This window comes from Amycolatopsis keratiniphila (assembly GCF_000400635.2).
Taxonomy (GTDB): Bacteria; Actinomycetota; Actinomycetes; order Mycobacteriales; family Pseudonocardiaceae; genus Amycolatopsis; species Amycolatopsis keratiniphila.
In genome coordinates this window covers 4,509,542-4,566,608 of sequence record NC_021252.1, presented here as the reverse complement: position 1 = coordinate 4,566,608, position 57,067 = coordinate 4,509,542, and the positions used below count along the sequence as shown (strand labels likewise).

Genomic DNA, 57,067 nt, shown 5'->3' with positions numbered 1-57,067 from the left:
GAGTGGTGAGGGCGGTTCTAACGGACTCGGATTTACCTACCCACTGGCGTGATTGGCGGTCGACGGGGGAAGATTCCGGCCGTTGAACGTCCGGAATCTTCCCCCCGTCACCTCGTCGGCCACCGGTCGCGCTCGCGCCCGGCAGCCGCTGACGCTGTAACGCTCTCCGCGCTTCCGCCGAATACAGGCGGGTTCGGTGGCGGAGGCGGAGGGAACGTGGCGCGTGTGCTGGTCCTCATGGCGGTCGCGGCGGTCGTCTTCGCGACGCCTGCCTGCGCGCGGTCGGAACCGGCGTCGCGTCCCGCAACCGTCACCGCCGCACCGACCACGAGCAAGGTGCCCGTCAAAACGAAGACGGACCAGCGCAGAGCGGCCTGCCGCAAGAACAGGATCACTGCTACGAGCCAGGGACGAACACCAAATGCCGGACCGGCGGCTGCGTCAAAGCGGGACGTGGGATGACGCAACGCGACGTCGAGAAGCAGCGCGACAAGTGGCTCCGCGAGCATCCGGGTTGGTGCCCCGCGGGCGAGACCGGAGCGGTGGCACCCTGTTGACCGGCACACGCCATTCGGGTGATAACGGTTCGGCATTCGATGTATCTGGCCTGCACCCCATTGACACCTTCCTGCGATCGCGGCGACTGGGTGGAGGAATGCGGTGACGGTGGAGGACGCGGGTCAGGACTACCTGACGCGGCAGATCGGGGCGCTGCTCGAAGCGATTCGCGAGGAGGGGCCGGTCGGCGAGGGCAGACGCAGTTTCCGGATCGCCGGGCATCTCGCCGCGGAGGGCGGGTTCCACCTCGGCGACATCCTCGCCGCGACCGCGCAACTGCTGGCGGTCCACGCCTGGAACAACGGCTACCTCGCCGCGGCGGAACTGCTGACGCGCCGCATGCGGGAGTTCGGCGCCGAGTCGGCGGAGCTGGTGCGCTACCTCGTGCGGCTGGAGACCGGCTGCGAACAGGGCTGGCTCCCGCACGCGGACCGCGACGAACTCATCGCCTACGCCCGGCGCGTTCAGCGCGCGGACATCGAGGAGCGCGCGCTGTCCATCGAGGCCTCGTTGCCCGGGGTCACCGATCCCGAGCGTCCTGATCGGATGGCGAGTGAGTCGTGAGATGGTGCTCGGGGTCGGCGAGGATGCCGCGGATCACCGAGCCGGCGGCGCCGCGGACGGCGGCTCCCGTGCCGAGCGCCGAGCGGACGACGCGCACCGGCGACCACGCCGTGCTGGGCACTCGCCGCTCCAGTTCGGCGAGGAGTGGCTCACACAGCCACGGCTCCAGCCGCGCGTAGGTTCCGCCTAGCACCACCGCCGGGACGTCCATCAGATTGACCACAGTGGACAGTCCGACGCCGAGGTGCCCCGCGGCGGTGGTCACCGCGGAAAGCGCGCCGTCGTCGCCCGACTCCAGTGCGGAAACCAGCTCGTCCACGGTGTCCGCCTCCGCGAGCCGCAGGATCTCCTCCTGGCCCGCCATGCGTTCCAGACAGCCGTTCGCGCCGCAGGAACACGGCGGACCGTCGGGCGCCACCGGCAGGTGGCCGATCTCGCCGCCCGCGCCTCGGACGCCTTCGAAGAGGGCCCGGTCCAGCACGATCCCCGCACCGATCCCGATCTCACCCGACACGTGGACGAAATCCGGCAACGCCGTGCCGTGCCAGAGTTCGGCGAGTGCCGCGAAGTTCGCTTCGTTGGCGACGGTGAACGTCCCGCCGAGCCGGTCCGCGAGGTCGACGTCGCGCCAGCCCAGGTTGGGGGCTAGCCGCACGAGACCGGATTCGACCAGACCCGGCACCGCGATACCGACACCGCCGACCGGAACGCCCAGGGCGTCCGCCTGCTTCCGGGCTTTGCGCAGAAACGCCGACACGCGCTGGAAAACCCGTGGCGTGCGATTGTCCGCGTATCGGACCTCCTGCGCCCGGACGGCGCCGGTCAGATCGACGAGACAGGACGCCAGGTAGTCGACGCCGATCTCGATGCCGAGTCCGTGCGGGCCGGTGGGGGAGAGCGACACGACGGTGCCGCGCCGTCCGGGGCCGACGCGTTGCTCCGGTTCGCCTTCGGCCACGAGGTCCGCCGCGATCAACCGGTCGACCACGCTCGACACGGTCGCCTTCGTGAGGCCGGTGGCGGCCGCGAGGCCCGCCCGCGACGTGCCGGGACCGTCCGCGATCGCCCCGAGGACGAGCGCGGCGTTGTGCTGCCGCACGGTGTGCTGTCCCGCCGGGCGCGTGCCGATCATCGCGCGATTGTATTCGTTCGATGTCTGAACGAAAGCCTTGACCCGCCGGGCCGGGCGTCGATAAGTTCAGGCATCAAACTAATTGGAGGCGAGATGGCTCAGGCACCGACGCGTGAGGACAAGTTCAGCTTCGGGCTGTGGACCGTGGGCTGGCAGGCGAACGACATGTTCGGCCCGGCGAGCCGCCCTCAGCTCGACCCGGTCGAGGCCGTGCACCGCCTCTCGGACCTCGGCGCCTGGGGGATCACCTTCCACGACGACGACCTCGTTCCGTTCGGTTCGGCGGACGCGGACCGCGCGCGGCAGCTGAAGCGCTTCCAGGGCGCGCTCGCCGAGACCGGCCTCGTGGTCCCGATGGTGACCACGAACCTGTTCAGCCACCCCGTTTTCAAGGACGGCGGACTGACCAGCAACGACCGCGACGTCCGCCGGTACGCGCTGCGGAAGGTGCTGCGGAACCTCGACCTCGCGGCCGAGCTCGGCGCGTCGACGTTCGTGCTCTGGGGCGGCCGCGAAGGCAGCGAGACGGACGCCGCGAAGGACGTCCGCGCGGCGATGGACCGCTACCGCGAGGGCATCGACTTCCTCGCCCAGTACGTCCTCGACCAGGGCTACGGCCTCCGGCTCGCGCTCGAACCGAAGCCGAACGAACCTCGCGGCGACATCCTGTTGCCGACCATCGGCCACGCGCTCGCCTTCATCTCCACGCTCGACAACCACGAGATCGTCGGCGTGAACCCCGAGGTCGGGCACGAGCAGATGGCCGGGCTCAACATCGTCCACGGCATCGGGCAGGCCCTGTGGCAGGGCAAGCTGTTCCACATCGACCTCAACGGCCAGCGCGGCCCTCGGTTCGATCAGGACCTCGTGTTCGGTCACGGCGACGTGCTGTCGTCGTTCTTCCTGGTCGACCTGCTGGAGCACGGCGGCTACGACGGGCCCCGCCACTTCGACTACAAACCGCTGCGCACGGAGAACATGGACGGCGTGTGGGCCAGCGCCGAGGCGAACATGGCCGGCTATCTGCTGTTCGCCGAGCGTTCCCGCGCGTTCCGGGCCGATCCCGAGGTGCGGGCCGCGCTGGACGCCGCCCTCGTCCCCGAGCTCGCGACGCCGACCCTGAACGAGGGCGAGACGGCGGCGGATCTGCTGGCGGACCGGTCGGCGTTCGAGGACTTCGACCCGGACAAGGCGGCGGAACGCGGTTACGGCTTCATCCGCCTGTCCCAGCTGGCCCTCGAACACCTCACCGGAGCCCGCTAGAACCGGTCGACGTCGATGACGGCCTTGGCGAACTCCTCCGGCGCCTCCTGCGGCACGTTGTGGCCGATCCCGTTGAGGACGCGGTGCTCGTACTTGCCGGAGAACTTCGACCGGTATGCCTTGCCGTCGGTGTTCGGGCCGTCGAAGTCGCTGCCGATGGTGATGGTGGGCACCGAAACCGCCGGTCCCTGCGCGAGCTTCTGTTCGAGCGCGTCGAGTTTCGGGTCGCCCTCGGCGAGGCTCAGCCGCCACCGGTAGTTGTGGATCACGATGGCCACGTGGTCCGGGTTGTCGAAGCAGGCCGCCGAACGGTCGTAGGTCGCGTCGTCGAAGGGCCACTTCGGCGACGCGATCTTCCAGATCAGCTTGTTGAAGTCGTGCCGGTTCTTCGTGTACCCGAGGATGCCGCGCTCGGTGGCGAAGTAGTACTGGTACCACCAGCCGAGCTCGGCGGTCGGGGAGAGCGGCTGCTTGTTCGTCTCCCGGTTGGTCACCAGGTAGCCGCTCACCGACACGAGCGCCTTGCACCGCTCCGGCCACAGCGCGGCGATGATCACGGCGGTGCGGGCGCCCCAGTCGAAGCCGCCGAAGACGGCCTTCTCGATCTTGAGCGCGTCCAGCAGCGCGACGATGTCGGCGGCGATCGCGGACTGCTGGCCGTTGCGGAACGTGTCCTTCGACAGGAACCGCGTCGGCCCGTAGCCGCGCAGGAACGGCACGATCACCCGGTAGCCCGCCGCGACCAGGCGCGGGGTCACGTCGACGTAGCTGTGGATGTCGTAGGGCCAGCCGTGCAGGAGGACCACCACCGGTCCGGCGGCGGGGCCGGCTTCGGCATAACCGATGCTCAATTCCCCGGCGTCGATCTGCTTGAGCGGGCCGAACGAGGTGTTCCCGCCGGTCGCGGCGGGTGCCGCCGCCGGGGTCGCCGCGGGTGGGGCCGAGCAGCCCACGACGGTGGCACCCGCTGTCGCGGCGACGACGGCCTGCGCGAACCTTCTCCTGCTGAGCATCCTGATTCCTCCCGCGAAACGCCTGGTACGGGATGAAATTAGGCGGACGGCTCCGGATGCGGCGACCGTCGGACGACGTCACCGGTGTAAGTCGACCTAGGCGACTTCCGGCTCGGCGGAGACGAAGGCGGCTTCCAGCCGGTGGATCCGCGCCCAGAACTCGGCCTCCCGGCCGGATTCGAGAACGCCCAGGTAGCCGCCGGGGACGACGCGGCCCACGAACGGGCCGGACGTCCACACCCGCCAGCCGCCCGTGGCGTCGTCGCCGGAAGCGGACGCGGGGTCGTCGGCGCCGCGGATCGCCGCGATCGGGCACGAGAGCTGGGTCCGCGCAGGCCCCCGGTACGCGTTCAGGAGCTGGAGATCGCCGAGCAGCAGGTCCAGGGCGTACTCCCAGCTTTCGGGCGAGTCGCGGTAGCCCGCGACAGGGGTGAGCCCGGTACGGCCGAACACCCGCCCCATCGCCGAGGCGCCCGCTTTGGCGTTCTTGTCCGGTGAACGCCGTTGCGGGGCGCACGCGTCCACGACGATCAGCGCGCGAGGCGACACGCCCAGCCGTTGAGCCGTTTCCACAGCGACGAAGGCGCCCATGCCGAAGGCGATCGTCACGGAACGGGAGAACCATGCCGTCGGCACTGCGGCCGCCGACTGCGCGGCGAGTTCTTCGACAGTGGAAGCCGGTGGCTCCGCGAGCCTTCCGCCGTGCCCGGCGTATTCGATGCCTCGAACGTCCGCGTCCGTCGCGCCGGCGAGTTGCTCGAATGCCTGGAGCGTGCCGCCGGCGGGCGGAAACAGCAGGTAGCCGCGGCCGCGACTGTCTGATGTGGACAGTGAGAGCAGTGCGGCCGTCATGATCCGAAAGATACGCGCCATTAACCCGAATGGGGTAACGGTTCGGATTCGGCCAAGATCAATTCACCCGCGAGGGGGAGCTCTTCGGGAAAAGATGCCCGGCCGTGTCGTATCTGGCACTGCCCGTTCGACGTCTTGATAAGAGCCGGAAGGAGAAAGCGATGAACACCACGACACTGGCCTCGACCACGCGGCTGAACCCGGTGAGCCGCACCTTGCCGGTTCTGCTGGCGATGGAGGACGACGCGGAAGACATCGGCCGCCTGTCCCCGGACGACCGCCTGACCTGCCACGTGCACGGCCGCTGGATCCACCAGTGCGTGGCCTCGCCGTTGCACGTCAACCCCGTCACGCGGCATCGCTGGTGCCGTTCGTGCGCGACCGCGTTGACCGTCTCCATCGACGAACTGTCCGGTGACGTCACGATGTTCTGCCCTCGGTGCGGCCACGGCGAAAGCGCCGCCTCCGCCCGGCTGATCGCCGCGTGCCGGGCCAGCCTGGCCGCCGCGCGCCGCCGTTCCCGTGCGCTGGCCGCCTAGCCTGCCCACGCGAGGACACGCTCGATGATCCGGTCGCGATCCTGCGGGCGTAGATAGAGGTAGTGCCCGGCGTCCGGGAGGATCTCGACGTCGGCATGGGGGAGCAGGCTTTCGAGTCGTGCGGCGGCGGCGACCGGATCGTGCACGACACTGCGCCCGCCGAACAGGGCGAGCGTGGGCACTTCGATGGACCGTAGCGCCGCCTCGCTCGGGCAGACCTGGAACGGAACCCGGGCGCGATAGCACCGGATCCCGGCGAGAACGAGCCGGGCGGCGGGCTGGTCGAGAACGTCCTCCCCGGCGGACCACGCCGTGAACCGCCGCCACAGGCGATCGCTGTCGAGCACGGCCGCGGGCAGGCCGTACCAGAACACGCGCCGGGAGAACGGCGCCGAAACGGTGGTGGCGTCGAGCAAGCCGATGGACGCGAGTCTGCCGGGAGCGTGGATGGCCTGGTTGACCGCGTGCCAACCGCCGGTCGAACCGCCCACGAGATGGACATCCGTCAATCCGAGGCTCTCGAAGACGGCGTCGAGAGCGCTCGCGCGGTCACGAAGGTCTTCGAAAGGGACTTTGTGCACGCTTCGGCCCGCTTCGCCGAGAGTGTCGATCGCGTATACCGCGTGCCGCTCGGCCAAGGCGGGAATCAGCGCCGCGAAACAGGCTGAGGTGGCCATGAGCCCCGGCAGGAGGGCGATCGGCGTGCCGCCGTCGCCGTAGCGATAGACCCGTGTGGTGCCGTGACGCGTGTCGACGTCGAAGACCGCACCCGGCTCCGGGCACTCGGCCATGGCTCGGTCATAGGCGGCGAAATAGCGCTTCTCGGCCGCCGGATTTCTGAATCCCCCGATATTCCGCATGCGCCGAACGCTAGGCGGAGCCACGGTCCCGGTCTTGAACGAAAGTAAAGTGAAGGCATGGGCGGGTGGGGTCTCGTGGTGCCGCGGCTGGACATCACCCGTGCGCCCGGCGAGCGGATGCTCAGGTGGCCGCATCCCGCGCTGGCCGCCCATGTGGCGAGCTACGTGGCGCACGATCTTCCCGACGCGGGCGCGAACTCCTGGCAGATCACTCCGTTGTCCGTGCTCACCTGGGTGATCGACCTCGACGCTCCGGTCCGCGGTGCCGGGATCCCCGATTCGCCGGTGCTGGGGCTGCGGGACCGGCCGTTGCGCGTCGAACAGGCCGGGGCTTCGCGCGGCATCATCGTCACCCTGACCCCGCTCGGTTCGTACGCGTTGTTCGGGATTCCGCTGCGGGAGCTGACGAATTCGGTGGTCGCGGCGTCCGAGCTGCTGACGGCCGGACCGTTGACCGAACGGCTGGCCGAGGCCGCGGACTGGCCGGAGCGATTCCGGCTGCTGGACGACTATCTCGCGGCGAAGCTGGCTCGCGGCCCCGTGCTGGCGGCCCCGGTCCGGCACGCGTGGGACCGGCTTGCGGCGGGCCCGGTCCGTGTCGACGCCCTCGCCGGCGAGATCGGCTGGAGCAGGCAGCATCTCAACGCCCGGTTTCGCGAGCAGATCGGGCTGAATCCCCGCACGGCCGGGCGGATCGCGCGGCTCAATCGTGTATTGAGACTGCTGGACAGGGCGTCGTCCCTGTCGTGGGCCGAGGTCGCGCACCTGGGCGGATACAGCGATCAGGCGCATCTCGCCCGTGAGTTCCGGGCGTTGACCGGATGCAGCCCGACCGAGGTCGGGAAACCGGCGGGGCTGTTCGTTCACCCGATCGGAGGTAGGTTGCGGACATGACCCAGGTTTCGCCGCCTGCCGAGGCTGCCACGAGGATCACCGGACGCTCGGTTTCCGAGCAGAGAAGCCTCTCGAGCGGGGTGACCGAAGTGGTGCTGGACAGCGGCGACACGGTGGTCGTCAAACGGGGCCATGCCCGGAACGCGACACCCGCGGAGGCAGCGGGTCTGCGGTGGCTGGGGGAGCCCGGTGCCGTGCGGGTGCCCGAGGTCCGCGGTCACGACGACGAGTGGCTGGTCACGGACCTGGTCGGCGGAGGACGGCCGACGCATCACGCGGCGGAGCGGTTGGGGCGAGGGCTCGCGGCACTGCACGCGGCGGGCGCGCCCGCGTTCGGCGCGGCACCGCCGGACGGGCCCGTCGACGCGTGGATCGGCCTGGCACCGATGAGAAACACGCCGGGGGAGGACTGGCCGCGGTGGTACGCCGAGTACCGGGTCCTGCCCTATGTCCGCCGTGCCGTCGACGAGGGCACTTTGACCGCTGACGAGGCAGCCGTCATCGAGCGGGCCTGCGCGCGGCTCCCGGAGGTGACCGAACCTCCGGCGCGTCTGCACGGCGATCTGTGGAACGGCAATGTGCTGTGGGGACCCGTCGAAGCCTCGCTCATCGATCCGGCGGCGCACGGCGGCCATCGCGAAACCGATCTCGCCATGCTGCAGTTGTTCGGCTGCCCGTTGCTGGACCGGGTGCTCGCCGCCTACCAGGAGGTCGCTCCGCTCGCCGACGGCTGGACCGACCGGATCGGCGCGCACCAGCTGTTCCCGCTCCTGGTCCACACCGTCCTTTTCGGACGGTCCTACGCCGGGCAGGCGGTCGCGGCGGCGAAGGCCGTCGGCCGGTAGGTCACCGGGCGAGGCGGTCGAGCCATTCGGCGAGCATCGCGTGCTCGGCCGGCGTCAGCGCGTCGCCAGGTTCCTTTTCCAGCGCGGCTTTGAGCGCGATCGCACGGCTGGGGATGTCCGACGCCTCGTCCGTGCTGTCGGTGGTGATGGCCGCGATGACGTGTTCGCGCGCGGCGACGATGAGGTCCGGGTCGCGTTGCTCGGGCGGGCTGGCGAGGAACGAGAGGATCACGCCCATCCCGGTCGCGTGCACCAGTTGCGCGGCCTGTTCGACCGGGACGCGCAGCCGGCCGGCCTCGGCGATGCGTCCGACGATCCGGCGGAGGATCGCGTCCGCCTCGCGGCGGGCTTCGCGGACGCGAGGCTCGCCGTACATGAGCATGTAGAAGGCCGGCTGCTGAAGCCCGAACTCGACGTGCAGGTCCCAGCCTCGCCGCAGGTCGCCCACCGGGTCGTCGGTCTCGCCGAGGGCGTGTTTCCCCTCCAGGTAGCTCTTGAAGCCATACGTGGCGACGGCGTCGAGCAGGCCGTCCTTGTCGCCGAAGGTCCGGTAGAGCGTCGGTGCCTGGACTCCGGCGGCGGCGCTGACCGCACGCGTCGACAAAGCCTCGCGCCCGCCTTCCCGCAGAAGCTCGGCCGCCGCGCGGACCAACCGGTCTTTCGTCGTCATGTATCGACGATAACACTCGGTCGGTAGCACTGGTTCGATATCGGTGATACGGTGATACTGTTATCAACGGAAACGCCTGATGGGAGCATGGCATGGCACGTGTAGCGATCGTCACCGGTGGGTCGCGGGGCATCGGCAGGGAGTCCGCCGAGCGGCTCGCGTCGGACGGGTTCGCGGTCGTCGTCGGGTACGGCGGCAACAAGGACGAGGCGCAGGCCGCTGTCGACGCGATCACCGCCGCCGGCGGTCAGGCGATCGCGGCCCAAGCCGACGTCGCCGACGAGCGGGCCGTCGAGGCCGTGTTCGACACCGCGGAGAATACCTTCGGCGGGGTCGACGTCGTGGTCCACGCGGCGGGCATCATGTACCTCGCGCCGGTGGCCGAACTGGATCTCGACCGGCTGGACCGGTTGCACCGCACCAACATTCGCGGCACCTTCGTGGTCGACCAGCAGGCCGCCCGCCGCGTGCGCAACGGCGGCGCGATCATCAACTTCTCCACGTCGGTGCTCGGCCTCGCCCTGCCGGGATACGCGGCCTATGCCGCCACGAAGGGTGCGGTCGAGGCCGTCACCCTGGTCCTCGCCCGCGAACTGCGCGGCCGCGACATCACCGTGAACGCGGTCGCCCCCGGCCCGACCGCGACGGCGCTGTTCCTCGACGGCAAGGACGAGGCGACCATCGCGAGCATGGCGGCGCAGCCCCCGCTCGAACGCCTCGGCACGCCGTCCGACATCGCCGAGGTCGTCTCGTTCCTCGCCGGTCCGGCGCGATGGGTCAACGGGCAGGTGCTTCGCGCGAACGGCGGCATCGTTTGAGACTGCCCGCTTGGTAAGGCCGGTTCAAACGACGTCCAGCCGAGGCGCCGCGGCGGCGGACTGGGCGGCGTGGGCGATGGCATTGGCGTCGTTGAGGTTATTGACCCGAACGGTGAACGCGGGAACAGCCCGCTTGCTGAACTTCGTCGTGTAGACCGAGAAGGTCTTGGTGGACTGGGAGTAGAAGATGTGCTTTGTCCGGTTCCAGTCGACTTCGAGGAACTGACGGCGTACGACCCCCACGAAAAGGAACAGCAGCCGACGGTTCGTGCAGGCGAGTACGCCCTGGCCTTCGCCTTGTGCGGCGGTGAGCGCGAGCACCTGCTCTTCCGGCCGGAGGTAACCGGGAAGGAGGTTCACCTCCTTCATCGAGCCCACCAGGACTCCACGGACATTCTGCAACGCGGCCACGATGTCGGGGCGCATCGCCGGAACGGGAGCGGGTTGCGGCGCCTGTCGCGGCCGTTCGACCGCTGACGGCGCGGGAGCTGGGCGAACGGCGGTGTGGAAGGTCCAGCGATGCCCGTCCCAGTACCGCAGCAGGGCGTCGTCCAAAGGATCCGGAAACCACGAAGGAGGACGGTGAGGCACTGGCGAGGGGGCGGGCGGCTGAGGTGCGTAGGTCATGTCAGGTCGCCGTCCGAAGACAGGTCACCATCATCACCCGCGTCGGTGTTCGAGGCACCGGACAGCGCGTGCGCCGAATCGGTGTCGCGACGGGATGCTCGCCATTCGACGGCATCCGCGGTGTCCTTGTATTCGAGGATGTGGTCGTCACCGAGTTCGGTGAGGAGCTCCTTGACGCGCGCCGGCGTGGCGTAGAAGAACTCCCGGCGTGGATTCACCATGTTGACACGGTCGGCTGCCAGTCGCTGATGCAGGGCGGTCTCAAGCGCGACGGCGTCTTCGGAGAAGAAGAGCCCGTGGACGTCGAACCGGAACGGAACGGAGGCATCGCCGAGTTCCCGGACGCGGTCCATCGGTTCGAGGCGTCGGGTCATCCCGATCTTCACCACGTCGGGCCCGAACGCGCCCAGATTCGAGATGACGTAGACGTAGCCGGCACGGATGTTGGCCGCCCGCTGTTCGACCCCGGCTATGGCGTCGTCGACGGCCGCCAACTGCTCCTTCGCGCGGACCAGGCCTTCGACGTCCCCCTTGGCCTCAAGTCTTGCGAGGACCGTGGCGTAGTGGGCACGCTCCTTCGCCAGACGCGCACGTTCTCGCTCGACCTCCTTCATGACCTTCGCCTCTTCGCGGAGCCTGGCACGTTCTTCTCGCGCGGCTTCGCGTTCGACCTCGACCTTCATCAGGTAGTCGGCGGTCAGCTCGATCTCCTTGAGCCTGAGCCGGTGGTAGTCGCTGGAGACGACGATGCGCATCAGCGCGCCGAGCTTGCCGATCGTGTCCCGCGTGGTCGTCAGCCGGGTCTTGACGGATTCCACAGTGTGCGGTTTGACCACGCGGACCGCGTTGTCGGCTTCGGCGTTGTATGCCCGGAGCATCAACTTGGCCATGTCACGGCCCAGTTTCTGGCCTTCTTTGACGGAGCCGTTGACCGCCCAATCGACCTGGCAGGTCACGGCGTCGGTCTTCGCGGCGGTCTTGATCCGTGCCCGCAGCTCGGTGAGCGCGTCCTTGTACGCCAGCGCGTCCTCGAGTGGATGGGCGTATTCGTAGATGCCCACCTGCTGCAACAACGCGAGTTCACGGGTCTCCACGAGCTGGGAACGCCAAGATTCCAGCTCGGCCGCCAACTGCTCACGAGCGGCCGTTTGCGCCGAGTGCTCGGCCTTGGCCTGCTCGACCGTCGCCTTCAACCGGCGAAGGTCGGCTTCCAACACGGCGGTCTCGGTGCCCCGAAGGTGTCCGACCCAGTTCCTCAGCTCGGCGATCGTCGCGTGGGCGGCGGCGAGTTGCTGGTGGAGCGCGGCGACCTCCGCGCTCTGATTGTTGCCGAACAACGCCACGGTGCTTCCTCCCGGATCGGCGCCGGCCAAGATCGCCGGTTCCAGTGCTACTTCCGAATCTTGGAGAGACCACGCGGTGTTACGCGGATCGGCGCGGGAGCCGCCGGTTCACTGAACCGGAGTAACGGCTCTGGATGTGGCTCTGGGCCCCCTCATCGCTCCCGGGGCTCGGTGTCGTCCACACCGACCGCGCGAAGGTCGGCCGAAGTGAACACGTCGTCCGCCCGCTCACCGAGCAGGATGCCGAGTACCAGTTCCATCGTGTCGACGTAGGACGCCCACAGTCTGTCTCGCAGGTCGATACTCCGGCTCATCGACGCGAGCACGGGACCGTCCTGTCCGGCCCGTTCCAGCGCCTTGACGAGCAGTCCGCCTTCGAGGAAGCCCGATGCCTCGACTCCCAGATGGTTCCGGGCGGCGCTGCTGAACAGCACGAAGAGCACGGAGCCGTCGGTCCTGTCGGAGACGCCGTCCCACGTCAGTTCGAGTCCGAAGAGCGACTCCAACCCTTTGAACAGCCGTTCCCGGTAGGCCCTGAGGGCGTCGTTGTATTCGGAATCGTCATCGCTGAACCCATGCGAGTACTCGGGCTGGGCCGCGAGGTAGGAGAGGGCGAAGGCCCGGCGGTCATAGCTCTTGGTCACAGGCGAACGGTAGTGAAGAAGAGGGCGGGCCCGCCAAGGGTATACGGGCCCGCCCTGTCCTTTGTGGACAGAAAGATCAGACGACGGTGCCTTCGGCGTCGTCGTCCGAATCGGTCTCTTCGATCTTCCACTTCAGCTGGAACTCGACCTCTTCCTCACCGTCGCCGCGCTCGTGCTCGATCGAGAACTGTGCGCGGGCGGGGACGCGGAACCGTTCCCCGGCGATCTGGATGCGGAACGAGGTCTCGGACTCGAGCGCGTCGGCGAGCCGGCGCAGTTTCGCGACGACGTCGGCGGTGGAGTAGACGCGTTCGACGTCTCGGGGAGCGGTTCCGGTCACGGTTTCCTCCAGAGGTCCGACACCCTGGCCGGGTGTCCTGGCGTCATTCAATCGGGTGATCGACACGCACGAGAGGCCGGGGTCACAGTGACCTGGCGACGCGGAAGCCGACGTCGTCGACCCGGAAGGTCGGGTGACTGCGCCGCCGCACCGAGGCCCGGCAGCTCCAGTGCTCGTCGAACCAGCCACCGCCCTTCAGGACGCGGTATTCGCCGTACACCTCGGCGTCGTACACGTCCCAGCACCACTCCCAGACGTTGCCGAGCATGTCGTGCAGGCCCCACGCGTTGGGCGCCTTCCCGCCGACGTCGTGCAGGGACCCCGCCGAGTTCTCGCGGTACCAAGCGATCTCGTCGAGCGGCCCGTAGCGGGGACCGGTCGTGCCGGCGCGGCAGGCGTGTTCCCATTCCGCTTCGGTGGGCAGGCGGTAGCCGTCCGCGGACCGGTCCCACGTCGAGGATTCCAGCTCATAGACGGGAGTCAGCCCCTCACGCTCGGACAGCGTGTTACAGAACCGGAGGGCGTCCTGCCAGGAGACGTCGACGAGAGGAAGCCTTCCGATCTTCTGGGTGACCGGAACGGGGGCGAGCAGGAAGGACGCGACGTCGACGGTCCAGCTCCGCTGCGTCCGCCGGTCCGTCAGCCTCGCCGGGCCCGCCGGGACGGTGATCATTTCCATGGTCCGGCCGATGTTACCCAGCCCCGCCACAGCACGAGCGGAAGCGCGACAACGGCGATCGCCGCACTGATCCAGACGGCGTCCCGGTAGTCACCGGTCGACTCCGTGACGAAACCGGCGAGCACCGGTCCCACGAACGCGCCGACGTTGAACGCGACCGTCGCGAACGAACCACCCAGGGCCGGGGCTCCGGGAGCCACGTGCATGACCCGCGCGATGAGCGCGGAACCGCAGCCGAACGACAGTCCACCTTGGACGGTCGCCAGGACGAACAACGCGACCGGCTGCGCCCCGGTCATCGCCAGCGCCGCCCAGCCGGCCGGCAGGGCGCACAACCCGAGGACCAGACCGCGCCGGAGTTCGCCGTTCCCCTTGCGGCCCGCCACCGTGACACCGAGGAACGCGCCGACGCCGAACGCCGCCAGCAGGCCGGAAACCGCTCCGGCGGGAAGGTGGGCGACGTCCGTCGCGATGACGGCGAGGAAGGCGAACGTCGTGAAGGTCGCACCGTTGACCAACGCGCCGAGGAGCATCGCCTGCCGCACGGGTGGTGATTTCAGCTCGCGCATTTCGCGCCTGATCGAGACTTCGGACGGGCTCGCCGCGTCGGCCGGTGCCGAACGGAACACCAGCACCAGCGCGGGAAGGCAGAGCGCGGCGACCGCCCAGAACGCGGAACGCCAGCCCGCGAGATCACCGAGTACGGCACCCGCAGGCACTCCGGCGACACACGACAGCGTGATACCCGACAACAGGATCGCGGTCGCTCGCGCTTGTTTCCCTTGTGGCGCCAGCGCGACCGCGACCGGCATCGCCACGGCGAGGAAGCCGGCGTTGACCACCGCCGCGACGATCCGGGTGCCGAACAGCACCGGGAAGCTCGTCGTGACGGCGCCGATGACGTGCACTACGACGAAGGCGGTCAGGAACCCGGCCAACGCTCGCCGTCGGGGCCAGCGCGCGCTGAGCACGGCCATCGCGGGGGCGCCGAAGATCATTCCGACGGCATAGGCCGACGTCAGCGCGGCGGCCGCGCCCACCGGGACGGACAACTCGTCGGCGATCCCCGGTACGAGACCGGAGGCCATGAATTCGGAGGTGCCTTGCGCGAACACGGCAAGGCCGAGGACATAGACGAACAGGGGCAACGGACGACTCCCAAGAAAAAGTGAACAGGAGGAGCCGTGCGCTGGACAGGAGGAAAACCCGGCCGGACGCACGGAACAGCGCTCCGGTCACCGGGAAGCGAGCAGGCCGATGCCTAACGGCCGGACACGACGACTCGCCGCCGGATGACCGGCGGCGGGGTTCTGTCCGACTCGGGGCTCGTCACGAGAGCGCACACTACACAGACACCGCGCGAACGGTCCAACGGGTATTGCCGGGAGCCGGGAAAACGACGCTCGTTCCGCGTACCGGAACGCTTTCGTTGCCCACTCGAATGAACCCGAGTAATGCACTCTGACCTGCGGTTTTCGTGATTGTTTCGGTACTGGGAACCGAACTCGGATTCGGTTAACCTCGACTTCATGATTCCCACGGTTGTCTGGGGTACGGGCAACATCGGCCGTGCCTCCATCCGGGCCGTCGACGCGCATCCGGCGCTGGAACTCACCGGGGTACTCGTGCACGATCCCGCGAAGGTCGGCCGTGACGCGGCCGCGCTCGCGGAGATCGACGGCGAACTGGGTGTGGCGGCGACCGATGACGTCGAAGCGGTCCTGGCGGCGGGTCCACGGGCGGTGGTGTACGCGGCGTCCGGCGACATCCGGCCCGCCGAAGCGCTGGCCGACATCGTCCGCGCGGTCCGGGCCGGGACGGTGGTGGTGACGCCCGCGCTCTACGCGCTGTACGACCAGTGCAACGCGCCGGACGAACTGCGTGAGCCGGTGCTCGCGGCGATCGCGGACGGCGGCGGCTCACTGTTCGTCTCCGGCGTGGATCCCGGCTGGGGCAACGACATCCTGCCGTTGCTGATCAGCGGGCTCGGCACCACCGTGGACGCGGTCCGCTGCCAGGAGATCTTCGACTACTCCACCTACGACCAGCCGGATTCCGTCCGATATCTGGTCGGGATGGGGCAGCCGATGGACTACCAGCCGCCGATGCTGGCCCCGTCGGTACCCACGATGGTGTGGGGCGGGCAGGTGCGGCTCATCGCCCGCGGTCTCGGCGTCGAACTGGACGAGATCCGCGAAACGCTCGACCGCCGCCCGCTCGAGGAAACCGTGACCACGCGGGCGATGGGCGAGTTCGAAGCGGGCACGCAGGGCGCTGTCCGGTTCGAAGTGCAGGGGATCGTGGACGGCGAACCCCGCATCGTGGTCGAGCACGTCACCCGGATCCACGCCTCGTGCGCGCCGGACTGGCCGATGCCGCCCAGCGGCGACGGGGCGCACAAGGTGATCATCGAAGGCCGTCCCAGGATCGAGGTTTCGGTCGAGGCCACCGACGAGGGCGAGAACCGGTCCGCCGGCGGCAACGCGACCGCGGTCGGCAGGCTGGTCGGCGCCATCGACTGGCTCGTGGATGCCAAACCGGGCCTTTACGACGCACTCGACGTCCCATTGCGACCGGCCACCGGCAAGCTCGGAAGGAGCGCGCGATGAACATCGACATTCCCGAGGGCAAGGACCCGATCGGCTACGTCTGGGGCGAGATGGTGCCCGGGATCGGTGTCGCGGCATCGAACCTGTCGCTCGCGGTGTACTCGCACACCACGCTGGGGCTCCGCGAGTTCGAGGCGGCCCGGCTGCGGATCGCGCAGATCAACGGCTGCGTCTTCTGCCTGGACTGGCGGACCGAACGCGACGGGGTGAAGGTCGAGGAGGAGTTCGCCGACGCGGTGACCGAGTGGCGCACCACCGACGCCTTCGACGACCGGACCCGCCTGGCCGCCGAGTACGCCGAACGCTACGCGCTCGACCACCACGGCATCGACGACGAATTCTGGAAGCGGATGGCCGAGCACTACAGCCAGAAGGAGATCGTCGAACTGAGCATGAGCATCGGTTCGTGGCTCGCCTTCGGACGGCTGAACCACGTTTTGGGCATCGACACCGTCTGCGTTCTTCCGAAGTTCTGAGAATAGGCCGGGGTGGCGGCCCCGGCCTATTTCGATTCGTCGTCACAGATCGGTGGCGACGATCTTTTCGATGTTCCTTTCCGCGAGCGCGGTAATGGTGACGAACGGGTTCACCGAGGTATTACCCGGAATCAACGCGCCGTCGATCACGTAAAGGCCCGGATATCCGTGGAGCCTGCCGTAATTGTCGGTCGCCTTGCCGAGCACCGCGCCGCCGAGCGGGTGGTAGGTGAGATGGTCACCCCAGATCTTGTACGCGCCGAAGAGGTCGGTCCGGTAGATCGTGCCCTCCTTCGCGTTGATCTTGTCGAAGATCGTCTTCGCCATCTCGATCGACGGCTGTTTCCAGGCGGTCTGCCAGTTCAGGTCGACCTTGTTCGCGCTCGGGTTCCAGGAGAACGTCGCGCGGTTGGGGTTCTTGGTGATCGACAGATAGAACGAGGCGTAGGTCTCGATGCCGGTCGGCAGCGGCGCGACCTCGGCGAACGCGCCACCCGCCGCCCAGTTGTCGATACCCGCGGTGGGGATGGACGATTGCAGCGCGCCGGTGGCGTCCCACATGTGGTTCGCCCGGCCGCACATGACGTTTCCGTTGTCGCCCCAGCTTTTTCCGACCTCGTTGCTGAGGTTGGGCAGGGCGCCGGTCGCCTTGAGCTTGACCAGCAGCTTGCTCGTGCCGACGCTGCCGGCCGCGAAGAACACCTTGTCCGCGGTGACCGCCTTCGTCGCCGTCACGGTGCCGCTTGTATCGAGTTGCTCCATAGCCACGGTGTAACCGCCACCGGACGCGGGCGTGACCGACGTGACGCGATGCAGCGCCGAGATCGTTACTCGCCCTGTCGCCTTGATCCGCGGGAGATAGGTCTGCTGCAACGACTTCTTGCCCGCGTTGTTGCCGTAGAGGATCTCCCCGGCCAGCGCGGACCTCGGCACGGTGCCCGCCTGTTCCTTCTTCATGTAGTCCCAGTCGTACACGTCCGGGACGAACAGGAACGGGAAACCGGACCGCTGCGCGTGCTTCCGGCCGACTCGCGCGTACTGGTAGCACTCGGCGGTCTCGAACCAGTCCGGGTCGATGGTGGCGACGCCGAGACCGGCGTTGGCGCGCGGGTAGTAGACGCCGTACATCTCGTCCGCGTCGACCGTGGGCAGGACGGACCCGAAGTTCTCGCGCTTCGGTGTGACGGCCATCCCGCCGTTGACCAGTGAGCCGCCGCCGACGCCGCGGCCCTGATAGACGGTGATGCCACCGAACTCTTCGGCGTCGAGGATCCCGGTATGGCGCGGGACGTCCTTGTCGAGCGGGAAGCCGAGGAAGTTGCTCAGCGGCTGCTTGGTCCTCGTCCGCAGCCAGAAGGAGCGATAGTCGGGCTTGGTGGTGTTGGCGAAGATCTTGCCGTCCGTGCCAGGGGTGTCCCATGCCATGCCGAGTTCGACGAGGTGGACGTCGACACCGGCTTCGGCGAGCCGGAGCGCGGCGACACAGCCGCCGTATCCGGAACCGACGACGAGCGCGGGGATACGGGCGGCGTCGGCGATCGAACTTTTCGCGGAAGCGGTCCCGCCGAGGGCGGCGGCCCCCAAGATAGAACCAGTTCCAGCAATAAAGAGGCGGCGGGATAACTGTCCGGAAGCGCTTCTCTGCATGGTTTCGTCGCTCACGTGATCTTCCTCACCGTTGAGGGATTTAGAACAAGTTATACCTGCGTCTATACCGAGTGGCAATAAAGACGACCGATAGGCCACTATGTACTGCTGTGGAGTCCACTCGAGTTGATCGCTGGCTGTGGGCCGTCCGGCTGACCAAGACGCGTCCTGACGCCGCAGCGGCGTGCCGTGGCGGCCATGTCCGCGTGAACGGCAAACCCGCCAAACCCGCGACCACCGTCGTGGCGGGTGACGAGGTCCGTGCCCGGGTGCACGACACGACGCGGATCCTGGAAGTGACGCGGGTGATCCAGAAGCGGGTCGGTGCCGCCGACGCGGCCACCTGTTTCATCGACCGGACGCCGGCGCCGCCGCCCGAGGCCGCCGTGCCGGTCGCGCGGCGGGAACGGGGCGCGGGGCGTCCGACCAAACGGGAACGCCGCGTGCTCGATCGTTTCCGCTCCGGCGAGCGCTGATCGGTCTACCCGTTGGCGCACAAGGTGTCGCCGAGCGCCGAGCGCGCGTAGAAGACCTCTCGTCCGCTGCGATGCCGGGTGATCAGCCCGTTGTCGTGCAGGACCTTCAGATGCTGGCTGACCGCACCGGGCGCCATCGAGAGCCGTCGACCCAGCGCGGTCGTCGTCACGCTCTCGGACAGGGCCACTAGAACGCGGGCCCGGGTCCGTCCGATCAGGGCGTCGAGGGCGCCGGTGGTCGGGATGATGTCTTGTGCCCACACGGTGGCGACCCCGGGAGCGGGGTAGAGGACGATCGGCTGGTACGGCTCGGCCATCACCGCGGTGTCGGGCCAGTGGAAGACGCTGGGGATCAGGATGAGGCCGTCTCCGCCGAGCGTCCCGCGGCGTTTCCACGCGCGGGTGCGCACCTTCAGCCGCCCGTCGTCCCAGGAGATGTTCGGGTGCAGATCGTTGAACAGTGCCCCAGCCCCGTCGCGGGCCAGTTGGCGCGAGCGGCGGAAGATCTCCGCTTCGAACAGGCCCCGGATCTGCGGCCAGAAGCTCGCCAGTGCCGTGTCCCAGTAGAGCCGGAGCTCGTCGGCCGCCCGAGCGACCCCGGCGGCGGGGTCTGCGAGGAACCGCTGCACGACGTCGCTCGCGGCGGCGGGCACCCGGGAGGCTTCCGCGACGGCTTCGCCGAGGTCGGCGCGGGCGATCCGGTCGAGCTCGGCGTCGATGTCGGGGACCGGGCTGGCCGGTGGCGGGGTCAGGAAGTCCGCGAAGTAGGCGCCGAGTGGGACCAGTGCGAAGAGCAGGCGCAGGTCGAGTTCGCGCAGCAGCGGCCGGACGGCGCGGATCCAGGGCAGGTGTACCGCGTGCCGCCCGGGATCCTGCAGTAGCCGCAGGCTCGCGATCGCCTCGGAAGCGGGGGAGAACGCGAACCGCAGCCGGGCGAGGTCGCTGGAGGTGAAGTCGAACTCCGCCCACGAGGATTCAGCCACAACTGAAACTTTTATCGGCTCCGGTACTTCCGGTCAACGATGGTCCGCATGATCACCCTCACCCCTCCGGCCGCCGGGCCGCTCTCGCTTCCGCGTGCGTTCTGGATGCTGTGGCTGGGCGTTCTCGTCAACCGCGCCGGTGCGATGGTGCAGCCGTTCCTGTCCGTCTACCTGACCCGCGTGCAGGGCTTCGGCGTCGGCGAGACCGGCGCGGTGATGGCCGTGTTCGGGGTCGGCTCGGTGCTCTCGCACCTGCTGGCGGGCCGGCTCGCCGATCGCTTCGGCCGGCGGGTGACCTTGACCGGCGGCATGCTCGCGACCTCGGCGTCGATGGTCCTGATGGGCGCGGCGACCGGGTTTCCGCTCGTGGCGCTGACGGCGTTCTTGCTCGGGCTCACCATCGAGTCCTACCGTCCCGCGTCGCAGGCCATGGTGGCCGACCTGGTCCCGCCGTCGGTCCGGCCGCGGGCGTACGGCCTGCTCTTCTGGGGCGTGAACCTCGGTTACGCCGTCGCGATGGTGGCGGGCGGCTGGTTCGCCGACCGCGGTGCGACGGCGATGTTCGGCGTCAACGCCGCCGTCGCCATCGCGTTCGCGGTGCTCGTGTGGCGGGCGGTGCCGGAATCCAGGCCGGCCGAGGCGGCGGAAAGCGGCGCGTGGCGCCTCGTGCTCCGGGACCCGTTGATGCTCGCCTTCAGCGTCGTGACGACGGCCTACGGGGCCATGTACGCCCAGGCGTTCACGACCCTGCCGCTCGCCATGGCCGGGCAGGGGATCGCCGGTGTCCACTTCGGACTGGTCATGGCACTCAACGGCGTCCTGATCGTCGCCGTGCAGCCCCTGGCCGGGAACCGGCTCTCGCGGCTCGATCCCAACCGGGTGCTGGCGGCCGGGGCGGCGGTCGTGGCCGCGGGGTTCGCGCTGACCGCCTTCGTGCACGACGCGAAAGGGCTCGCGCTCACGGTGGTGATCTGGACGGCGGGCGAGATCGCGGTCGCGGGGTCGATCCCGACCATCGTGTCCCTCCTGTCGCCACCCGCGTTGCAAGGCACGTACGCGGGGCTTTCCGGGATGAGCTGGTCGGTGGGCGCTGTTCTGGCGCCGGTACTCGGCTCCTTCCTGCTGCCGTTCGGGCCTGGCGCGCTTTGGGGCGGCGTCGCTCTGGTGGGTCTGGCCGCGGCCTTCGGTGCCGCGGCCCTGGGCGGCCCGGTGCGGCGCCGGGCCCGCTTCCTCTGATTCGGTTCGACAACGAGAAAGGCAATGAGCATGACCTACGAAGTCGGTTATGTGGTCGGAAGCTTGTCGCGCGGTTCGATCAACCGGCGGCTGGCCGGAGCGCTCGCCGGGCTGGCGCCACAGGACTTGCGGTTCACCGAGATCCCGATCCGCGACCTGCCGCTGTACGACCACGACCTCGACCAGGACTTCCCGTCGGCGGCCCGGGAGCTGAAGCGGGCGATCGAGGGATCGGACGCGCTCCTGTTCGTCACGCCGGAGTACAACCGCTCGATCCCGGGGGCGCTCAAGAACGCGATCGACTGGGCGACCCGGCCGTGGGGGTCGAACTCCCTCGACGGGAAGCCCGCCGCGGTGATCGGCGCGTCGCCGGGACTGATCTCCACGGCGGTCGCCCAGCACCACCTGAAGAGCATCCTGTCCTTCACCAACTCCCCGGTGCTGGGCCAGCCCGAGGCCTACATCAGGTACACCGACGGGCTGATCACGGACAACGGCAAGGTGACGGACGAGGGAACCGAAGCGTTCCTCCGCCGCTATCTCGAGGCCTTCCACACCCACATCTCGACGTTCGCCCGTTCACATACATGGACATGATTCACATCCGTTGACGGACGCCAGGGACGTGAACTATAAAGGCGGGGTCCGGGTGTACACGCCGCAACACCTTCCGTCAGTCCGTCACGGAGGTTTCGGGTGTCCCGAAAAAGTCCTCTTCGTCGTGCCGTCCTACCGGCGGTCGCCGCCGTGGTCGCCACCGCCGCACTCCTGCAGGTACCGCCCACAGCGGCGGACGCGGCGCCGGGACCAGGCGCGCTGACCGGCCTCGACCTCGGCGCGGCCAATCGCCGCGCGCCGGTCGCCGGCCTCTACGACTGGTCCAAAGCCGGGTATCGCGGTGGTGCCGCGCTACCCGGCTCGGGTGAAGTGAATCCGAACGCCACCTGCCAGGTCACCGCGGCCGAACTGGCGAGCCAGTACAACGTCAAGCCCGACGACGGCGCCGACGACACGAACGGGATCCAGGCGGCCATCGACGGGATCAAGAGCGCGTGCTCGCCGTCGGGGAGCTACACGAAGCTGAGCACGATCACCTTCCCGGCCGGCCGGTTCGACGTCACGCACGAGATCCACGTCGACGCCGACTACCTGATCCTCCGCGGCGCGGGCAAGGACGCCACGAAGTTCGTCTACAAACCGGACGCGAACACCCTTTACGACACCCTCACCCCGGACGGTTCCGACTGGGACGAGGACGGCATGACCTCGGGCGCGGGCAAGGGCGGCTGGTTGTGGCCGGGTCGCGGGCTGTTCCGCGTCCAGTCCAGGGGCGTGCACACGTCCTACGCGAGCGACTACGCCGCCGCGCCCGCGAACCGCAAGGACATCTTCGAGGGCACGATCAACGTCCACTGGAAGGCCGGGGTGAAGCTGCGGGGCAAGCCGGGCGACACCGCGTTCGCCGCGCGGACGGGGGACAAGGTCGTCCACCTGGCGAGCAGCGGCGCCCTGACCGCCCTCGCCGCCGGGAACCTGGTCAACATCCGGGCGGCCAACTCGCAGAAGTTCTACGAGCAGCAGCAAGCGACGCCGACGACGTTCCCGTTGCTGAACATGCACATGCGCCAGCAGATCTTCACGATCGCGGCGCTCGACACCACGGCACGCAAGATCACCCTCGACAAACCGCTCGAGTACGACGTCCCGGTGAACTCCACTTCGGACGGTTCGGCCCCGATCGACGGCGCCACCTACGACTCGAAGGCGGCGCCGCTGGTCGACCCGGTGCTCGGCGTCGGATTCGAGAACCTCGGCTTCACCCAGGACATGCCGGGCCTGAACCCCGCGGAGGCGAACAACAACTACGGGAACATGGCGCCCGCCGCGGAGATGCACGGGATCGTGTTCAAGTGGGCGGCGAACTCCTGGGTCCGCGGTATCCGCGCGGACATGACCGGTTCGCACCCGATCGTCACCGAGGAGGCGAAGAACCTCCAGATCGTGGACAACGAGCTCAACGGTTCGTGGAACAAGGGCAAGGGCGGCAACGGTTACTTCCGCGGCTCCCGGGTCTGGGATTCGCTCTACGCGGGCAACACCTCGACCCTGCTGCGGCACTTCACCTTCCAGTGGTCCGCCGCGGGCAACGTGGTGATCGGCAACTCGTTCGACTCGGACCTGAACCTCCACGGCGGCTGGGAACGCAACAACCTCTTCGAACTCAACACGGTCAAGGTCCCGTACGCGCACCGTTCCGGGAACTGCCGCGCCAACTGCGGCGAGGAGGGCGGCGGCGGTCCCGACGACTCGAACTGGTTCCCGATCTGGTGGGGCGCGGGCAAGAAGGCCGTCAAGTGGTCGGGTGCCTCCGGCTACCGCAACGTGTTCTTCAACAACGCCATGACCAAACAGCTCGCGGACAACGGACCGTATAACGACTTCTACGCCGACCGGCACCGCGTCTACTCCTTCGGGTGGGACGGCACCGCCTACAAGCACCTTGACATCGGTGGCACGCCGATCGCCGACTGGGCGAAGAACGAGCAGCGTGACTACACCGGCGGGCACGGGGTGGACGCCTCCAAGACCGATGCCTCGTCGTCGCTGTTCCTGAAGTCCGTCGACGGGACTCCGCCGTCGTCCCCGACCAGCCAAAGCCCGACCACGACCACACCGACGTCCACCACGACGACGCAGAACCCCAGTGCCTGCCTGAACGCGTCCTTCACCCGCAAGTCGGTGTGGGACAGCGGCTACGGCGCCGGCTTCACGATCAGCAACACGTGTTCGGCCTCCGTGGGCTCGTGGGCCGTCGAGTTCGACCTGCCCGCCGGGACGACGATCACCGGTTCCTGGAGTTCGGTGCTGACCAGGACCGGACAGCACTACCGATTCGGGAACGCCACCCACAACGGGAACGTCAAACCCGGCGGCACGGCGACGTTCGGCTTCAACGCCGCCGGCCAGGGACTGCCGTTCGCCTGCTCGATCGCCGGAACGAAATGCGGAGGCACGGAATGACCAGGAAACGGCTGCTCGCCGCGATCGCGGCCACGGCGTCGGCGGCGGGACTGTTCGGAGCCGTCGTCACGGCCGAGGCCGCCGCGCCGAGCCTGACCGCGACGTTCGCGCAAGGTTCGGTCTGGGACAGCGGATACGGCGGGAAGTACACGCTGACGAACGCGGGAGACGCGAACAGTACACAGTGGACGATCGAGTTCGATCTCCCCGAGGGCACCGCGATCACCACGTCGTGGAGTTCGGTGCTCACCAGGACCGGGCAGCATTACAAGGTCACCAACGCCGCCTTCAACGGCACGATCAAACCCGGCGGCACGGCGTCCTTCGGCTTCAACACCGCGGGTCTCGGCCTGCCGACCGGCTGCACGATCAACGGCAGCCCGTGCGGGGGAGGGACGCCGACCACGACCACCACTCCGCCGTCGCCGACCAGCACGACCACTTCACCGACGACCACCACCAGCGTGCCGTCCGGGGACGTCGTCGACGTGGGCACAGCGGCGGAACTGCAGGCCGCGCTGGCCGCGGCGAGCCCGGGCCGGACCATCCGGCTGGCCGCGGGAACGTACCGGGGCTCGTTCGTCGCGACGAAACCGGGCACGGCGGCGGCGCCGATCACGGTGACCGGACCGTCGACGGCGGTCCTGATCAACGACGGCCCGTCCGGTGAGGCGCCTTCCTGTCCTGCTCCGACGGCGGGCTGGGATTCCGGGTACGGGTTCTGGCTCTATGGCGCGCCGTACTGGCATCTCAAGGGTTTCACCGTGCAGGAAGCCAAGAAGGGGATCGTCGCCGACAACTCGCATCACACGGTGATCGAAGGCGTGCGGGTGCACCGGATCGACGAGGAGGCCGTGCACTTCCGCCGTTCCTCGGCCGACAGCGTCATCCGTGATTCGACGATCAGCCACACCGGGCTCGTGCAGGCCGGTTACGGCGAGGGCGTCTACCTCGGCTCGGCGAACTCGAACTGGGCCTGCCACGGGAACTCCGGCGGGGTCGACCGAAGCGACCGGATCCAGGTGCTCGACAACCACATCGGACCGTACGTGGCCGCGGAGGGCATCGACGTCAAGGAGGGCACCGAGGGCGGCGTGATCCGCGGCAACACCTTCGACGGTCAAGGGGTTTCCGGGCAGAACTCGGCCGATTCCTGGGTCGACGTCAAGGGATTCGGATACGTCATCGAGGGGAACACCGGCACCTTCGCCTCGCCGGGAACCTTCGCGAACGGTTACGAGACGCACAATCCCGCTACCACCCCGTCGTTCCCGAACGGCTGCGGGAACGTGTGGCGGGACAACAAGTCCGATCTCGGCGGCGTCGGCCAGTACGCCATCAAGATCACGTCGACGTCGAAATGCTCGGAACGCCCGAACGTCGTCTACGCGTCCAACACCGTGTCCAGGGCGGTGAACGGGCTGACCAACATTCCCGTCACGCCTTGACGGACGCGCCGGTGACGGGAGCGGCGCGGCTCCCGTCACCGGCGGGTCAGTCGCGGACCGCGGTGATCGCGACGGTGGCGTAACGCGTGGTGAACCGGCCGCCCATCCTGTCGATCGCCGCCCCGACTTCAGCGAGGATCTCTTGTCGCACTGTGGATTCGACCCAGGTCAGCGAACCGAACGTCGGGAGCTGGTCCAGCCATTCGTCACGGGTGTAGACCCGGTCCCAGTCGTAACGGCTTCGTTCCGGCTCGCCGAACCCGCCCGCTTCACGCAGACCGTCGGCGACCTTCACGACGAGTGGCCCGTACGGGTCAGAGGGCTGTTTCGGCACGCTCTTGAGGTCGATCGGAGCGTCCGGCACGAGCCGCCGGTAAGCCTCCGCCAAGGCGTCCGCGACCTCTTCCGGCGGTTCGGGTACGTGCCAGAACGCGGCGAAGAGCCCGCCGGGCCGTAGGACTTCGGCTGCCTTGGCGGCGCCCGCCACCGGGTCGACCCAATGCCAGGCCTGCCCGGAGACGAGCAGGTCGAACCGGCGTCCGGCGGGTTCCCAATCTTCGAACTTCGCGACTTCGACGTCGATCCCGCTCCGCCGGGAGAACTCGGCCATCCTCGCGTCCGGCTCGACGCCCAGCACGCGACAGCCCGCGGCTTGGAATTGGCGTGCTTCGATGCCGGTGCCGACGCCGACGTCGAGGGTCTCGCGGCCGGGAGCGGCGGCGATGAGGTGGCCGACGAGTTCCGGGGGATAGGCGGGGCGGGTCCGGTCGTAGCGTTCGACGTCCACGCCGAAGGATTCCGCGGCCTGTCGATAGCGATGAGGTTCCTGCCGCGACGGTAGAGTGGGCATGCGCCCACCTTAAGTGGGCATTTGCCCACTCGTCAACGCAAGGGAGCCGGATGCCGACAGGAGTGGCTTTGCGGGCCGTCCGCGCGCAGTTGTTCGACGCCGCCGAGCGGGTGCTGCTGCGGGACGGCCCGAGCGGACTCACCAGCCGGGCGGTGACCACGGAGGCGGACTGCGCGAAAGGCGTGCTGCACCGGCATTTCGACGACTTCGACGGTTTCCTCGCCGAGTTCGTGCTGGACCGGATCGAGAAGCTCGACGAGAAGGGCCTGCGGGACGCCGTCGGCACCGGGACGGTCGTGGACAACGTCACCGCGGCGCTCGCGGCGGTCTTCGAGTCGGTCGCGGTCGCGATCGTCCCGCTCGTGATCTTCCGCGACGAGCTTCGTGCGCGGCTACGTCGCGAATGGCCCGCCGGGGTTCCCGTGCTGACCCAGGCCGCCGTCATGATCGGCGGCTATCTCGAGGCGGAACGGGACCAGGGCCGGATCGCCGAAAACGCCGACGTCGAGACTTTGGCCGCCACGCTCATCGGCGCCGCGCATCTGCTGTACGCGGACCGCACCGCTCCCGCGCCGGAGGCGGCACAGGTGCGGAAGGTGGTGGAGACGGTGATCGGGACGTGACTCGCGTGATCAGAGACGTATCTCGCGTGATTGAAGCCGGAACTCACGAGTTCCGCCTCTGATCACGCGAGTTCCGCCTTCAATCACGCGAGTGCGGCGTCTGATCACGCGCCGCGACACTTTCTCCATACCAAGAGAAAGCGGCGAGTCCTCAGTGGACTCGCCGCCTCCGTCAGTGGTTCAGGACTGCGCGGCGGTGACGGTGTGCCGCAGCAGCAGCGACGTCGTCACCGGGCCGACGCCACCGGGGACCGGCGTGATCGAACCCGCGATCTCCTCGACCGCGGCCTGGTCGACGTCGCCGACGAGCCCGCCTTCGGGAGTCGGGTTCGTGCCGACGTCGATCACCACGGCACCGGGCTTGACGTGGTCCGCGCCGATGAAGTGCGCGCGGCCGACGGCCACGACCAGGACGTCCGCGGCCTTGGTGACCGCCGCGAGATCCTTGGTGCGCGAGTGGCAGACGGTCACCGTCGCGTGCTCGCCGAGCAGCAGCAGCGCGGCGGGCTTGCCGACGATCGTCGAGCGGCCCACGACGGCGACCTGGGCGCCGGACAGGGCGACCTGCTCGCGCTTCAGGATCTCCAGCACCGCGGCGGCGGTGGCGGGCGCGTAGGTCGGGAGGCCGGCGGTGAGGCGGCCGAGGCTGACCGGGTTCGCGCCGTCGACGTCCTTGCGCGGGTCGATGTGCGCGCCGACGTCGTCGAGCGTCACGCCTTCGGGCAGCGGGGTCTGGCAGATGATGCCGTGCACCGACGGGTCCGCGGACAGCTTGTCGAGCTCGCGGGTGACGTCCGCGCCGGTCGGCTTCTCGAGCTGGACCACGCGGCAGTCGACGCCGACCTTCTTCGCAGCGCGCTCGATGGAGCGTACGTACCAGGCGGTGGCGTCGTCGTCGGTCGGCACGAGCACGGCCAGCGTCGGGGCGGTGCCCGATTCGCGGAGCTTGGCGGCGGTCTCGGTGACCTCGGCGGTGATGGCGGCGGCGATCGCGCGCCCGTCGATCAGGGTCATCGGGCGAGCCTTTCGCGAACCTGGGCGATCAGGGCGTCGGCGCGCCCGGCCGCGGGGGTGAACTCGGTGAGACGGGTCTCGGTCTCCTTGCGGAGCTGCTCGTCCGCCATGGACGCGAGGTTGACCTCGACGTTGACCACGCCCGATTCGAGCGCGGACTTCGCGGACGAGGCCGCGACCGCGATGTCGGAGATGACGTTGGTGTTGGCACCGTCGAGGATCGAAGCGGCGACGTCGATCACCTCGGCGGCGAGGGCGGCCGTGCGCAGCGGCACCTCGGCGGCGCCGACCAGCGCGGCCTGGATCGCGGCCGTGCGGGCCTGCTTCTCCTCGTCGGTGGCCTTGGGGAGCTTGTACGCGGCGACCACGGCGTCGAACGCGGCGGCGTCGTCGGCGGCGAGGCCGAGAGCGCGCGCACGGAGGTCTTCGGCCTTCGCCAGCGCCTCGGTCATGGTCGCCTCGTGCTCGGCGTACTTCGGCTTGCCGATGGTCAGGTTGCACACCATGGAGACCAGGGCGGCACCGACCGCGGCGTTCATCGCGGCACCCGCGCCACCACCGGGCGTCGAGGCCTTCGATGCCAGCTCGTCGAGCCACTGACCGACCGGTTGAGCCTCCACGCGATGTTCCCTTCCCGCTGATTTCACCGTCGCGCCGAAGCCTACCCGGGGGTTCCCGGACAGCCCGAAGGCCACCTTCGCGACGATCGACGCCGGTGAAGGTGGCCCTCGGAAAGCGTGTTCAGGAGCGCAGGTATTCCTCCCAAGTGAGCTTCGGCGTGACGACGGGGCCGTCGTCGGCACCGCGCCCGGCGAGACCGTTGTAGCCGAGGTAGTAGTCGCCCGCCTGGTGCTGCGCGCCGGACGACAGGTCCGGATCGGACAGTGCGATGGCGTGGATGTGGTAAGCGAAACCTTGGGCCGGAGTCCGGACCCAAGCCGCGAAGCCCACCTGGCGCAGCTTCCGCGCGACGTCGGTCCGCGTGGTCGAGGACATGCCCTCGACACCGATGTCGAGCGCGCCGCCACCGTCGTGCGTCCCGGCCGAAGCACCGACGCCGCCGGGGTTGTACGAGCCCTGCGTGATGGTCAGCTGCCTGCCGAGCAGACCCTCGGCCTTCACCAGCATCGCCTTGGTCCGGGTGTTCATCGTCTTGCCGTGGTAGGTCAGGCGGCTACCCGCCGAGACCACTTCGGTGACGGTGTAGCGGTTCTCGCCCAGCTTCTCGAGCGACGTCTTCCCCGGCAGACCCGAGGCGTCGATCCCGGTGTAGCCCAGCGACTTCTGGTAGCTGGAGTACGCCGTGATCGTCGAGGTGCCGAAGTGGCCGTCGACGTATTGCTGGTCGAGCAGCCCCTTGGCGGCCAGTGCCTGCTCCACCAGCAGCACACTGTCCTTGGCCCCGGGGGTCAACGCGCTGTCGGCGCGGCGCGGGTCGATCTGCGCGGCCTTGAGCACCGCTTCCATGCTGGCCGCGGGCAACGCGGTCACTTCGGCGCCGGCCGGTGCGGCCACGCCGAAGGAGAGCGCGGTCGCTGTCGCGAGCACGGCTACCTTGGTCAACAATTCCTGCCTCCTGAACGGATCCGGGTTGTCCGGGCAGCATGGGCAGCGGGAATACAAGGGCCGTACAAACGAACCTTTCTCAGGTCCTTGTCGCCCGGTCGGGTGTCACTCCGGCGAAACCGGTCGTGAGCTGATAGGACTTCCGGTGGACGCCGAAAGGTCGAGACCCACATGGTGCTACGTACTCCGCCACCCTCAAGGGCTCATCTCAGACTGCTCGCGGCGACGGACACGTCCCCTCCCGCCCGGCGCCGGGACCGGTACGGCGAGATCGCCGACCGGCGGCTGGCCGCGATCCTCGCCGCCGAGGACGTGGCGGAGGAACACGGGCTGAGCGCGCACGTCCGGACGACCTGTTACGTCCACCGCCGCTGGGTGCATCAATGCATCTCGGACCCGATGCACGTCCTGATCGTCACCGGGCATCGGTGGTGCCGCCGCTGCGATCGCACGGTCGAAGTCCAGGTCGACGAGACCTTCCCGGGAACGGTCGAGCTCTTCTGCGACGGCTGTGGCGTCCCGCCGGACTCGGTCGCGAACCGCGAGGTCCTCCGCGCGTGCCGGACCAGCCTGAGCGCGATGCACGGTGGGGAAGCGTCGACGCTCTACGTCGTCCCAGACCGCTGACCAGCCCCCAAACGCTCCTGTCGATGGCGCCGAACGGTCCTGTCGCCGTGGACCGCCTGGCGTAGTCAGTGGTTTGGACCACCAGTGTTACCGAAGCGTGATCTGGACATATCGCACGGACGGCTACTTTGTTGTGGCGCGCAACGAATTGCTTCGCCCGTGGATTTCCAACGCCGGAGGTGTCACGACGTGAATCGGATCTTTGTGCAGCCCAAACGGCGGAAAGGGGTTCGGGGCGCGCTCGCCCTCGGCCTTTCCGCACTCCTGATCGCGGCGGGGATCGGCGGTGCCACCGCCGCGGCCGCCGACTACAGCCAGAGCGCCGCGTCCTTGAACGCGACCCAGGCGCAGTTCTCGTTCACGCCGGCGACCCCGGCGCGTTACGTCGACATCCACTACACGGGCGTCCCGGGTGTCGGGCAGCAGAACGTCCGCATGACCGACAACGGAGGCACGTGGCGGCACACCATCGGCTCGCTGTCGGCGGGCACGGTGCTCGACTACTGGTTCACCTACGAGAAGAACGGGCCGCAATACGACACCCCGCACTTCACCTACACCCACGGCGGCAGCGGCACGACCGTCGCGTCGCCGACCTTCGATCCGCCGGGCGGCAGTTACCCGAGCGCCCGTTCGGTGACCCTGTCGAGCGCGACCGCCGGCGCGACCATCCGGTACACAGTGGACGGTTCCACGCCGACGGCGTCGTCCACTGTGTACACCGGGCCGATCACGGTCTCCGCGTCCTCGACGATCTCCGCGATCGCGCTCAAGGCCGGCTCGGCGAACTCCCCGGTGTCCTCGGCGGCTTACACGATCGGATCGGCACAGGGGACCTGTCCGGCTCAGGCCGAGGTCCCGGACTTCGGCCCGAACGTGCGGATCTTCGACCCCGGGATGTCCGCGGCGTCGATCCAGTCGCGGCTCGACGCGGACTTCAACGCGCAGAAGGACACCCTGACCGCGCAGTTCACCGAGCGCCGGTACGCGCACCTGTTCAAGCCCGGTGTGTACAACGGCATCCACGACAACGTCGGCTACTACACCTCGGTCGCGGGACTCGGGCAGAACCCGGGCGACGTGGTGATCAACGGTGACGTCACCGTCGACGCGTTCAACGAGTCGGACAAGGGCGTGGCGCTGCAGAACTTCTGGCGCTCGGCGGAGAACCTCGCCGTCGTCCCGAGCAGCGGCTCGACCCGCTGGGCCGTCGCGCAGGCCGCGCCGTTCCGCCGGATGGACATCCGGGGCGGGCTCCAGCTCTATCCGGCCAGCTACGGCTTCGCGAGCGGCGGCTACACCGCCGACACCAAGGTCTCCGGTCAGGCCGCGTCGATCTCGCAGCAGCAGTGGTACACCAGGGACAGCAGCTACGGCAGCTGGGACGGCGGCGTCTGGAACATGGTCTTCTCCGGCACGAGCGGCGCTCCGGCGAACACCTTCCCGAACCCGCCGGAGACGACGCTCGGCACCACACCGGTGTCCCGCGACGTCCCGTATCTCTACCTCGACGGCTCCGGTAAATACCGCGTGTTCCTGCCGTCCTTGCGCACCAACGCTTCCGGGCCGAGCTGGGCCAACGGCGGCACCCAGGGCTCTTCGCTGCCGATGAGCCAGTTCTACGTCGTGAAGGCGGGGGACACGGCGTCGTCGATCAACACCGCCCTTTCCCAGGGCTGCAACCTGTTCTTCACGCCTGGCGTCTATCACCTGAACCAGACGCTCAACGTGACCAGGGCGAACACCGTCGTACTCGGTGTCGGCTACCCCACGCTGGTGCCGGACAACGGCGTCGACGCCATGAAGGTCGCCGATGTGGACGGCGTCCGGCTGAAGGGCCTGCTGTTCGATGCCGGAACTACCAATTCGCAGTCGCTGCTCACGGTCGGCCAGGCGGGCTCGACCGCGAACCACGCGGCGAACCCGACCACCTTGCAGGACGTGTTCTTCCGGATCGGCGGTCAGATCGCGGGGAAGGCGACGAACAGCCTGATCGTCAACAGCCGTGACACGATCATCGACCACATCTGGGCCTGGCGGGCCGACCACGGCAACGCGGGCACCTACGGCTGGACGATCAACACCGGCGACACCGGCGTGGTCGTCAACGGCGACAACGTGCTGGCGACCGGTCTGTTCGTCGAGCACTACCAGAAGTACCAGGTGATCTGGAACGGCCAGAACGGCAGGACGATCTTCTTCCAGAACGAGATCCCGTACGACGTCCCGGACCAGGCGGGCTGGAAGAGTCCCAACGGGCTCAACGGGTACGCCGCCTACAAGGTGGGGGACAACGTGACCACGCACGAGGCGTGGGGCCTGGGCAGCTACTGCTTCTTCAACGACAACCCGTCGGTGAACCTGTATCACGCGTTCGAGGTGCCGAACCGCTCCGGCGTCCGGTTCCACAATCTGGTGACCGTCTCGTTGAACTACAAGGGGACCATCACCCACGTGATCAACGATGCCGGGGCGGTGACGCCGCCGGACACGCGGCCGAGCAACCTGGTGAGCTACCCGTAACGCCGGGCTGAAGGGCTTCGCCACTCACGACCCGTATCCAGCCGGGCTGAAGGCTCCTTTCGCTGCATCTAATGCGACGAAGGGAGCCTTCAGCCCACGCACGACAGCGCCATGCAACGCGGGAAAGCCCCTTCGGCTTCTTGTATAACGCTCTATACCGCCCAACGCTGGGCATCCGCCGTAGTCCATGACTAGGCTCGAATCCATGACCAGCAGCGATGCCTCCGCCGTCGTCGAGGAACTACGCGCCCTCTTCCGTTCCGGTGTCACGAAGCCGGTGGAGTGGCGGCGAACGCAGCTCACCGGCCTGCGGAAGCTCCTGTCCGAGCAGGCCGACGTCTTCCTCAAGGCGCTCTACGCCGATCTGCGCAAGAACACCGCCGAGGCGAAGCGCGCGGAGATCGCGCTCGTGCGGAACGAAATCGACCACACGCTGGAGAATCTCGACTCCTGGCTGAGCCCGGAGCCCGCCGGCCTGCCGTACCCGCTGCGACCGGCCGACGGCCGCGTCGTACGTGAGCCGCTCGGGGTCGCGCTGATCATCGGGCCGTGGAACTACCCGCTGCAGCTGGTGCTCGCGCCGCTGGTCGGGGCGCTGGCGGCAGGCAACTGCGCGGTCGTCAAGCCGAGTGAGCTGTCCCCGAACACCTCGGCCGCGATCGCGGAGCATCTGCCGAACTACGTCGAGGGCGTCCGTGTCGTCGAAGGCGCGATCCCCGAAACGACGGCGTTGCTGGAGCAAAAGTTCGACACCATCTTCTACACCGGCAACGGGACGGTCGGCCGGATCGTCATGGCCGCGGCGGCGAAGCATCTCACGCCGGTCACGCTGGAGCTGGGAGGGAAGAGCCCGGCGATCGTCGAGCCTGGGGCGGACCTCGCCGTGACCGCTCAGCGGCTGGCGTACGGCAAGTTCGCCAACGCGGGCCAGACCTGCGTCGCGCCCGACTACGTCCTCGCGATCGGCGACACCGGCCCGAAGCTGGCGGAGCACCTGGCCGAGACCGTCAAAGCGATGTTCGGCGACGACCCGGCCACCAGCGAGGCCTACGGCCGCATCATCTCGACCCGGCACCACGACCGGCTCACCGCCTTGCTGGACAACGGAACCGTGGTCGTCGGCGGTCAGGCCGACCGCGAGGAGAAGTACATCGCGCCGACCGTGCTGACGGATGTCTCGCCGGACGCCCCGGTGATGCGGGACGAGATCTTCGGCCCGATCCTGCCGATCATCGACGTGCCCGACGTCGACGCGGCGCTGGCGTTCGTCAACGAACGCGACAAGCCTTTGGCGCTGTACGCCTTCACCGAATCGGAGGAAACGAAGCGCAGGATCGAGACGGAGACCTCGTCGGGCGGGCTGGTGTTCGGCGCGGCGATCATCCATCTCGCGGCGCCGGAACTACCGTTCGGCGGCGTGGGGGAGAGCGGGATGGGCCGCTACCACGGGCGCTACTCGATCGAGAACTTCAGCCACGTGAAGGCGGTGCTGGACAAGCCGCTCGCGGGTTGAGTCAGCGGCCCTCGCGGCTGCCCTCGTAGGCGCGCTCGCGCAACCCGGTGAGCCAGCGGGGCCGCAGCTCCCAGCCAGGCGGAGCGTTCAGCATCGGATCGAAGGCCGGGCGCGAGGCGTCTTCGTCCACCTCATGGAGGGTCAGCGTCGCGCAGGGATTCCGATGCCCGTTCGCGCGGACGGTTTCGACGAGATAGGTCACCGGCCCTTCCTTCACCAGCCGGCTCAGGGCGTCCAGCGACGCTTCGGCGTGCCGCGGTGTTTCCGCGCGGGCCGACAGCCAGACCAGTTCGCCGTTCGTGCGGTAGGGCAGCAACGAGGTGTAGCGGCCGGCGGTCCAGGATCGCGCCGGCCGCGGCAACACGCGGCCGGCGGAAGTGGTCAGGGTGAGGTCCCACGGGCCACCGTCCGCGGCGGGGATCCGGACCGCGAGCCCCAGCGCGTCCGGCAGGCGCCCCGGGAGACCGGCCCCTTTGGACATTCGCACGATGACGGTCACCGGCTCCTGCGGAAGTGCCATCTCGTCGCGCCTCAAGGCATGAAGTTCGCCTTTGAGCAGTAGGCCGTTCGGGTGGAACGCCCGCGCCCCGCGGAGCGCGGAGAGGGCGTGGAAACCGGCCCGGAAAAGCCTGCCGACCGGCCCTGCCTGCGGTGCGTCGCGCTCGGCCACGATTTCCGCCTCCTTGTCATGTGGGTGCTTCGCGCCGACTACCCCGGCTGCACCGGATTACACGGGAATTCCCACGAATTCGAAATCGCCGATTCCCCGGTGTGGCCGGCTCCGGCGCGGGTACTCGACCTTCCGGAAGCTCATTCCACCTGGATCGGAGGAAATCATGACTGCATCGCCGGCCACCGTTCGGCGGGCTCCGCGCCAGCTCATCGCCCTCGCCGTGGGCGCGGTCTTCCTGCTCGTCGGCATTCTCGGCTTCATTCCCGGCATCACCACGAACTACGAGCAGCTGAGCGGTGCCGGGCACGAGTCCGGCGCGTTGCTGCTGGGCGTGTTCCAGGTTTCGATCCTGCACAACATCGTCCATCTGGCGTTCGGCGTCGCGGGCATTCTGCTGGCCCGGACGGTGAGCGGTGCGAAGGCGTTCCTCGTCGGCGGCGGGGTGGTCTACCTCGTGCTGTGGCTGTACGGACTGCTGATCGACCACGGGTCGGCGGCGAACTTCGTGCCGGTCAACAGCGCCGACAACTGGCTGCACCTCGGGCTCGCCGTCGGGATGATCGCACTCGGGCTCATTCCGCTCTCCGGTTCGAAGGCGCCGATAGCCGACTCGCGCTGACCCGTTCTTCCCCATTAATCGGAGGTAATCAGTGTTCCGTCACACCAAATCGCTCCAGTTCGAGGCCAAGCCGGAAAAGCCGGACGCCTTGTACGCCCGTAAGCTCCAGGAACTCATCGGCGGCGCCTACGGTGAAATGACCGTCACCATGCAGTACCTCTTCCAAGGCTGGAATTGCCGGATCGAGGGCAAGTACAAGGATTTGATCATGGACACGGCGACCGAGGAGATCGGGCACGTCGAGATGCTCGCGACGATGGTCGCCCGGCTGCTGGAAGGGGCACCCGCCACCACGGTCGCCGAGGCGGCGAAGGATCCGGCCACCGCGGCGATCCTGGGCGGGATGGATCCCCAGCAGGCGATCATCTCCGGCGGCGGCGCGACGCCGAGCGACAGCCAGGGCTACCCCTGGAACGGCCGTTACGTCGTGGCGTCGGGCAATCTGCTGGCCGATTTCCGGGCGAACGCCGCGGCCGAGGCGCAGGGCCGCTTGCAGACGGCCCGGCTGTACAACATGACCGACGACCCGGGCGTGAAGGCGATGTTGCAGTTCAACCTCGCCCGCGACACGGTGCACCAGAAGCAGTGGCTCGCCGCGATCGAGGAGCTCAAGGCCGACGGCCTGGAAAGCGACATCGCGCCGACGGCGTTGTTCGACGAGGAGAACCAGGACCACAACAACACCGTGTGGCATCTGTCCGACGGGCCGGACGGCGCGAAGGGCGGCTGGAGCTTCGGCGAAGACGGGATCGAGTACCTGATGGAACCGGAGGCGCTCGGCGGTCCGGGTACCGCTCCGAAACCGGATCCCGCGCTGTACGGCACCTACGCGCCGCTGCAGGACGCCGTCGGGACGATCAAGGGGAAGGCGAAGGACGCGAAGAAGAAGGCCACGAAGTCACAGAAGAGCTAGTCCGGTTCGCGATGGGGCTCGTGAGTGGCGTTTCGGGTTCTAACCCGAAACGCCACTCACGACCACCTGGACCGATCGGCCACGCACGCCGCGGTTCACCCCTCACGAGGACTGCGCGGAGCCGGAGGCGGCGGGACCGTCTTCGCCAGGACGATGTCCGCCAGCCGGATCGTCGCGAGGCCGCGCTTGGTCTCCACCGTGCATTCGGTCTCGTCGCGGGAGCGCAGGTAGCCGAGAGCGTCGGTGAACCCGCCTTCGATCCGGTACCGCACGACGACCCTCGTGCCGACCGGGACGTCCGGGAGGGTCACCGGTTCAGGTGCGCGGTGAGCTCGTCGTCGCTCGGCTCGACCAGGTGGGTGCCGTCCGGCCAGACGATGGTCGGGATCCGCCGCTCACCGTTCTGCAGCGCGCGCACCGTCTCCTCCGCGCCGGAGTCCGCTTCGACGTCGATGTAGGCGTACTCGACGCCCTTCGAGTCCAGCAGGGCCCGGCTGCGTTTGACGTCGGGGCACCAGCCGGCGCCGTACACGATCAGGTCGCTCATGGCTCACAGCATGCCAGGTCGCGGTCCGGCGGCGTGTTCGGCGAGGGCGGCACGGTCGGCGAGCCCGGTCTTGGCGAGCAGGCTCGCGACATGCTTCTCGACCGTCCGGGGCGAGATGTGCAGGCGGGCGCCGATGTCCTTGTTCCCCATCCGCTCGGCGAGCAGCACGAGCACCTCGTATTCGCGCACGGTGACCCCGGCCGCGCGCAGGTCGCCGGGAACCCGGTCGACCCCGGAGCGCCGCTGCCGCACGGGGGCTCCGAGCTTGCGGAGCAGGGTCCGGCAGGCGGCCGCCACGGCCTGGATGTCCCTGCCGTGGAAGTACTCTTCAGCCTCCTTGAGCCAGCCGGCCGGATCGCCCCAGCCATCGGCGGCGGCCGGTTCGGCGATCAGCCGGAGCCCGAGGTGGCGGGCCAAGGGATAGGGCGCCGACGTCTCCAGCGCGGAGGCCACCGCTCGTTCGGCTTCGGCCGCGTCGCCGCGTCTGCCGTGCTCGACGGCCTGCGCGAATTCGACGAACTGCCGGTTCCAGCGCATCCCGCTCACCGCGGATCCGCCGTCCGGGCAGGGCGCGCCGCCGAGGGTGTCGACCAGCGTCCTGAGCCCGTGCTGGCCGGCGAGGTGGAACCGGCTCGGCCGCCGGTCCTCCAGCTCGATGACCTGGCCGAGTTCGCGGCGGGCCCGGTCGAAGTCCTCTTCGAGCAGCGAACAGAAGACCCGTGCCAGCCCGATGCTGAGCACCATCTCCTGCGCGTTCTCGCCGCCGCTTTCGCGGAAGTCGTCGAGTGCCTGCTCCATCGCGGGACGGTCCGCCCGGTGCCCGGCCGACATCGCCCTGGTCATATGCGCGTACTGCAGCAACGCGGTCAACCGGAGCCTGCCGAGCACGGCGAGGTTCTCGGCGAGCAGCGTGTGCGCGGTGCCGAAGTCGCAGCGCAGGATCGCGTGCATGGTGCGCACGGAATCGACCGCGCAATGCAGCGTGATCGACCCGGTCCGCTGGGCGTCGGCACGGGCGAGCAGCAGAGTCTGCTCGTCGCCGTTCATCAGTACGCGATGTCCGCCGAGCCGGACCAGCGCCTGGGTGCGGAGGTGATGCAGATGGTTGTCCTCGGCGGTCCGCCGCGCGAGTTGCATGTAGTGCTCGGATTCACTGAGGTCCCGGGACAGCGCGAGCATCCCGAGCACCTGCAACGCCTGGCAGACGACGAACGGCTGCTCGGTCGCCTCGGCCACCTTCCATGCCTGACGCGCGAGCCGCTCGGCCGTCCCGGTCCGGCCGGGGACGTCGAGCCAGAGGTTCGCCTCGACGGCATCGAGCGCGGCCTGCTGAGCGGGTGAGATCGCCGACCCCAGGGGAGCGCGGGCGCGTTCGATCTGGCCGAGGCATTCATCGTGCCGTCCCGCGATGTAGGCCGCCCAGGCCAGCTGGGTGCGCAGTTTCGCGGCCCGTTCGAGCGTGCCGATCTCGCCGAACGCGGCGGAAAGTTCGACGGCGCGGTCGAACTGACCGGTCTGCCCGAGCGCGTGGACCAGCGTCTCCAGCACCTCGGCCCGATCACCCGCGTCGGCACCGGCGAGCAGGTCGAGGGCCTTCGTGAGCATCGTGACCGCGGAGTCCGCGGCGCCGGCGTCGAGCGCGCGACGGCCGGTCTCCGCGAACAACCGGCCCGCCGCCCGCTCGTCCAGGGCGGTCAGCCGGAGCGACGCCACGAGCGCGCACAGGTCGCCCGGCAGCCCCGGGTACAGCTCCTCGACCGCGTCGGCGGTTTGACGGGCGAGTTCCGCCTTCCGCGCCGGTGACTGACGCGCCAGCAACGCTTCCGCGGTCAGCGGATGACGGAAGGCGTACCAGCCGGGTGTCATCTCGTCGGTGGTCACCAGGTTCGCCGAGACCGCGGCGCCGAGGTGATTGTGCAGCGTCCGGTCGTTGGTCCCGGTGACCGCCTGCACCACCGTCAAGGGGAAGCGACGGCCGATGATCGCCGCGACCGAAAGCAGCTCACCCGCCTGCTCGCCGAGTTGCTCCATCCGGACGCCGATACTGGTGACCAGCGCGGCGGGGACGCGGGCGCGGAGTTCACCGATGACGCGCCAGCCGTCGCGGCCCTCGACCAGCAGGCCGTCGTTCACCATGCCGTGGAGCAGTTCCTCGACGATGAACGGAAGACCGGCGCTGTTGCGCCACAACAGTTCCGTCGCGGCCGACGGCAGCCGGCCCGGCTCGGTCTCGAGACAGGCGGCGGCGAGCGCGTGGGTGTCGGCGAGGCCGAGCCTGCCGAGTTCGACGACGGCGCAGCTCATCCGTTGCGCTCCGGAGGTCGCCAGGCGCAGCGCGTCGGAGGGTTCGCTGCGGAGCGTGCCGACGAAGAGGGTCTGCGCCGCGGGCAGGTTGTCGACGAGGTATTCGAGGATGAACAGCGTCTCGGCGTCGGCGTCCTGGAGATCGTCGAGGACCAGCAGTGCGCCGCGGTCGCGGCTGGTGACGGCCAGCAGCCGGAACACCGCTTCGGCGAGCACCATCAGGGAGCCGGACTCGCGAGGCCGGTCTCCTCGGCTCCAATCCGGGATGAGCTGGGCGAGCACGGGGATGAACGGGTCGAGTTCGGTCGCCTCCGGCGGGCCGCCGCCGCGAAAATGCGACAACAGTGCCTGGGTGAGCGGCCGGAACGGGACGAGCGGGCCGATCGAACTGGCCCTGCCCTGCAGCACCGGGACGTCGGCGGCGACCGCCCGCGAGGCGGCTTCGATGGCGAGCCGGGATTTGCCGACGCCGCCCTCGCCCACGAGAAAGATCGCGCCGCCGCGACCCGCGATGGCGCGATCGAGAGCTCCGGAGAGCTCGGCCAGTTCGGCGTCGCGGCCGATCATCCGCGACGAACGGATACCCACCGCCGTGACTATAGCGAGCGGATTCCGCTGTCACGGCCAAAAGTCGATCACGAAGGCGGGCGGCGCGAACCCGCCTTCGTGAGCTCTACTCAGATCCAGCCGCCGGTGAAGACGCTGACGACGGACGGCGAACCGGTGTCCGTGGACAGGGTGGCGAGCGGGTTGGCGCTCAGCCGCGGCTTGCTGCCCGCCAGCGCGTGGTTGCGCGAGCCGACCTCGAGGGCACGCGGCAGGTTCACGGCGCCGAGGACGTCTTCGGTGGCGGGCAGATCTCTTTCGTACATGTGGTTCTTCTCCTCATACTCGGTTTACCGGCGGAAAAACGGTGGCCGCGGGGTGCGGCCGGTCGGGGCGGAGCAGGAGCGCGGAGGGGACCCGGTCGCCGAATCCCAGCCGCAGCAGGCCGTAGCCGATCCCCGCCAGGCCGCTCAGCAGCCCTGGCGAGGGAACCGCGCCGGGTGTGCCGCAGCGGGCACCGCGCTGATCGATGGCGGCGAGCAGATGACCGGTCCGGCGGCGTGCCGCGGCCGCGGCGCCAGTGTGCCCGTTCTCCGCCAGCACGCACAACACGTCCAGCACTCCGGACTCACCGTGGCAGAGGCTGAGATCCTTCAGCGGTGCCCGGTCGGTCAGCCGTCTGATCGTCCGGTCCAGATCCCTGGCGTGCTCGGGATCGGGCAGGTGCGCGGCCGTTCCGAGGGCGTCGCCCGCGAGGCCGTCACACCACCCGCCGGTGCTTTCCGCCCGATCGTCCGCCTTTCCGGGCGGTTCTTCGCCGGGACGTTCGTGTGCCCGCAGGACCCAGTCGATCCCGGCCGAACCACGGGCGAAGGACTTCTCCGCTGGACGTTCGCGCTCGAGCAGCTGTGTCGCGTAGCGGTCCGCCCGGGCCAGCGCCGTCTCCAGTCCTGTTTGGACATACACCGAACGCATCGAGGCGACGCCGCCCGCGAGTCCGGTCGTGAACCCGGAGGGTGTTTCGGCGGTGGCCTCGGGCATCAGGTCGACGGCCTGCTCGATGAGATCGCCCGCGGGAAGCCCGACCAGCGTGCTGAGCCGGGCGATCGTGTACGCGACGCCGCCGAGCCCGAGCAGCCCGCCGCAGCCGGCGGTGGCGGCCAATTCGCGGTCGGCGCGGAGGGTGGCGAAAAGGCCGGGGAGCGGGCTGATGGCGTACGCGGCCAGATCGCGGTAGCGCGCGATCCCGGTCAGCTCCGCGAGCTGGGCGAGGAACAACGCCACACCGCAGTAGCCCTCGCCGAGCCCCGCGCCCATCGGGAGGACGGTCCAGTACCGGTCGTCGACGAGCTCGATGCCGAGCCAGTTGGAGCGGTGCTCGTCGGAGAAGGCGTTGGCGACGATCTGGTCGGCGATCCCGCACGCGGTGACCAGCAGTCTTTCCGCGTCGGGCGCTTGATTCGGCACCGCCGTCTCCGCGGTCTCGCCGTTGCTGTGGTGGCCGTCGGCCGCCGTGCTGATGGCGAGGGTGGCGGTGATCAGCCACTCCTGGTCCCGCTGATCGAGCGGATCCATGTCGGCGACCTTCGCCAGCACGGTGTCGAGCGACGGCCGGTCGACGACCCCTTCGACGCTGTCGCCACGCGAATCCAGCAGCGACGTCGAGCCGGGGTTCGAGGTGAACATAGGCACGTCGCCCGCCCACAGATCGTCCCGCTCGTGCGGCACCAGCCGGAGCAGCTTCTCCTCCCGCACCGAGTCCTCTTCGAGCAGGTCGAACGCGCGGTCGCGGTCGGCGGCGTCGCGAAGCAGGTCGGGATGGGTGGTCTCGTCCAGCAGGCGGGAGTAGAAGTTCGTCGGCCGGATGAGCACCCGGATGGGATCCTCGGCACAGCGCCGGAGGAGCTCGGTGAGCTCTTCCCGCCCGGAGGAGATCGCGTCGTAGCCGAGCCGGAACCCGGCCAGCAGCGCCGCGCTGTGTTCGGCGGGAGCGACGTCGCGGCCGTCGAGACGCGGCAGGTTGTTGCTTCCGGCGAGTTCCCCGGGAACCCGGACCAGGCGCATCCGGTCGGTCCCCGCGTCGGCCCAATCGACCCGGTCGGTGGGCAGCTTGCCGCCGCGGCCGGCGAGCCCGGAGATGTCGACGGCACCGTGCTCGCCGGCGAAGAGCTGGGGGAGCAGCAGCGTGCGCTGCACCGAACGCGCCAGCATCGCCGCCGCGGGGTCGCCCTCCGGCGGAACGGGCGGCGACGGCTGGAACAGGGTCTCGATGTCGATCAGCACCGGCTGGTCGCCGCAGGCTATGACGTTCTCGTAGTGGACGTCGGTGGCGTCGAGCGCGTGCAGGAGCGCCAGGAGGATGCCCTGCCTGCGGTAGAAGCGGTCGACGTCGCCGAGGTCGGCGCACGGCCGGTGTTCGACGAACCGGAGCCAGCCGTAGCCGTCACGCGGCAACGCGTCGGCGGTCCGCAGTTCAAGGCCCGGCAGCCGCTTGTTGAGCTGTTCGACGACGTCTGTGAAACGCTCGTGCAGGACCAGCGGGCGGGGTTTGTAGATCACCTTGGCGCCACTGGAGAAGCGAAGCAGTTTGACCGAACGTCCGCAGGCGTGCGAGTCACCGAATCCGCCCGCGACCTCGACGAGCGTGCCGAGTGCGCCGTCGACGACCGAGCAGGGCAGCAGGGCCGCATCGGCCGAGAACCGGGCGAGCGTTTCGGCGTGGGCTTCGGCGGCGTACAGGCAGGCCTGGGCGAGGAGCCTGGCCAGCACCGGATACTCGCCGAACAACCGGATGAGCCCGGCCGGCGTCGATTGACTGCGCACGAAATCCGAGAAGCGCTCTTCAGGCGTCTCGCCCTGGAGGGTTCCGGCCTTGCGGGCACGGTGGAGTTCGAGGACCAGCGTGCGGACCGAAAGGTTGAGCAGGTGCTGATCTAGATTGGCCGCGAAACCCTGACGAAGCGCATCGACGTCGGCGCCAGGGAGATCATCCGGGACCGCGTCGCGCGAGGCGGCGTCGACGAGAGACCTGAAGACCCCGGCGAACGCCGCACGCCAGTCACCGACTGGGGGGCGCTCCGGCAGAAGCGTGGTGATGGCGTGTTCGGCGAAGTCGGCCCAGAGGGGCTTGTCCGCTGACCGCTCGCGCGGGGTCCGGCCGTGCTCCCACCACCTCGGCGGCAGGGACGTCGCCGATGGTTGGGGCGTCACGGCGGTAATGCTGTCAGCTCGGCCCGGCACGCACATGGGGGCGGCACCCCCACATTCAGCGCACGCACGAAGATGTCCGGAGAGTGACCGCCGGGCACGGACGGTGGCCGTCCGGTGCCGCACCGGAATATGGGGTCCCGGTACCCATGTGCGGGCACCGGCCCCGGTCGCACCATGGTGAGGAGGTGCCGGGCGCGGGCCGGTTTCCCTGGGGGTCCGGCCCGCGCCGGCAAGGGGCTCCTCGGGCATGATCGGCTCATGCGCGTCTTGTCGGAAAGCCAGCTCGGTTCCGTTCTCGCGGGCGTGCCCGCTTCGTGCCCGCGAGTGGTGGTGAGCGGGAATTTCGCCACGCCGATGCGGGCGCTGAAGGTGCTGGACGCGGCGCTGGCGGAGTACCGCCTGTTCGCGTTGAACGCTCAGGCGGGCATGCCGGATCGCGAGGGTGTGCTGCTGGAGACGCCGTTCGTGGGCGCGGGGATGCGCGGCCGTTCCGGGCTGCGGTACTTCCCGTCCCGGCTGTCGCTGGTGCCGCAGCTGCTCAAGCACTCGCTGCCGCCGGACGTCGTCCTGCTGCACACCTCGGCCCCGGTGGGCGGCGTGGTGTCGCTGGGTACGGAGGTGAACATCCTGCCCGCGGCCATCGAGGCGGTGCGGGCCCGTGGCGGCCTGGTCATCGCGCAGCTCAATCCCGAGATGCCGTTCACCTACGGCGACGGTCTCGTGCCGGTCGACGAGATCGACTACGGGATCGAGGTGGAGGAACCGCTGCTGTCGCCGGTCCCGCGGCCGGTGGGGGACACGGCGCGGACCATCGGTGAGCGGGTGGCCGGGCTGGTCGAGGACGGCGCGACCCTGCAGCTGGGCATCGGCGGGATCCCCGACGCGACCCTGGCGGCGGTGACCGGACGGCGTGGGCTCGCGATCTGGTCGGAGATGTTCAGCGACGGTGTGCTCGCGCTCGACCGCGCCGGGGCCCTCGATCCGGCCGAACCGGTGACCGCGTCGTTCGTGTTCGGCAGTGCGGACCTGTACCGCTGGCTCGACCGCAATCCGCGAATCCGCCTGCTGCGCACGGAAAAGACGAACGATCCCGCCGTGATCGCCCGGCAGCGCGGTCTGGTGTCGGTGAACAGCGCCCTCGAGGTCGACCTGTACGCACAGGCCAACGCGAGCCGCGTGAGAGGGGCCATCTATTCCGGATTCGGCGGGCAGACCGACTTCGTGGTCGGGGCGTTGCATTCACCCGGCGGCCGGGCGATTATCGCGCTGCCGTCGTGGCATCCGAAGGCCGACGTTTCGACGGTCGTGCCCCGGCTGACCGGTCCGGTGACCTCGTTCCAGCACAGTTTCGTGGTCAGTGAGCACGGTGTCGCGACGATCTGGGGCAACGACGCGAGCGAGCAGGCGCGGCAGATCGTCGGCCAGGTCGCGCATCCCTCGGCCAGGGAAGAACTCGTGGCGCGGGGCCGGGAACTGGGGTTCGCGCTTTAGCGGTATTCCAATCAGGGGTTAAAAACCGGAACCCGGTAAAGGGACACGAACGTGCCCCTTTACCGGGTCGCAAACACGAGGGGCCGACCCGCGCCAACAGATTGGCCCCCGTCAATCCCTGTGCTTAGAGCGTCAGACCAGCCATCCGAGCACGTGGGCCAGGTGCGCGAGCAGACCCGAAATGAGGTCGTGACCGTGGTGCACGTGCTGGGTGAACATCTGCATTGAGGGGCTCCTTGTTCGGATTTCGTGTTCGGTTGTGCTCTCGCGAGGAGCGATCGAAGATTTTCACCACGTTGGCGCCCTGTCAAAAAACGATTTCCCGGGTTTTCGGCGGGTCGTGAATCTTCCTACGATAAACACGTAAGTCTTTCGTGTTTTGCGCCAGGGGTGGGTTTTGGAGGCGGCGACACCGTGCGTAGCGGGGTTGCGGCGGGTCGATGTGGACGCTGAGCCTCCGCTACGGCAAGTGGGCGGCGGGGTGACACGAACCGGTGATCCACTTGCCACGAATGGTGAGTCGGCGAGAATCACCGATACGGGTGACGAGGCCAGGGGGAGCGCGTCCTCATCCAGGCTCGTCGCGCGAGATGATGCCTCTTGTGGGATGTCGACCAGGTGCTCCTCTTTCACGGGTCCGGGAGTTCCTGTGGTATCGCTTCAAGCACTGTGTCCGTGCGTCGGCGACTTCCGCGGTGACGCCCGAGGCGCGTTATTGGGGGGTAGGGCAAACGTGGCGTGTTGCCCGCCGAGGGCTCGCCTGCGGGACCAGCCGCACCTGCGACTGTCCGCAAAGGATGGCGGCCTCGTCATTCGTGTCCGGTTTGCGCGCTTTGCGTGGGGGTGCGAGAACCGGACATCACGACATCAACCGGGCGCGCCATTGGCGCGCATTGTCCCTTGTGGACACTGTACGCCGGGTGAGCCGCAAGCCGGTCCGGAACCCGTGCCGTAATAGAATCACCCAAATCACTCACGACCCCCGCGCGAAGTGGCCAAAGCGGGCATTTTCGCCCGAACAGCGTTCCTGTGGACAGCCTCTACCCCGGGGCGAAGCTGCGGCCCGGCACAGCGGACACCGACGCGTGGTCCGCCCGGCTGGGGCGGCCGTTCCATGAGGCGATGATCGAAGCCGACGGCCACACCAGCTCGCTCGTGTTCTCCGACCTGTCGGTCGACCGGCGTCGAGATCGGTTACTCGCCCTTCACCGCGGCCGATGACGGCGACCCGCCTCAGCCGCCGAACCGCTGTTACGGATGGATGGGCGCGCCCCAGTCGTAGAGCTCCAAGGGAATGGCTTTGACCGCTCGGGCCTTGGAATCGAGGTAGCGGCACGAGATGCCGGGAACGTAGATCCACTCGCCGACGACTGACGACCCGGACGGCCGTCGCCGGGTGGAGTCGAATCCGAAGCGCACGTGCTCGCGCATGTCACAGGCCGCGTACTCGGTGCTGTTCTGGTAGCGCAGCACCGACTCGACCTGGTCGCGGATGATCGGCCCGGCGGTGAGGTCCGCCTTGTAGGAGACGGTCCCTTGTTCGGTGCGGCCGTTGGTCAGTCCGGTGCCCTGGAATTTGATGTCGCGCAGAACGTAGTCGTAACCCTCGCCGAGATAGGTGACCGTGCAGGTCACCGTGGTGGTGCGGCCGGGGTCGAACGCGGGGCAGGACGAGCGCGCCGCGGGGTCGAGTCGATGCGCGAATCTGGTCACTTTTTGCAGTGCTTCCCAGGCGATCCGCTCCCGCAGCGGTGCGGAATCCGCGGGCTTGGGAGGCAACTTGCTCATATCCGGCTCGGGATACTTCGCCGGGACCGCGCCTTGACGCAGCGACGAAAGATCGACAGTCGGTGTCGTGCTCGCGGGTGCGGTGGTCGCCGGAGACGAGGGGGGCGTGCTGGGCGGGGGAGCCGTCGGAGAACTGCATGCTGCCGCGAACAGGAGCAGTGCCGCCCCTGCCGTGCGGCCGAGGACGATGGCTTTCACGCCGGTCATCTCCGATCTCGACGATTCGATGACCAGTTCCCCCGGTCCCTACGGGGCGGAAACTAGCGGGAAAGCAGCTGCGGAATGAGCGTAAAACTGCCGTTTTTCCACCGGCCCTGGCGGGAAGTGTGAGATCGCCGAGAATCGAACCACCGATACCGGATCGGTTTGTCCACGCCTCGCAACTTGGCCGGTGTGACGGCGGTCCGGACGTCAACCTGTGCGGTAGGGAGGTAGTCCCGGCGCCGGACGCGCGGTGATGGCTTCGACGGCTATCGTTTCGTGTGCGCCCACCGACCTGGCTGAGAAGGAACGCTCTCGAAGTGGGTGACGCGGTCCTCGCGGTGTTCATGATCGCGTTCACCATCGAGGCGGGCTTCGCTGTCGGCCTCCCCGGCTTCCGGCCGTTCGACTCGACCGGCGTCCTGCTGAGTGTGCTGGTCAACGCACCACTCGCGGTTCGGCGCCGTGCGCCGCTGACGGTTTTCGTTCTCGTGCTGGCCGGATGGGCCGGCTACCTGCTCCCGGGGTACTGGCCGGGCGTCAGCGCGCTGGCGCTGTTGCTCGGTCTGTACACCGTCGCCGCGTACCGGTCTCTTCCGGTGACGGCGCTGTGCGCGGCGGCCACGCTGGCGGGCGAGACCTATTCGGCCTGTCATGCGCAGCTGATCGGCTCGGTGTGGACGGCGGTGTTCCAGAGCGTGCTCCTGACCGGCGTGGCATGGGGTTTCGGCGCGAACGCGGGGCGGCTGGCCCAGCGCAACGGCCAGCTGCGGATGCTGACCGAGCAACTGCGCCGCGAACAGGAGGACAGGGCGCGGCGGGCCGTGACGGAGGAACGGGTCCGCACCGCGCGTGAGCTGCACGACGTCGTGGCCCACCACATGTCGGTCATCGCGGTGCAGGCGGAGATGGCGCGGTACGTGTTCGAGTCGGATCCGGCGGCCAGCCGGACGGCGCTGGACGTCATCGGCCGCACCGGCAGTGAGGGCCTGGACGAACTGCGGCGCATGCTGACGGTGCTGCGGTCCGGCGAAGACGACGACACTTACGTACCGGCCCCTGGACTGGAGGGGTTGAAGGAACTGGCGGCGAGGGTCGGTGCCGCGGGGGTGCACGTCGAGGTTTCCGTGCGGGGGACGGTTCGCTCGCTGCCGGACGGGGTGGGACTCTGCGTTTATCGCGTCGTGCAGGAGGCCTTGACCAACGTCGTCAAACATGCCCGTCCGGCCAGGGCGTGGGTGTCGCTGACGTACGGGGCGGAGGACGTGACGGTCCGGATCGCCGACGACGGCCGCTCCGAACGGTTCCACGAGGGCGCCGGACACGGCATGATCGGCATGCGTGAGCGCGCCGAACTGTATGGGGGAACACTCCTGGCGGGCGCGAGCGCGGAAGGGGGTTTCGTGGTGACGCTCGTGCTCCCGCTGGCGGCAGGGGGAGTCGGTTCATGATCGAGGTGCTGGTCGTCGACGACCAGGATCTGGTCCGGGCCGGGTTCGTCGCGCTGTTGCGGGCCGCGCCCGGCATCACCGTCGTCGGTGAGGCCGCCGACGGACAGGAGGCGGTGGACCTGGCGGCGCGGCTGCGGCCCGACGTCGTCTTGATGGACATCCGGATGCCGGGCACGAACGGTGTGGTCGCGACCGAGCGCATCCTCGCCGCGGAACGCGACCGGCCGACGCGTGTGCTGGTGCTGACGACGTTCGATCTGGACGAGTACGTGTACGCGGCCTTGCGGGCGGGGGCTTCGGGCTTCCTGTTCAAGGACGTCCGGGCGGAACGGCTGGTCGCCGCGATCCACACGATCGCGGCGGGGGAGCAGTTGTTCGCGCCCTCGGTCATGCGGCGGCTGATCGAGGCCTACGCGAACCGGCCGGGCGGCCCCACCGGCGCGCCCGGACCGGAACTGGACTGCCTCACCGCCCGGGAGACCGAGGTGCTCCGCCTGGTCGGAAAGGGCATGACCAACGGCGGCATCGCCGGCGAGCTGGTGGTGAGCGAATCCACGGTGAAGACGCACGTGAACCGCGCGATGACGAAACTCGGACTCTCCAGCCGCGCGCAGATCGTCGCGCTGGCCTACGAATCCGGTCTCGTCACGCCGGGCGCCTGAGGCTTCCGGCGAAGAGCCCGGAAGCCTCAGGACACTTCACCGTCCGGCCTGCAGGGCCCGCCAGGTGTTCGCACCGGCGATCCCGTCGGCATTGAGTCCCCGCGAGGTTTGGTAGCCCTTGACGGCCGCGGTGGTCTTGGCGCCGAACTTGCCGTCGACGGTCAGCTTCGCCGAGATGGCGGCGTTGAGCGACCGTTGCAGCCGGAAAACGGCTTCACCGGACGAGCCGTCCTGAAGCTGCGGCGTGGCGCCGCGGGCCAGCAGCGCCGTCCAGGTGTGCGAGTCCACCGAGCCCGTCTCCGCGAGCCCCACCTGCGCCTGGAACCGCTTCACCGCGGACACCGTCGCCGCATCCAGGACGCCGCTGGGATCACCGGCCCCCGTGTCCTGTCCGGCTGCACGGAGCAGGCATTGCGCCGCCTTCACCTCGGGGCGGGTCACGCCGGCGTCGAGCCGCGGATAGGGGCCGTCGACACCGGCGTTCGCGCAGCCACGGGAACGGGATACCAGCTCCGCCGCGGCCCGCCTGCCTTCGGTGGCCGCGTCGGCGGCGTCGTGGATGGGCGAGGCCTTGACTCCGGGGAAGACGATGTAGTCGACGACCTTGCCGGACACCCCGCCCGAACGCGGGTCGGGGTTGATGCCGAGCGCTTTGGCCAGCGCGTAGGAGCCTTCGCCGATCGCCCCCGTCGGGCCGACGTCGCCTACGACGGCGTAGGCGACCTTGCCCTGATAGACGACCGCGGCGACCGTGGCACCGGTGATGCCGGAGCCGGCGTAACTCCACGTCGAGCTGATCCCGGGAACCACGATGTAAGGCAGTTTCTCGGCGTTGAGCGGCTTGCCGTCCGGCTGCGCCCACGCGGTCTGCCCCTGCCAAGAGGGATCGGTCGAAGCGTTGCACTTCTCGGTGCGCTGCCCGTCGCAGTCGATCGTCATCCCGGACCGCCAGTGCACCGCCCCGCCGGTCGCGCAGACCGGAACCGTGCGGGTACCGCCGCTGCGTTCGGCGTATTTCCCGGCGGACACCTGCTGCGCGCAGGTCGCCACCACCGCACTCAACTCGGCACCGGTCGGATCAGCGGCCGTGGCCGCCGTCGCCTGGTTCGCCGTCGCGAGGCCGAAGGCGACCATCATGGCCATTCCCAGCGCCGCCGTCTTCACCCGCATCGCATTCCTCTTCTCCGTCCACAGTGGATTTCTCATTTGCCCGCCTGCAACGCAGCCCAGGTCTTCGGCCCGGCGATTCCGTCCGAGGTGAGCCCGTGCGCGCTCTGATACCGCTTCACCGCGGCCGTGGTGTTCGCGCCGAACCGGCCGTCGAGTTCGAGGCCCGCGTCGAGGGCGGCGTTCAGCGCACGCTGAAGACGCAGCACCGCGTCTCCGGAGGCTCCGTCCTGGAGCTGTGGCGTCGTCCCCCTCGCCAGCAACGCCGTCCACGTGTGCGAGTCCACCTTGCCGAGCGCCGCCAGGCCCAGACTCGCCTGGAACTGTTTCGTAGCGTCGGCGGTCGTCGTGTCGAAGGTGCCCGTGGGACCGTTCGCCCCGGTGGGGAATCCCGCTGCGGTGAGCAGGCACTGCGCCGCCTTGACCAGGGCCCCGGTCGCGGCCGCGGCGATCTCGGGATAGCGCGGGTGGTCGAGGCTCACCGCCGCGCAGGTCTTGGCGTCGCCTTCGACGACGTTGCGGTACCGGATCGCGGTGAATCCCGCCGTCCGGTCAGCCGACCAGGTGCGCTGTGACGCGACGGTCCCGGAGCGGTACTCCTCCCACACCACCGCCTGGGTCTTCGCGGTGTCCGCCCACCGGATGAACAGTGCCATGTGCTGGTGGGCACTGGAATGCACCCACAGGCTGTCACCCGGCAAGAGGTTCTTCTTGTCGATCCGGGTGGCGACCTGCATGATGTCGCCCGTCCAGCGAGCGGTCTTCAGGCCCCAGGCCATCGACACGTAGCCGGAGCAGTCCTGCCGGTAGGTGCCGTACTGGTTGGTGTGCTTGGCTTCCTGGCTGTAGGGCACTCGCTCGTCGAGCCAGCTCTTCGCTCTGGTGAGGATGTCGTCCCTGGTCAGTTTCAAGTCGGCGGTGGGATGCCCGGCGGCGTGGAGATCCGGTTCCGCGTGGGCGAGCCGGGAAACCGGCTGGAGGAGTCCACAAAGGACCAATACGGCGGCGAGGACGCTCGCGGCTGTGGTTCGCATGGCCCCAGCATCGGAGACCCCGGCCGGGCGAGGCAAAGGTTTTCGCCTACCCCAAAGGGGTGTTCGCCGGGTCAACCCTGGTGGTAGGTGGAAGCCGGTCCTGCGCGGTATTTCCGGCCGCGACAGTGTCGGGGCACGCAGCGGATCCCCTAACATCGGGCGTCGCAAGGGGGATTCATTCCAGGGGGGATGTCTTGTCGTTCGTGCTCGTTTCGGATCAACGGAAGTGCGGTTCTCGTGGGAGACGGCCGTGCTGAGAATTCATTTCACTCCCGAAGACCTCGCCAGGACCCGGATCAGTGCGGCACCGCAGCCGATGTGGGAGATCCTGCTCAGCATGTACCGGCTGCGAGGCCGCGAAGGCGGGGTCATCTTCGAAGAATGGCGAAGATCGGTGGCACAGGCGGCACACGTCACCACCCGGCTGCTTGCCGACCTCGCCTCGCAATCCGGCTACGCGGTCGATTTCCTCACTCCGACCCTGCGGAACCTGTCGCTGGCGGAGGGGCTCGAGGCGCTGCGCCGGACCCCGAAGAAGCGTCTTCGGACCGATCTCACCGTACTCGCCGGGAGCCGGCGGCTCCCGTCCTGGACCACCGGTCTCGCCGAGGGCAGGCCGGAGACGCTCACCCAACTCGCGGACTCGGTCGAGCGGTACTACACGGCTTGCCTCGCCCCGTACTGGGTGCGGGTGTGCGGCCGGGTCGAGCAGGTACGCGCCAGACAGGTCAAGACGATGACCGAAGAGGGATGCGAGGCCCTGCTCGCCGAGGTGCATCCCACGGCGCGGTGGACCTACCCCGTCCTGGAGCTGGACTATCCGGTCGAGCACGAACTGCGCCTGAACGGGCGAGGGCTGTGTCTCACGCCGTCCTTCTTCTGCTGGGGGCTGCCCACGACGTTCTTGGCCGGTGAGCTGGAACCGACCCTCGTGTACCCGATCGAGCACAAGGTGGGCTGGTCGGCGAACGGAGCGGCGCACCGGCCGCTGACGTCGCTGCTCGGCCGGACACGGGCCAGGGTCCTCGAGGCGATCGGGGAGTCTCCCGGCACCACCACCGAAGTGGCTTCCCGGACGAAGACCAGCCTCCCGACGGCGAGCCAGCAGGCCGCCACCCTGCGCGCCGCCGGTCTGGTCACCAGCCGTCAGGCCGGGCAGTCCGTGCTGCATTCGATCACCCCGCTCGGCCTCGCGCTCCTGGCCGAAGGCTGAGCGCCCGGGGCCCGGTCGCGAGAGATGCGCGGCCGGGCCCCGGACACCGGTCACGGGGCCTGCAAACCCGGACGGCCTTCTTCGATGACGTACGACCTCAATGTCGTCACCGGCTCGCCGCGTACGGTGACCTTCTTGACGGCGCGGAAATCGACGTCCATCTTGGTCTGGCTCACCTTCGCCCGCACGTAGCCGCGGTGCTGGGAATAGAACTTCAGGTGCGGGTTGCCCGCCTGGTCCGGAACCCCCGTGGTGTCCGCGCCGTTGCCGCCGGAGGAGACGGAACTGGTGACCAGTTCCGTGCCGACCACCGGAGAGCCCGGATTGGTGTAGTCCGCCTTGAGATCGTTCGCCCAGGCGCGGTGCACGTCACCGGTGAGCACCACCGGGTTGCGGACGCCGCGCTGGACCCAGCCCTTCTGGATACGGTCACGGGAAGCCGGATAACCGTCCCAGCCGTCCATTCCCGACGCGCCGTTCTGGTCCGCCCGCCGCGCGAAGAACACCTGCTGGCCGATCACGTCCCAGGTGCCTTGCCGCTGTGAGAAACCGTCCAGCAGCCAGTTCTCCTGCGCCATGCCGGGCAGGCTCCGCGACGGATCACCGGCCTCGGGGCAGTACTTCCAGCCGTCGCCACAAGCCTGATCGCTCCGGTACTGCCGGGTGTCGAGCATGTGGAAGGTCGCGAGCCTGCCCCAGCGGACCCGCCGGTACAGCTGGATCTTGTCCCCGTTCGGTTTCGCCCCGCCCCGCAGCGGCATGTTCTCGTAGTAGGCCTTGTAGGCGGCCTCGCGGCGCTTGGCCCATCCGTCCGGCAGAGATGGCTTGTCGTTGTCCCGCTTGCCCGCGGCGTAGTTGTTCTCGACCTCGTGATCGTCCGGTACGACCAGCCAGGGGGCGACGGCGTGCGCGGCCTGGAGATCGGCGTCCATCTTGTACTCCGCGTACCGTTGCCGATAGGCGCCGAGGGTGGTCAGTTCCTCCTTGTTCTGGTGCCGGCGCGGGCACGGATCTTCGGCCTTGTGGCTGGTTTCGTAGATGTAGTCACCGAGGTGCAGGATCAGGCCGGGCCGCTCCTCGGCCATGCGCCGGTAGACGGTGTAGAAGCCGTCTTCGTAATGCGCGCACGAAGTGAAGGCCATCAGCAGGTCGCGTCCGAACGTGTCGAACGCGGGAGCGGTGCGGGTCCGGCCGACGGGCGAGATGTGCCCCGCGGCGCGGAACCGGTAGAAGTACTCGTAGTCCGGTTGCAGTCCGTGGACCTCGACGTGCACCGAGTGCGCGTCCGCGTACACGGCGGTGAACTGGCCGTTCTTGACCACGTTCGTGAACTTGTCGTCGGTCGCGACCTCCCAGTCCACCGCGGTCGCCGTGGTCGGCATCCCGCCGTTGCCGTTCTCCAGGGGGTCCGGCGCGAGCCTGGTCCACAGCACGACACCGTCGGGCAGCGGATCGCCCGAGGCGACGCCGAGTTTGAACGGGTAGGGCAGCGCGGCGGTCGCCCGGCCGCCCAGTGCCACCGCCCCCACGGCGACGGCGGTACCGAAGACGAAGGTCCGTCGGTTGAACTTGCTCATTTCCCCATCCCTACTTCGGTGTTTCCAGGTTGTCGTCGAGTACGGCGGAGTTGCCCGCGAACGGGGCCCCCGGGCCGAAAGCCGTCGCCGTCCCGATCTCCGCGCGGGTGAGCTTGCGCGCCGCCGTCACGGTCAGGGCGTCGCCGGTGAGGCCGGTGTTCAGCACGAACATCGCCCCGGTCTGCGGGGTTCCGTTCTCCCAGGGAGCCGAGACGGTCAGTTCGGGCTTGCCGTCACCGGTGATGTCGAGGATCCGCAGGCCGTAGCCGAAGCCCTCGCCCACGGCGGCGCCGGCGTTGACCGGCGCGGTGTTCTCGCCGACCGCGGTGGCGGGGTGGGACGACAACCCGGTGGCGCCGCCGCGCAGCAGGCACAGCGCGCCGGTGCGGTTGTCCTCCTTCGGGATTCCGACGGCCAGGTCGTCGACGGTGTCGCCGTCGAGGTCGCCGACGGCGAGGGAGCCCCCGAAGTAGTCGTTCGCCTCGGGGCTTCCAGGGATCGCGTCACCGGACTGGTCGATCAGCTCGACCGCGGTGGTCAGCCCGGCGTTCCCGCCCCGCACGGAGACGAGCGCTCCCGATCCGGCCGGGCCGCCGCGGCGGCGGTCGGCCTGGATCACCAGGTCGGCGTTGGCGCCGCCGTGGAAGCGGCCGATGACCGCGCCCCGCCACTTCCCGTCGGTCGCCGCGTTGCCCACGCTGACGTAGGAGGACGCCTTGGCGGAGAGCCCGCTCGCCGAGCCGTGCAGCAGGTGGACCGACCCCCAGGCGTTGGCGGTCCCGGTGATCACCTCGCCGGACGAAACGACGGCGAGGTCGTCCCGTTTGTCCCCGGTGACGTCTCCGGCGGCCAGCGCCCAGCCCATCAGGTCGCCCGCTTCGGATGCCCCGGCCAGATCCGGGTCGTCCTGATTGAACGCGATCGCGTTCTTCGCGGTGAGCCCGGCGCCGCCGCCGTAGAGGATCCACACCGCGCCGGCGCGCGCCTTCGTTTCGATCGCCTCGCCCGGTGACCCGATGCCGAGGTCGGCGTAACCGTCCCCGTTGAAGTCGCCGGTCGCCAGGGAAGCCCCGAACAGGTCGCCGGCCTCCATCACCCCCGGCACGTCGGCGGTGTCCTGGTTGATCGTCCCGAGCGCCCCCGGAAGGGCGCGGAGATAGGGCGCCGTTCGCTGTCCGTAGAGGATGCTGACCGTCCCGGCGTTCGCCAGGCCGCCGACCGACTCGCCCGGGTTGCCGATCGCGACGTCGGCCAGTCCGTCCCGGTTGAAGTCGCCGGTCGCGAGCGCGGCACCGAACTTGTCGGAGGCCTCCATGCCCAGACCAACACCGGCGGTGTTCTGGTTCACCAGTGCCGACGGGGCGCCGGGCGGGGTGGCCCCGCCAGGCATCACCAGTACGGAGCCACCGAGGTCGTGGGGAGGGAGCGAGGTGTCGCCGCTGTAGGTCAGCCGGGCCCCTGTGGACAGCACGAGGTCGGCGATGCCGTCGCCGTTCACGTCCGCCTGCGGGACGGCCGGGAGTGCCGCGGATGTCGGCGCGGCCGTCGCCGGTGAGGTCATGAAGGTCAATGCGGCCGCGGCCGCCAATACGGGAAACCATTTGTTCGCCACGACGCACGACGGTAAGAAGCGGGAACGAGGGTGGACAATGGTTTTCGCCTGAGTGAAAAGGTCCGGCACGGCGCTCACCGCCCGGCCTGCAGCGCGCCCCAGGTGGCCTGACCGACCACGCCGTCGACACCGAGCCCACGGGAGGTCTGGTAGTCGCGGACCGCCTTTTCGGTGTTCGGCCCGAACGCTCCGTCGATGGCGAGGGTCTTGCCGGACGCGGCGGTGAGCGCGCGCTGCAGCCGGTTCACCGCGGCGCCGGTCGCACCCTGCCGCAGGGTCGGAGTGTCCCCTGTGGACAGTAGCGCGGTCCACGTGCGCGCCTCGATCTCGCCGGTCGCGGTGAGTCCGTGAGCCTGCTGGAACGCCTTGGTGGTGGACACCGTCGCTTCGTCGAAGGTGCCTGTCGGCCGGCCGGTGGGAGACAAGAGGCATTGCGCCGCCTTGACCGGAGTCCCGGTCGCGCCCGAGGCGAGTCGCGGATACGCGGCGAAGTCGAGGCTCACCGTGTCACACGGCAGCGTCGTGCCCGGCCCGACGTCCAGATAGTCACGGTCGATACCCGGGATCCTCACCCCGCCCCAGGTTTCCGCGACCTCGCCGGCGTACTGGTGGATGCGCTGATGGTTCGCCCAATAGGTGCTCGGCGCGTAGGAGCCGGTGTCGATGTCGGCCTTGTCGTTCCACCAGGCGAACCAGATGTGGTCGGGTCTGGTGTAGGAGGTGTTCGTGTAGGCGCTCGCCAGATCCTTGATCCCGGATCCGGCGCTGGTGTAGACGCCGGAAAGCCAGCCCTTCGCGTGCAGCGCCTCGGTCCAGCCGCTGACGTAGGACAGCACGCCCGCCTTGCACGCCGCCGTCGACGAGTAACCCTCGATGTCGCTGTAGATCACACTGCCCGGCCCGAAACCGAGCGCGGTGTTGGCCGCGATCGCGCTCGCCGCCGCGTCCCGGCCCTGCTGCCGGGCGACCGCGGGATCACCGGACATCTTCAGCCGGTACCCGGTGCACGGCGCCTGTCTGCCGACGTCGGTGAGGATGAAACGCCAGCCGCGGGCCGACTGGTTCGCCACCCACGCCGGGGTGAGATTGGGTTGCGCGCAGGCACGCAGGTCACCGCTGCTGTAGATGCCGACGGCCCGGTACGGAGAGGCCCGCCAGGCGTCCATTGTGGCCTGTGCCGGTGCGGCGCAGGTTTCGAATCCCTTGCCCTGGAAGGTCCCCGGCGCCACGATCGGCGCCGCGGCGGCCGCCTTTCCCTGCCTGGCGGGCAGGACGGCACGCGTGCCACCCGTGACCAGACGCGCACCGGACAGCGCTGCCCGCACCGTCTGTTCGGTCGCGCCGGTGTGGCCCGCGGTGACCAGCACGCCGGCGTCCGGGACGGCGACCCGGATCGTCCCTTCGCGGGAAGGTGCCCCGGGCGGTGGAGTGGCCGTCCCCGGTGGCGCGGTCACCACACCCTCGGGTACCTGCTCGGGCGTCAGGTCGGTGAGCGGTTCGATCACCACCCCCGCCGTCCGGCCGACGAGTTTCGCCGGACAGTCCGGGTCTACGGTCTGGTGTCCCAAGTAGACGGTCTCGGAGTCGAACCGGACGCAGGTGCTCGGCGCGGTGGCCAGATCGACCACCCGCCAGCCGTCGGGGACGTCGAGCTGGTAGCCGTGGTAGGTGATGGTGCGTGAGCCCGTGGCCGCGCCGGCGGCCGGGGTCACGATGGACAGCAGCGCGACCGCGAGTGCGGTGGCGCCTGCCCGCCGGATTCGTTTCATCGGTTCTCCTCCCGGAATCGAGGGCGGGAGGCTATCG

54 protein-coding genes and 1 pseudogene (1 of these 55 only partly in view) are annotated in these 57,067 nt (G+C 69.1%); 25 read left to right on the top strand and 30 right to left on the bottom strand.

Going from position 1 to position 57,067, the window contains the following annotated elements:
* A protein-coding gene (locus AORI_RS61800; protein ID WP_016334507.1) for an Lrp/AsnC family transcriptional regulator crosses the window boundary here: on the top strand, positions 1-9 show its 3' end. It extends 474 nt beyond the left edge of the window; 9 of the gene's 483 nt are visible here — the last part of the coding sequence; its start codon lies off the left edge, out of view; the stop codon is at positions 7-9.
* Between the two features lie 651 nt (positions 10-660).
* Complete coding sequence (locus AORI_RS61795) at positions 661-1,122, top strand: hypothetical protein (protein WP_016334506.1); 462 nt, start codon at positions 661-663, stop codon at positions 1,120-1,122.
* Here the strand turns inward: AORI_RS61795 and AORI_RS61790 are convergent.
* Entirely contained in the window at positions 1,079-2,254 is a 1,176-nt protein-coding gene (locus AORI_RS61790) for an ROK family transcriptional regulator (RefSeq protein ID WP_016334505.1), read from the bottom strand. The two genes, AORI_RS61795 and AORI_RS61790, sit on opposite strands and share 44 nt — an antisense overlap.
* A 93-nt stretch (positions 2,255-2,347) precedes the next feature.
* On the opposite strand from AORI_RS61790, the gene xylA reads away from it, so the two are divergent.
* Complete coding sequence (xylA, locus tag AORI_RS61785; RefSeq protein WP_016334504.1) at positions 2,348-3,517, top strand: xylose isomerase; 1,170 nt, start codon at positions 2,348-2,350, stop codon at positions 3,515-3,517.
* On the opposite strand, the gene AORI_RS61780 is transcribed toward xylA, so the two are convergent.
* Together AORI_RS61780 and AORI_RS61775 are read right to left on the bottom strand one after the other, a co-directional pair.
* Positions 3,514-4,530 carry an alpha/beta fold hydrolase gene (locus AORI_RS61780; RefSeq protein WP_016334503.1) on the bottom strand — a complete coding sequence of 339 codons (1,017 nt, stop codon included), beginning with the start codon at positions 4,528-4,530 and terminating at the stop codon, positions 3,514-3,516. The two genes, xylA and AORI_RS61780, sit on opposite strands and share 4 nt — an antisense overlap.
* Positions 4,531-4,626: 96 nt before the next feature.
* Positions 4,627-5,382 carry a thioesterase II family protein gene (locus tag AORI_RS61775; protein WP_016334502.1) on the bottom strand — a complete coding sequence of 252 codons (756 nt, stop codon included), beginning with the start codon at positions 5,380-5,382 and terminating at the stop codon, positions 4,627-4,629.
* Positions 5,383-5,543: 161 nt separating this feature from the next.
* Between AORI_RS61775 and AORI_RS61770 the strand changes: the two genes are divergently transcribed.
* Positions 5,544-5,921, top strand: coding sequence for a hypothetical protein (locus tag AORI_RS61770; RefSeq protein WP_016334501.1), 378 nt, complete (start codon positions 5,544-5,546; stop codon positions 5,919-5,921).
* Here the strand turns inward: AORI_RS61770 and AORI_RS61765 are convergent.
* The gene (locus tag AORI_RS61765; protein ID WP_016334500.1) at positions 5,918-6,781 is read right to left on the bottom strand and encodes an alpha/beta fold hydrolase; all 864 of its coding nucleotides are present in this window, start codon (positions 6,779-6,781) and stop codon (positions 5,918-5,920) included. The genes AORI_RS61770 and AORI_RS61765 overlap by 4 nt on opposite strands.
* Before the next feature lie 57 nt (positions 6,782-6,838).
* Here AORI_RS61765 and AORI_RS61760 point away from each other — a divergent pair, with 57 nt between their 5' ends.
* Both AORI_RS61760 and AORI_RS61755 read left to right on the top strand, forming a co-directional pair.
* Positions 6,839-7,675 (top strand): helix-turn-helix domain-containing protein, encoded by an 837-nt coding sequence (locus AORI_RS61760; protein WP_016334499.1) that lies wholly within the window; start codon positions 6,839-6,841, stop codon positions 7,673-7,675.
* Complete coding sequence (locus AORI_RS61755; RefSeq protein ID WP_016334498.1) at positions 7,672-8,520, top strand: fructosamine kinase family protein; 849 nt, start codon at positions 7,672-7,674, stop codon at positions 8,518-8,520. Before AORI_RS61760 ends, AORI_RS61755 begins: the two co-directional genes overlap by 4 nt.
* A 1-nt stretch (position 8,521) precedes the next feature.
* Here AORI_RS61755 and AORI_RS61750 read toward each other — a convergent pair whose 3' ends face one another.
* On the bottom strand, positions 8,522-9,190 hold the full coding sequence (locus tag AORI_RS61750; protein ID WP_016334497.1) for a TetR/AcrR family transcriptional regulator: 669 nt from the start codon (positions 9,188-9,190) through the stop codon (positions 8,522-8,524).
* Between the two features lie 92 nt (positions 9,191-9,282).
* Between AORI_RS61750 and AORI_RS61745 the strand changes: the two genes are divergently transcribed.
* Positions 9,283-10,008: an SDR family oxidoreductase gene (locus AORI_RS61745; protein ID WP_016334496.1), complete on the top strand. Its 726-nt coding sequence runs from the start codon at positions 9,283-9,285 to the stop codon at positions 10,006-10,008.
* A gap of 24 nt (positions 10,009-10,032) precedes the next feature.
* On the opposite strand, the gene AORI_RS84355 is transcribed toward AORI_RS61745, so the two are convergent.
* From AORI_RS84355 to AORI_RS61715, 7 genes and pseudogenes are all read right to left on the bottom strand, one after another.
* A complete protein-coding gene (locus tag AORI_RS84355; RefSeq protein ID WP_228688414.1) occupies positions 10,033-10,419 on the bottom strand; it encodes a PH domain-containing protein in 387 nt (128 codons plus the stop codon).
* A 78-nt stretch (positions 10,420-10,497) separates the two neighbouring features.
* Positions 10,498-10,635, bottom strand: a pseudogene (locus AORI_RS84350) (DUF2510 domain-containing protein); the annotation flags it as partial.
* Positions 10,632-11,978 carry an SNIPE associated domain-containing protein gene (locus AORI_RS61735; RefSeq protein WP_016334494.1) on the bottom strand — a complete coding sequence of 449 codons (1,347 nt, stop codon included), beginning with the start codon at positions 11,976-11,978 and terminating at the stop codon, positions 10,632-10,634. The pseudogene AORI_RS84350 and the gene AORI_RS61735, both read right to left, overlap by 4 nt.
* Positions 11,979-12,130: 152 nt before the next feature.
* Positions 12,131-12,622, bottom strand: coding sequence for a hypothetical protein (locus AORI_RS61730; RefSeq protein ID WP_016334493.1), 492 nt, complete (start codon positions 12,620-12,622; stop codon positions 12,131-12,133).
* A 76-nt stretch (positions 12,623-12,698) separates the two neighbouring features.
* Positions 12,699-12,962: an amphi-Trp domain-containing protein gene (locus tag AORI_RS61725; RefSeq protein WP_016334492.1), complete on the bottom strand. Its 264-nt coding sequence runs from the start codon at positions 12,960-12,962 to the stop codon at positions 12,699-12,701.
* A gap of 82 nt (positions 12,963-13,044) precedes the next feature.
* A complete protein-coding gene (locus AORI_RS61720; RefSeq protein WP_016334491.1) occupies positions 13,045-13,641 on the bottom strand; it encodes a formylglycine-generating enzyme family protein in 597 nt (198 codons plus the stop codon).
* Positions 13,632-14,789, bottom strand: coding sequence for a Cmx/CmrA family chloramphenicol efflux MFS transporter (locus AORI_RS61715; RefSeq protein ID WP_016334490.1), 1,158 nt, complete (start codon positions 14,787-14,789; stop codon positions 13,632-13,634). Before AORI_RS61715 ends, AORI_RS61720 begins: the two co-directional genes overlap by 10 nt.
* 381 nt (positions 14,790-15,170) lie before the next feature.
* Here AORI_RS61715 and AORI_RS61710 point away from each other — a divergent pair, with 381 nt between their 5' ends.
* Entirely contained in the window at positions 15,171-16,250 is a 1,080-nt protein-coding gene (locus tag AORI_RS61710) for an NAD(P)H-dependent amine dehydrogenase family protein (RefSeq protein WP_016334489.1), read from the top strand.
* On the top strand, positions 16,247-16,726 hold the full coding sequence (locus AORI_RS61705; RefSeq protein ID WP_016334488.1) for a carboxymuconolactone decarboxylase family protein: 480 nt from the start codon (positions 16,247-16,249) through the stop codon (positions 16,724-16,726). The genes AORI_RS61710 and AORI_RS61705 overlap by 4 nt, the downstream gene beginning before the upstream one ends.
* 42 nt (positions 16,727-16,768) lie before the next feature.
* Here AORI_RS61705 and AORI_RS61700 read toward each other — a convergent pair whose 3' ends face one another.
* Complete coding sequence (locus AORI_RS61700) at positions 16,769-18,310, bottom strand: GMC oxidoreductase (protein ID WP_016334487.1); 1,542 nt, start codon at positions 18,308-18,310, stop codon at positions 16,769-16,771.
* 173 nt (positions 18,311-18,483) lie between these two features.
* Here AORI_RS61700 and AORI_RS61695 point away from each other — a divergent pair, with 173 nt between their 5' ends.
* On the top strand, positions 18,484-18,849 hold the full coding sequence (locus AORI_RS61695; protein ID WP_007029562.1) for an RNA-binding S4 domain-containing protein: 366 nt from the start codon (positions 18,484-18,486) through the stop codon (positions 18,847-18,849).
* Positions 18,850-18,854: 5 nt separating this feature from the next.
* Here AORI_RS61695 and AORI_RS61690 read toward each other — a convergent pair whose 3' ends face one another.
* Positions 18,855-19,832: an ArsR/SmtB family transcription factor gene (locus AORI_RS61690; RefSeq protein WP_016334485.1), complete on the bottom strand. Its 978-nt coding sequence runs from the start codon at positions 19,830-19,832 to the stop codon at positions 18,855-18,857.
* Positions 19,833-19,880: 48 nt separating this feature from the next.
* Here AORI_RS61690 and AORI_RS61685 point away from each other — a divergent pair, with 48 nt between their 5' ends.
* The 4 genes from AORI_RS61685 (at position 19,881) to AORI_RS61670 (ending at position 25,537) form a co-directional block, all read left to right on the top strand.
* A complete protein-coding gene (locus AORI_RS61685) occupies positions 19,881-21,068 on the top strand; it encodes an MFS transporter (RefSeq protein ID WP_016334484.1) in 1,188 nt (395 codons plus the stop codon).
* 24 nt (positions 21,069-21,092) lie between these two features.
* Positions 21,093-21,665, top strand: coding sequence for an NADPH-dependent FMN reductase (locus AORI_RS61680; RefSeq protein WP_016334483.1), 573 nt, complete (start codon positions 21,093-21,095; stop codon positions 21,663-21,665).
* A 99-nt stretch (positions 21,666-21,764) separates the two neighbouring features.
* Positions 21,765-24,089 (top strand): cellulose binding domain-containing protein, encoded by a 2,325-nt coding sequence (locus tag AORI_RS61675; RefSeq protein WP_123798446.1) that lies wholly within the window; start codon positions 21,765-21,767, stop codon positions 24,087-24,089.
* Positions 24,086-25,537 carry a cellulose binding domain-containing protein gene (locus AORI_RS61670; protein ID WP_016334481.1) on the top strand — a complete coding sequence of 484 codons (1,452 nt, stop codon included), beginning with the start codon at positions 24,086-24,088 and terminating at the stop codon, positions 25,535-25,537. Before AORI_RS61675 ends, AORI_RS61670 begins: the two co-directional genes overlap by 4 nt.
* Positions 25,538-25,583: 46 nt before the next feature.
* Here the strand turns inward: AORI_RS61670 and AORI_RS61665 are convergent, their stop codons facing one another.
* The gene (locus AORI_RS61665; RefSeq protein ID WP_043848134.1) at positions 25,584-26,324 is read right to left on the bottom strand and encodes a class I SAM-dependent methyltransferase; all 741 of its coding nucleotides are present in this window, start codon (positions 26,322-26,324) and stop codon (positions 25,584-25,586) included.
* Positions 26,325-26,437: 113 nt separating this feature from the next.
* Here AORI_RS61665 and AORI_RS61660 point away from each other — a divergent pair, with 113 nt between their 5' ends.
* Entirely contained in the window at positions 26,438-27,010 is a 573-nt protein-coding gene (locus AORI_RS61660; RefSeq protein WP_016334479.1) for a TetR/AcrR family transcriptional regulator, read from the top strand.
* A 180-nt stretch (positions 27,011-27,190) separates the two neighbouring features.
* Here the strand turns inward: AORI_RS61660 and AORI_RS61655 are convergent, their stop codons facing one another.
* The 3 genes from AORI_RS61655 to AORI_RS61645 all read right to left on the bottom strand — a co-directional run bounded on the left by AORI_RS61655 (position 27,191) and on the right by AORI_RS61645 (position 29,590).
* Entirely contained in the window at positions 27,191-28,024 is an 834-nt protein-coding gene (locus tag AORI_RS61655; RefSeq protein ID WP_016334478.1) for a bifunctional 5,10-methylenetetrahydrofolate dehydrogenase/5,10-methenyltetrahydrofolate cyclohydrolase, read from the bottom strand.
* Positions 28,021-28,644, bottom strand: a complete 624-nt coding sequence (locus AORI_RS61650; protein WP_016334477.1) for a cyclodeaminase/cyclohydrolase family protein — start codon at positions 28,642-28,644, stop codon at positions 28,021-28,023. Before AORI_RS61650 ends, AORI_RS61655 begins: the two co-directional genes overlap by 4 nt.
* A 121-nt stretch (positions 28,645-28,765) precedes the next feature.
* Positions 28,766-29,590, bottom strand: coding sequence for a hypothetical protein (locus AORI_RS61645; RefSeq protein WP_016334476.1), 825 nt, complete (start codon positions 29,588-29,590; stop codon positions 28,766-28,768).
* Between the two features lie 171 nt (positions 29,591-29,761).
* On the opposite strand from AORI_RS61645, the gene AORI_RS61640 reads away from it, so the two are divergent.
* From AORI_RS61640 to AORI_RS61630, 3 genes are all read left to right on the top strand, one after another.
* The gene (locus tag AORI_RS61640; protein ID WP_016334475.1) at positions 29,762-30,217 is read left to right on the top strand and encodes a hypothetical protein; all 456 of its coding nucleotides are present in this window, start codon (positions 29,762-29,764) and stop codon (positions 30,215-30,217) included.
* Between the two features lie 189 nt (positions 30,218-30,406).
* Complete coding sequence (locus AORI_RS61635; protein ID WP_016334474.1) at positions 30,407-32,740, top strand: chitobiase/beta-hexosaminidase C-terminal domain-containing protein; 2,334 nt, start codon at positions 30,407-30,409, stop codon at positions 32,738-32,740.
* Positions 32,741-32,945: 205 nt separating this feature from the next.
* A complete protein-coding gene (locus AORI_RS61630) occupies positions 32,946-34,253 on the top strand; it encodes an aldehyde dehydrogenase family protein (protein ID WP_016334473.1) in 1,308 nt (435 codons plus the stop codon).
* Between the two features lies 1 nt (position 34,254).
* Here AORI_RS61630 and AORI_RS61625 read toward each other — a convergent pair whose 3' ends face one another.
* Positions 34,255-34,923: a hypothetical protein gene (locus AORI_RS61625; RefSeq protein WP_016334472.1), complete on the bottom strand. Its 669-nt coding sequence runs from the start codon at positions 34,921-34,923 to the stop codon at positions 34,255-34,257.
* 166 nt (positions 34,924-35,089) lie between these two features.
* On the opposite strand from AORI_RS61625, the gene AORI_RS61620 reads away from it, so the two are divergent.
* Positions 35,090-35,545, top strand: a complete 456-nt coding sequence (locus AORI_RS61620) for a DUF4383 domain-containing protein (RefSeq protein ID WP_016334471.1) — start codon at positions 35,090-35,092, stop codon at positions 35,543-35,545.
* A 31-nt stretch (positions 35,546-35,576) separates the two neighbouring features.
* Positions 35,577-36,458, top strand: coding sequence for a manganese catalase (locus AORI_RS61615; RefSeq protein WP_016334470.1), 882 nt, complete (start codon positions 35,577-35,579; stop codon positions 36,456-36,458).
* A 95-nt stretch (positions 36,459-36,553) separates the two neighbouring features.
* On the opposite strand, the gene AORI_RS61610 is transcribed toward AORI_RS61615, so the two are convergent.
* The 5 genes from AORI_RS61610 to AORI_RS61590 all read right to left on the bottom strand — a co-directional run bounded on the left by AORI_RS61610 (position 36,554) and on the right by AORI_RS61590 (position 43,065).
* Positions 36,554-36,769, bottom strand: coding sequence for a putative acetyltransferase (locus AORI_RS61610; protein WP_016334469.1), 216 nt, complete (start codon positions 36,767-36,769; stop codon positions 36,554-36,556).
* Positions 36,766-37,005, bottom strand: coding sequence for a glutaredoxin family protein (locus AORI_RS61605; protein WP_016334468.1), 240 nt, complete (start codon positions 37,003-37,005; stop codon positions 36,766-36,768). Before AORI_RS61605 ends, AORI_RS61610 begins: the two co-directional genes overlap by 4 nt.
* 3 nt (positions 37,006-37,008) lie before the next feature.
* Positions 37,009-39,897, bottom strand: a complete 2,889-nt coding sequence (locus AORI_RS61600) for a helix-turn-helix transcriptional regulator (protein WP_016334467.1) — start codon at positions 39,895-39,897, stop codon at positions 37,009-37,011.
* An 89-nt stretch (positions 39,898-39,986) separates the two neighbouring features.
* Positions 39,987-40,181: a hypothetical protein gene (locus AORI_RS61595; RefSeq protein WP_016334466.1), complete on the bottom strand. Its 195-nt coding sequence runs from the start codon at positions 40,179-40,181 to the stop codon at positions 39,987-39,989.
* A 13-nt stretch (positions 40,182-40,194) separates the two neighbouring features.
* Entirely contained in the window at positions 40,195-43,065 is a 2,871-nt protein-coding gene (locus AORI_RS61590; RefSeq protein WP_016334465.1) for a type 2 lanthipeptide synthetase LanM family protein, read from the bottom strand.
* Between the two features lie 258 nt (positions 43,066-43,323).
* Here AORI_RS61590 and AORI_RS61585 point away from each other — a divergent pair, with 258 nt between their 5' ends.
* Both AORI_RS61585 and AORI_RS84775 read left to right on the top strand, forming a co-directional pair.
* Entirely contained in the window at positions 43,324-44,556 is a 1,233-nt protein-coding gene (locus tag AORI_RS61585; RefSeq protein ID WP_016334464.1) for an acetyl-CoA hydrolase/transferase family protein, read from the top strand.
* A gap of 1,029 nt (positions 44,557-45,585) precedes the next feature.
* Positions 45,586-45,777, top strand: a complete 192-nt coding sequence (locus tag AORI_RS84775) for a YxiG-like protein (protein ID WP_016334463.1) — start codon at positions 45,586-45,588, stop codon at positions 45,775-45,777.
* A 30-nt stretch (positions 45,778-45,807) separates the two neighbouring features.
* Here the strand turns inward: AORI_RS84775 and AORI_RS61575 are convergent, their stop codons facing one another.
* Positions 45,808-46,344, bottom strand: coding sequence for a hypothetical protein (locus tag AORI_RS61575; protein ID WP_016334462.1), 537 nt, complete (start codon positions 46,342-46,344; stop codon positions 45,808-45,810).
* 482 nt (positions 46,345-46,826) lie between these two features.
* Between AORI_RS61575 and AORI_RS61570 the strand changes: the two genes are divergently transcribed.
* Positions 46,827-47,996, top strand: coding sequence for a sensor histidine kinase (locus AORI_RS61570; RefSeq protein ID WP_420806968.1), 1,170 nt, complete (start codon positions 46,827-46,829; stop codon positions 47,994-47,996).
* Positions 47,993-48,658 (top strand): response regulator, encoded by a 666-nt coding sequence (locus tag AORI_RS61565; RefSeq protein ID WP_016334460.1) that lies wholly within the window; start codon positions 47,993-47,995, stop codon positions 48,656-48,658. The genes AORI_RS61570 and AORI_RS61565 overlap by 4 nt, the downstream gene beginning before the upstream one ends.
* A gap of 36 nt (positions 48,659-48,694) precedes the next feature.
* Here the strand turns inward: AORI_RS61565 and AORI_RS61560 are convergent, their stop codons facing one another.
* Both AORI_RS61560 and AORI_RS61555 read right to left on the bottom strand, forming a co-directional pair.
* Positions 48,695-49,828 carry a peptidoglycan-binding protein gene (locus AORI_RS61560; protein WP_016334459.1) on the bottom strand — a complete coding sequence of 378 codons (1,134 nt, stop codon included), beginning with the start codon at positions 49,826-49,828 and terminating at the stop codon, positions 48,695-48,697.
* A gap of 32 nt (positions 49,829-49,860) precedes the next feature.
* Entirely contained in the window at positions 49,861-50,859 is a 999-nt protein-coding gene (locus tag AORI_RS61555) for a peptidoglycan-binding domain-containing protein (protein ID WP_016334458.1), read from the bottom strand.
* 250 nt (positions 50,860-51,109) lie between these two features.
* On the opposite strand from AORI_RS61555, the gene AORI_RS61550 reads away from it, so the two are divergent.
* Entirely contained in the window at positions 51,110-52,072 is a 963-nt protein-coding gene (locus AORI_RS61550; protein WP_043848848.1) for an ArsR/SmtB family transcription factor, read from the top strand.
* 50 nt (positions 52,073-52,122) lie between these two features.
* Here the strand turns inward: AORI_RS61550 and AORI_RS61545 are convergent, their stop codons facing one another.
* The 3 genes from AORI_RS61545 to AORI_RS61535 form a co-directional block, all read right to left on the bottom strand.
* A complete protein-coding gene (locus AORI_RS61545) occupies positions 52,123-53,649 on the bottom strand; it encodes an alkaline phosphatase D family protein (RefSeq protein WP_016334456.1) in 1,527 nt (508 codons plus the stop codon).
* Between the two features lie 10 nt (positions 53,650-53,659).
* Complete coding sequence (locus AORI_RS61540) at positions 53,660-55,261, bottom strand: FG-GAP repeat protein (protein ID WP_123798438.1); 1,602 nt, start codon at positions 55,259-55,261, stop codon at positions 53,660-53,662.
* A 74-nt stretch (positions 55,262-55,335) separates the two neighbouring features.
* On the bottom strand, positions 55,336-57,030 hold the full coding sequence (locus tag AORI_RS61535) for a glycoside hydrolase domain-containing protein (RefSeq protein WP_016334454.1): 1,695 nt from the start codon (positions 57,028-57,030) through the stop codon (positions 55,336-55,338).
* Between the last annotated feature and the right edge of the window lie 37 nt (positions 57,031-57,067).

Coding starts and splice junctions, on each gene's coding strand:
- AORI_RS61790 (WP_016334505.1), bottom strand. CDS start 2,254: ATGATCGGCACGCGCCCGGCGGGACAGCACACCGTGCGGCAGCACAAC.
- xylA (WP_016334504.1), top strand. CDS start 2,348: ATGGCTCAGGCACCGACGCGTGAGGACAAGTTCAGCTTCGGGCTGTGG.
- AORI_RS61780 (WP_016334503.1), bottom strand. CDS start 4,530: ATGCTCAGCAGGAGAAGGTTCGCGCAGGCCGTCGTCGCCGCGACAGCG.
- AORI_RS61775 (WP_016334502.1), bottom strand. CDS start 5,382: ATGACGGCCGCACTGCTCTCACTGTCCACATCAGACAGTCGCGGCCGC.
- AORI_RS61770 (WP_016334501.1), top strand. CDS start 5,544: ATGAACACCACGACACTGGCCTCGACCACGCGGCTGAACCCGGTGAGC.
- AORI_RS61765 (WP_016334500.1), bottom strand. CDS start 6,781: ATGCGGAATATCGGGGGATTCAGAAATCCGGCGGCCGAGAAGCGCTAT.
- AORI_RS61760 (WP_016334499.1), top strand. CDS start 6,839: ATGGGCGGGTGGGGTCTCGTGGTGCCGCGGCTGGACATCACCCGTGCG.
- AORI_RS61755 (WP_016334498.1), top strand. CDS start 7,672: ATGACCCAGGTTTCGCCGCCTGCCGAGGCTGCCACGAGGATCACCGGA.
- AORI_RS61750 (WP_016334497.1), bottom strand. CDS start 9,190: ATGACGACGAAAGACCGGTTGGTCCGCGCGGCGGCCGAGCTTCTGCGG.
- AORI_RS61745 (WP_016334496.1), top strand. CDS start 9,283: ATGGCACGTGTAGCGATCGTCACCGGTGGGTCGCGGGGCATCGGCAGG.
- AORI_RS61720 (WP_016334491.1), bottom strand. CDS start 13,641: ATGGAAATGATCACCGTCCCGGCGGGCCCGGCGAGGCTGACGGACCGG.
- AORI_RS61710 (WP_016334489.1), top strand. CDS start 15,171: ATGATTCCCACGGTTGTCTGGGGTACGGGCAACATCGGCCGTGCCTCC.
- AORI_RS61705 (WP_016334488.1), top strand. CDS start 16,247: ATGAACATCGACATTCCCGAGGGCAAGGACCCGATCGGCTACGTCTGG.
- AORI_RS61685 (WP_016334484.1), top strand. CDS start 19,881: ATGATCACCCTCACCCCTCCGGCCGCCGGGCCGCTCTCGCTTCCGCGT.
- AORI_RS61680 (WP_016334483.1), top strand. CDS start 21,093: ATGAGCATGACCTACGAAGTCGGTTATGTGGTCGGAAGCTTGTCGCGC.
- AORI_RS61670 (WP_016334481.1), top strand. CDS start 24,086: ATGACCAGGAAACGGCTGCTCGCCGCGATCGCGGCCACGGCGTCGGCG.
- AORI_RS61660 (WP_016334479.1), top strand. CDS start 26,438: ATGCCGACAGGAGTGGCTTTGCGGGCCGTCCGCGCGCAGTTGTTCGAC.
- AORI_RS61655 (WP_016334478.1), bottom strand. CDS start 28,024: ATGACCCTGATCGACGGGCGCGCGATCGCCGCCGCCATCACCGCCGAG.
- AORI_RS61640 (WP_016334475.1), top strand. CDS start 29,762: ATGGTGCTACGTACTCCGCCACCCTCAAGGGCTCATCTCAGACTGCTC.
- AORI_RS61630 (WP_016334473.1), top strand. CDS start 32,946: ATGACCAGCAGCGATGCCTCCGCCGTCGTCGAGGAACTACGCGCCCTC.
- AORI_RS61620 (WP_016334471.1), top strand. CDS start 35,090: ATGACTGCATCGCCGGCCACCGTTCGGCGGGCTCCGCGCCAGCTCATC.
- AORI_RS61605 (WP_016334468.1), bottom strand. CDS start 37,005: ATGAGCGACCTGATCGTGTACGGCGCCGGCTGGTGCCCCGACGTCAAA.
- AORI_RS61595 (WP_016334466.1), bottom strand. CDS start 40,181: ATGTACGAAAGAGATCTGCCCGCCACCGAAGACGTCCTCGGCGCCGTG.
- AORI_RS61585 (WP_016334464.1), top strand. CDS start 43,324: ATGCGCGTCTTGTCGGAAAGCCAGCTCGGTTCCGTTCTCGCGGGCGTG.
- AORI_RS61575 (WP_016334462.1), bottom strand. CDS start 46,344: ATGAGCAAGTTGCCTCCCAAGCCCGCGGATTCCGCACCGCTGCGGGAG.
- AORI_RS61565 (WP_016334460.1), top strand. CDS start 47,993: ATGATCGAGGTGCTGGTCGTCGACGACCAGGATCTGGTCCGGGCCGGG.
- AORI_RS61560 (WP_016334459.1), bottom strand. CDS start 49,828: ATGCGGGTGAAGACGGCGGCGCTGGGAATGGCCATGATGGTCGCCTTC.
- AORI_RS61555 (WP_016334458.1), bottom strand. CDS start 50,859: ATGCGAACCACAGCCGCGAGCGTCCTCGCCGCCGTATTGGTCCTTTGT.
- AORI_RS61545 (WP_016334456.1), bottom strand. CDS start 53,649: ATGAGCAAGTTCAACCGACGGACCTTCGTCTTCGGTACCGCCGTCGCC.
- AORI_RS61535 (WP_016334454.1), bottom strand. CDS start 57,030: ATGAAACGAATCCGGCGGGCAGGCGCCACCGCACTCGCGGTCGCGCTG.